Source organism: Corallococcus silvisoli, assembly GCF_009909145.1.
GTDB lineage: Bacteria > Myxococcota > Myxococcia > Myxococcales > Myxococcaceae > Corallococcus > Corallococcus silvisoli.
Map to the genome: position 1 here is coordinate 115,344 of NZ_JAAAPJ010000010.1, position 57,112 is coordinate 172,455.

General features: G+C 71.4%; 45 protein-coding genes (2 of these 45 only partly in view). 21 read left to right on the top strand and 24 right to left on the bottom strand.

Annotated elements, in window-relative coordinates; translation table 11 throughout:
• The 7 genes from GTY96_RS20875 to GTY96_RS20905 form a co-directional block, all read left to right on the top strand.
• Positions 1-87 carry the end of a serine/threonine-protein kinase gene (locus tag GTY96_RS20875; protein WP_143900337.1) on the top strand. The gene continues 3,564 nt to the left of window position 1, outside the view, so the window shows 87 of its 3,651 coding nt (coding positions 3,565-3,651); the start codon falls outside the window, past its left edge; it ends in the stop codon at positions 85-87.
• A gap of 27 nt (positions 88-114) precedes the next feature.
• Positions 115-798, top strand: a complete 684-nt coding sequence (locus tag GTY96_RS20880) for a 2-hydroxychromene-2-carboxylate isomerase (RefSeq protein WP_143900335.1) — start codon at positions 115-117, stop codon at positions 796-798.
• Complete coding sequence (locus tag GTY96_RS20885) at positions 795-1,445, top strand: hypothetical protein (RefSeq protein WP_161665592.1); 651 nt, start codon at positions 795-797, stop codon at positions 1,443-1,445. Before GTY96_RS20880 ends, GTY96_RS20885 begins: the two co-directional genes overlap by 4 nt.
• Positions 1,446-1,519: 74 nt before the next feature.
• The gene (locus GTY96_RS20890; protein ID WP_161665593.1) at positions 1,520-2,716 is read left to right on the top strand and encodes an acetyl-CoA C-acetyltransferase; all 1,197 of its coding nucleotides are present in this window, start codon (positions 1,520-1,522) and stop codon (positions 2,714-2,716) included.
• A gap of 54 nt (positions 2,717-2,770) precedes the next feature.
• Positions 2,771-2,986, top strand: coding sequence for a hypothetical protein (locus tag GTY96_RS20895; RefSeq protein ID WP_014399195.1), 216 nt, complete (start codon positions 2,771-2,773; stop codon positions 2,984-2,986).
• A gap of 186 nt (positions 2,987-3,172) precedes the next feature.
• A complete protein-coding gene (locus GTY96_RS20900; RefSeq protein ID WP_143900329.1) occupies positions 3,173-3,370 on the top strand; it encodes a hypothetical protein in 198 nt (65 codons plus the stop codon).
• A 134-nt stretch (positions 3,371-3,504) separates the two neighbouring features.
• Positions 3,505-4,239 (top strand): DUF1751 domain-containing protein, encoded by a 735-nt coding sequence (locus tag GTY96_RS20905; RefSeq protein WP_143900327.1) that lies wholly within the window; start codon positions 3,505-3,507, stop codon positions 4,237-4,239.
• A 4-nt stretch (positions 4,240-4,243) separates the two neighbouring features.
• Here GTY96_RS20905 and GTY96_RS20910 read toward each other — a convergent pair whose 3' ends face one another.
• Complete coding sequence (locus tag GTY96_RS20910; protein WP_143900326.1) at positions 4,244-5,884, bottom strand: sigma-54-dependent Fis family transcriptional regulator; 1,641 nt, start codon at positions 5,882-5,884, stop codon at positions 4,244-4,246.
• Positions 5,885-6,029: 145 nt separating this feature from the next.
• Between GTY96_RS20910 and GTY96_RS20915 the strand changes: the two genes are divergently transcribed.
• Both GTY96_RS20915 and GTY96_RS20920 read left to right on the top strand, forming a co-directional pair.
• Positions 6,030-6,905 (top strand): DODA-type extradiol aromatic ring-opening family dioxygenase, encoded by an 876-nt coding sequence (locus GTY96_RS20915; protein ID WP_143900324.1) that lies wholly within the window; start codon positions 6,030-6,032, stop codon positions 6,903-6,905.
• A gap of 36 nt (positions 6,906-6,941) precedes the next feature.
• Entirely contained in the window at positions 6,942-7,565 is a 624-nt protein-coding gene (locus tag GTY96_RS20920) for a YceI family protein (RefSeq protein ID WP_143900322.1), read from the top strand.
• A gap of 119 nt (positions 7,566-7,684) precedes the next feature.
• Here the strand turns inward: GTY96_RS20920 and GTY96_RS20925 are convergent, their stop codons facing one another.
• The 5 genes from GTY96_RS20925 to GTY96_RS20945 all read right to left on the bottom strand — a co-directional run bounded on the left by GTY96_RS20925 (position 7,685) and on the right by GTY96_RS20945 (position 19,430).
• A complete protein-coding gene (locus GTY96_RS20925) occupies positions 7,685-8,431 on the bottom strand; it encodes a hypothetical protein (protein WP_143900320.1) in 747 nt (248 codons plus the stop codon).
• Between the two features lie 418 nt (positions 8,432-8,849).
• Complete coding sequence (locus GTY96_RS20930) at positions 8,850-15,356, bottom strand: DUF6982 domain-containing protein (RefSeq protein ID WP_161665594.1); 6,507 nt, start codon at positions 15,354-15,356, stop codon at positions 8,850-8,852.
• Positions 15,357-15,473: 117 nt separating this feature from the next.
• Positions 15,474-16,847: a peptidase MA family metallohydrolase gene (locus tag GTY96_RS20935; RefSeq protein WP_143900316.1), complete on the bottom strand. Its 1,374-nt coding sequence runs from the start codon at positions 16,845-16,847 to the stop codon at positions 15,474-15,476.
• A gap of 51 nt (positions 16,848-16,898) precedes the next feature.
• Positions 16,899-18,116 carry a threonine ammonia-lyase gene (locus tag GTY96_RS20940; protein WP_143900543.1) on the bottom strand — a complete coding sequence of 406 codons (1,218 nt, stop codon included), beginning with the start codon at positions 18,114-18,116 and terminating at the stop codon, positions 16,899-16,901.
• An 84-nt stretch (positions 18,117-18,200) separates the two neighbouring features.
• Positions 18,201-19,430 (bottom strand): Glu/Leu/Phe/Val family dehydrogenase, encoded by a 1,230-nt coding sequence (locus GTY96_RS20945; RefSeq protein ID WP_143900314.1) that lies wholly within the window; start codon positions 19,428-19,430, stop codon positions 18,201-18,203.
• A gap of 68 nt (positions 19,431-19,498) precedes the next feature.
• Between GTY96_RS20945 and GTY96_RS20950 the strand changes: the two genes are divergently transcribed.
• Complete coding sequence (locus tag GTY96_RS20950; RefSeq protein WP_143900312.1) at positions 19,499-20,005, top strand: helix-turn-helix domain-containing protein; 507 nt, start codon at positions 19,499-19,501, stop codon at positions 20,003-20,005.
• 21 nt (positions 20,006-20,026) lie between these two features.
• On the opposite strand, the gene GTY96_RS20955 is transcribed toward GTY96_RS20950, so the two are convergent.
• Positions 20,027-22,459, bottom strand: coding sequence for a DEAD/DEAH box helicase (locus tag GTY96_RS20955; RefSeq protein ID WP_143900310.1), 2,433 nt, complete (start codon positions 22,457-22,459; stop codon positions 20,027-20,029).
• A gap of 68 nt (positions 22,460-22,527) precedes the next feature.
• On the opposite strand from GTY96_RS20955, the gene GTY96_RS20960 reads away from it, so the two are divergent.
• Positions 22,528-23,667 carry a sigma-70 family RNA polymerase sigma factor gene (locus tag GTY96_RS20960; protein WP_143900309.1) on the top strand — a complete coding sequence of 380 codons (1,140 nt, stop codon included), beginning with the start codon at positions 22,528-22,530 and terminating at the stop codon, positions 23,665-23,667.
• Between the two features lie 90 nt (positions 23,668-23,757).
• Here GTY96_RS20960 and GTY96_RS20965 read toward each other — a convergent pair whose 3' ends face one another.
• The 4 genes from GTY96_RS20965 to GTY96_RS20980 form a co-directional block, all read right to left on the bottom strand.
• A complete protein-coding gene (locus tag GTY96_RS20965) occupies positions 23,758-25,323 on the bottom strand; it encodes a beta-ketoacyl synthase N-terminal-like domain-containing protein (RefSeq protein WP_161665595.1) in 1,566 nt (521 codons plus the stop codon).
• A gap of 30 nt (positions 25,324-25,353) precedes the next feature.
• Complete coding sequence (locus GTY96_RS20970; protein ID WP_143900305.1) at positions 25,354-26,835, bottom strand: DUF6250 domain-containing protein; 1,482 nt, start codon at positions 26,833-26,835, stop codon at positions 25,354-25,356.
• A gap of 82 nt (positions 26,836-26,917) precedes the next feature.
• Positions 26,918-27,625: a hypothetical protein gene (locus GTY96_RS20975; RefSeq protein WP_143900304.1), complete on the bottom strand. Its 708-nt coding sequence runs from the start codon at positions 27,623-27,625 to the stop codon at positions 26,918-26,920.
• A 27-nt stretch (positions 27,626-27,652) separates the two neighbouring features.
• Complete coding sequence (locus GTY96_RS20980) at positions 27,653-27,925, bottom strand: molecular chaperone DnaJ (protein ID WP_161665596.1); 273 nt, start codon at positions 27,923-27,925, stop codon at positions 27,653-27,655.
• A gap of 56 nt (positions 27,926-27,981) precedes the next feature.
• On the opposite strand from GTY96_RS20980, the gene GTY96_RS20985 reads away from it, so the two are divergent.
• Both GTY96_RS20985 and GTY96_RS20990 read left to right on the top strand, forming a co-directional pair.
• The gene (locus tag GTY96_RS20985; RefSeq protein ID WP_143900300.1) at positions 27,982-28,740 is read left to right on the top strand and encodes a DUF4159 domain-containing protein; all 759 of its coding nucleotides are present in this window, start codon (positions 27,982-27,984) and stop codon (positions 28,738-28,740) included.
• 21 nt (positions 28,741-28,761) lie between these two features.
• The gene (locus GTY96_RS20990; protein ID WP_161665597.1) at positions 28,762-31,041 is read left to right on the top strand and encodes a glutamine amidotransferase; all 2,280 of its coding nucleotides are present in this window, start codon (positions 28,762-28,764) and stop codon (positions 31,039-31,041) included.
• Between the two features lie 54 nt (positions 31,042-31,095).
• Here GTY96_RS20990 and GTY96_RS20995 read toward each other — a convergent pair whose 3' ends face one another.
• From GTY96_RS20995 to GTY96_RS21005, 3 genes are all read right to left on the bottom strand, one after another.
• Entirely contained in the window at positions 31,096-31,653 is a 558-nt protein-coding gene (locus GTY96_RS20995) for a superoxide dismutase family protein (RefSeq protein WP_161665598.1), read from the bottom strand.
• Between the two features lie 110 nt (positions 31,654-31,763).
• Complete coding sequence (locus GTY96_RS21000) at positions 31,764-33,341, bottom strand: HsdM family class I SAM-dependent methyltransferase (protein ID WP_161665599.1); 1,578 nt, start codon at positions 33,339-33,341, stop codon at positions 31,764-31,766.
• A gap of 21 nt (positions 33,342-33,362) precedes the next feature.
• Positions 33,363-34,217 (bottom strand): ion transporter, encoded by an 855-nt coding sequence (locus tag GTY96_RS21005; RefSeq protein ID WP_143900292.1) that lies wholly within the window; start codon positions 34,215-34,217, stop codon positions 33,363-33,365.
• Between the two features lie 189 nt (positions 34,218-34,406).
• Between GTY96_RS21005 and GTY96_RS21010 the strand changes: the two genes are divergently transcribed.
• On the top strand, positions 34,407-35,168 hold the full coding sequence (locus GTY96_RS21010) for a bestrophin-like domain (RefSeq protein ID WP_143900290.1): 762 nt from the start codon (positions 34,407-34,409) through the stop codon (positions 35,166-35,168).
• A 136-nt stretch (positions 35,169-35,304) separates the two neighbouring features.
• Here the strand turns inward: GTY96_RS21010 and GTY96_RS21015 are convergent, their stop codons facing one another.
• The 9 genes from GTY96_RS21015 to GTY96_RS21055 all read right to left on the bottom strand — a co-directional run bounded on the left by GTY96_RS21015 (position 35,305) and on the right by GTY96_RS21055 (position 46,575).
• Positions 35,305-36,930 carry a sodium:solute symporter family transporter gene (locus GTY96_RS21015; protein WP_235685753.1) on the bottom strand — a complete coding sequence of 542 codons (1,626 nt, stop codon included), beginning with the start codon at positions 36,928-36,930 and terminating at the stop codon, positions 35,305-35,307.
• Positions 36,931-36,939: 9 nt separating this feature from the next.
• Positions 36,940-37,218 (bottom strand): DUF485 domain-containing protein, encoded by a 279-nt coding sequence (locus tag GTY96_RS21020; protein WP_143900288.1) that lies wholly within the window; start codon positions 37,216-37,218, stop codon positions 36,940-36,942.
• A gap of 46 nt (positions 37,219-37,264) precedes the next feature.
• Complete coding sequence (gene acs / locus GTY96_RS21025) at positions 37,265-39,229, bottom strand: acetate--CoA ligase (protein WP_161665600.1); 1,965 nt, start codon at positions 39,227-39,229, stop codon at positions 37,265-37,267.
• Between the two features lie 11 nt (positions 39,230-39,240).
• Positions 39,241-40,344 (bottom strand): hypothetical protein, encoded by a 1,104-nt coding sequence (locus GTY96_RS21030; protein ID WP_143900284.1) that lies wholly within the window; start codon positions 40,342-40,344, stop codon positions 39,241-39,243.
• Positions 40,345-40,513: 169 nt separating this feature from the next.
• Positions 40,514-41,299: a hypothetical protein gene (locus tag GTY96_RS21035; protein ID WP_201756261.1), complete on the bottom strand. Its 786-nt coding sequence runs from the start codon at positions 41,297-41,299 to the stop codon at positions 40,514-40,516.
• Positions 41,300-41,411: 112 nt separating this feature from the next.
• Entirely contained in the window at positions 41,412-41,894 is a 483-nt protein-coding gene (locus GTY96_RS21040) for a hypothetical protein (protein ID WP_161665601.1), read from the bottom strand.
• 183 nt (positions 41,895-42,077) lie between these two features.
• On the bottom strand, positions 42,078-43,463 hold the full coding sequence (locus tag GTY96_RS21045) for a sigma-54-dependent transcriptional regulator (RefSeq protein ID WP_161665602.1): 1,386 nt from the start codon (positions 43,461-43,463) through the stop codon (positions 42,078-42,080).
• Entirely contained in the window at positions 43,460-46,417 is a 2,958-nt protein-coding gene (locus GTY96_RS21050; RefSeq protein WP_161665603.1) for an ATP-binding protein, read from the bottom strand. Before GTY96_RS21050 ends, GTY96_RS21045 begins: the two co-directional genes overlap by 4 nt.
• The gene (locus GTY96_RS21055) at positions 46,414-46,575 is read right to left on the bottom strand and encodes a hypothetical protein (RefSeq protein WP_171447193.1); all 162 of its coding nucleotides are present in this window, start codon (positions 46,573-46,575) and stop codon (positions 46,414-46,416) included. Before GTY96_RS21055 ends, GTY96_RS21050 begins: the two co-directional genes overlap by 4 nt.
• An 88-nt stretch (positions 46,576-46,663) precedes the next feature.
• Between GTY96_RS21055 and GTY96_RS21060 the strand changes: the two genes are divergently transcribed.
• Both GTY96_RS21060 and GTY96_RS21065 read left to right on the top strand, forming a co-directional pair.
• Positions 46,664-48,202, top strand: a complete 1,539-nt coding sequence (locus GTY96_RS21060) for a GspE/PulE family protein (RefSeq protein ID WP_235685754.1) — start codon at positions 46,664-46,666, stop codon at positions 48,200-48,202.
• A 111-nt stretch (positions 48,203-48,313) separates the two neighbouring features.
• Positions 48,314-48,829: a hypothetical protein gene (locus GTY96_RS21065; RefSeq protein WP_143900274.1), complete on the top strand. Its 516-nt coding sequence runs from the start codon at positions 48,314-48,316 to the stop codon at positions 48,827-48,829.
• On the opposite strand, the gene GTY96_RS21070 is transcribed toward GTY96_RS21065, so the two are convergent.
• Positions 48,824-50,395: a sensor histidine kinase gene (locus GTY96_RS21070; protein ID WP_161665605.1), complete on the bottom strand. Its 1,572-nt coding sequence runs from the start codon at positions 50,393-50,395 to the stop codon at positions 48,824-48,826. The two genes, GTY96_RS21065 and GTY96_RS21070, sit on opposite strands and share 6 nt — an antisense overlap.
• A gap of 436 nt (positions 50,396-50,831) precedes the next feature.
• Between GTY96_RS21070 and GTY96_RS21075 the strand changes: the two genes are divergently transcribed.
• The 5 genes from GTY96_RS21075 to GTY96_RS21095 all read left to right on the top strand — a co-directional run.
• Positions 50,832-51,314 carry a hypothetical protein gene (locus tag GTY96_RS21075; RefSeq protein ID WP_143900269.1) on the top strand — a complete coding sequence of 161 codons (483 nt, stop codon included), beginning with the start codon at positions 50,832-50,834 and terminating at the stop codon, positions 51,312-51,314.
• A 431-nt stretch (positions 51,315-51,745) separates the two neighbouring features.
• Entirely contained in the window at positions 51,746-52,642 is an 897-nt protein-coding gene (locus GTY96_RS21080; RefSeq protein WP_161665606.1) for a transcriptional regulator, read from the top strand.
• Positions 52,639-55,701: a serine/threonine-protein kinase gene (locus GTY96_RS21085; RefSeq protein WP_161665607.1), complete on the top strand. Its 3,063-nt coding sequence runs from the start codon at positions 52,639-52,641 to the stop codon at positions 55,699-55,701. Before GTY96_RS21080 ends, GTY96_RS21085 begins: the two co-directional genes overlap by 4 nt.
• Positions 55,702-55,787: 86 nt before the next feature.
• The gene (locus tag GTY96_RS21090; protein WP_161665608.1) at positions 55,788-56,516 is read left to right on the top strand and encodes a hypothetical protein; all 729 of its coding nucleotides are present in this window, start codon (positions 55,788-55,790) and stop codon (positions 56,514-56,516) included.
• 129 nt (positions 56,517-56,645) lie between these two features.
• On the top strand, positions 56,646-57,112 hold the 5' portion of the coding sequence (locus GTY96_RS21095; protein WP_161665609.1) for a hypothetical protein. The gene runs 136 nt beyond the window's last position; the window shows 467 of its 603 coding nt (coding positions 1-467); it begins with the start codon at positions 56,646-56,648; its stop codon lies off the right edge, out of view.

A 57,112-nucleotide genomic window follows, 5' to 3' on the forward strand; every position in this document is an offset into this window, starting at 1 on the left:
GCCCGGGCCACGCACCTCCAGATGCTGGCCCAGTCCCTGCGCGGTCCGTTGTCGCGTCAGCAGGAGGACGTGAAGCAGAGCGCCTGACGGCGCCGTCATGGCTAGGATGGCCGCATGGCCTCCTCTTCCCCCCTGCGCTTCTGCCTGGACTACCTGTCCCCGTACGCGTACCTCGCCTGGCTGAGGATGCCCGCCATCGCGGCGAGGCACGGCCGCCCGCTGGAGCCCGTGCCGGTGCTGCTCGCGGGGCTGCTCAACGCGGTGGGCTCCATCGGGCCCGCGGAGATCCCCGCCAAGCGCGTCTACGTCTTCAAGCAGACGTTCCGCATCGCGCACGAGCAGGGCGCGCCCTTCTCGCTGCCGCCCTCGCACCCCTTCAACCCGCTGCTGTCCCTGCGCGTGACGGCCGCCGTGGACGACGTGGCGGAGCGGACGCGGCTCACCACCGCGCTGTACTCCGCCGCGTGGGGCGAGGGCCGGGGCATCGAGACGCCGGAGCAGGTGGGCGCGGTGCTCGAGGCCGCGGGCTTCGACGCGAAGGCCCTGCTCGCGGCGGCGGCGACGCCGGAGGTGAAGGACCGCGTGCGCGTCAACACCGAGGCGGCGCTGGCCGGGGGCGCCTTCGGCGTGCCCTCCGTGCTGGTGGACGGCGAGATGTTCTGGGGCGTGGATTCGCTGGGCCACCTGGAGCGCCACCTGGAGGGCCGCGACCCGCTCACCCCCGAGGCCCTGGCGCGCTGGCAGGACCTGCCCGCCACCGCCGGCCGGCGCCAGGATGGAAGAAAGCCCCGTCCGTGAACGTGCTCGGGCAGCTGGGCGTCGCCGTCGCGGGCCTCGTGCTGGCTGGCGTGCTGCTCGCCCTCAACTTCTGGCGCGCGCTCCTCTTCCTCTTCCCCCACACGGTCCGGGTGGAGCCGGAGGCCCCCGCGGACCAGATGAACCTGCCGGACGCGCTGGCCCCCCTGGCGGGCCAGCTCCAGGCGCTGGGCTTCACCCCCCTGGGCAGCCACGAGGAGAAGCCGCTCCTCCAGAAGGCCACCCGCTCCTACGACTGGGCCCACGCCGGGGAGCGCGTCTTCGCCACGCTCCACCTGGGGAACGGAGAGGGGCCCCGGCTCTACCTGCTCACCCCGCTGGCCTCCGGGGGCTTCGTGGTCACCGCCAGCTACCGGCGGCCCGCGTTGGACCTGCCGGGATACCGCTCCGGCTCGCTGGAGGACGCCTCACCCGAGCGCCTGTTGCGCGCGCATGTGCGACGGCTGGACGGCTGGGAGCCGGCGGGCCCGGAGGCCTTCAGCTGGGAGGGGCGGGTCCAGGCGGGCCGGGCCTGGTACCAGGGCCTGGGCCGCAAGGAAATCCGCCGCCAGAACCTCCAGGGACTGTTGTGGACGGCCATCGCGCTTGCCATCGTCGCCAGCGCCTTCCTGGGCCAGCGCGCGGGCTGACGGCCCCCTGGGTGCTTTTCCACGTCACGTCGTGCGTGCACCCGGCGCCCTGGAAGAGTAGGGAGACGAGCACCATGAAGAGCGTGTCCAAGAACGAGGAAATCTACTTCCTGTCCGGCAAGCGCACCCCGTTCGGTACCTACGGTGGCAGCCTCAAGGACCTGAGCGCCACCGACCTGGCCGTGGAGTCCGCGAAGGCGGCCCTGGCCCAGGCGGGCGTCTCCCCGGAGCAGGTCGAGCACGTGGTGTACGGCAACGTCGTCCAGACGAGCTCCGACGCCATCTATCTGCCGCGCCACGTGGGGCTGCGCACGGGCGTGCCGGTGCCGGTGCCCGCGCTGGGCGTCAACCGGCTGTGCGGCTCCGGGTTCCAGGCCTTCGTCACGGCCGCGGAGATGATGCTGACGGGCGGAGCGGAGTGCGTGCTCGCGGGCGGCACGGAGTCCATGAGCCAGGCGCCGCACGTCATCCGGGGAGCGCGCTGGGGCATCCCCCTGGGCAAGGGCGGGCTGGAGGACATGCTCTGGACGGCCCTCACGGACAGCTACACCGGCCAGGCCATGGCGCTCACGGCGGAGCAGCTGGCGGTGGACTACGGCCTCACCCAGGACGACGTGGACCAGTACGCGGTGCTCACCCAGAAGCGCTTCGCCGCCGCGCAGGAGGCGGGCCGGCTGGGGGATGAGATCGCGCCGGTGACGCTCAAGGGCAGGAAGGGCGACACGGTGGTGGCGAAGGACGAGCACAACCGCCCGGAGACCACGGTGGAGGGCCTGCGCAAGCTGCCCAAGGTGTTCAAGAAGGACGGCGTGGTGCACGCGGGCGCGGCCAGCGGCATCTGCGACGGCGCGGGCTCCATGGTGATGGCCACCCGCAGCTTCGTGGAGAAGCACGGGCTGAAGCCGGTGGCGCGGCTGGTGAACTGGGGCGTGGCCGGGTGCGACCCGCGAATCATGGGCATTGGCCCGGCGCCGGCCATCCGCAACCTGCTCCAGCGCGCGGACGCGAAGCTCACGGACGTGGACCTCTTCGAGGTCAACGAGGCCTTCGCGCCCCAGTACCTGGCGGTGGAGAAGGAGCTGGGCCTGCCACGCGACGCCACCAACGTCAACGGCGGCGCCATCGCCGTGGGCCACCCGCTGGGGGCCTCCGGGGCGCGCATCACCATGACGCTGGCGTACGAGCTCAAGCGCCGGGGCGCCCGCTATGGTATCGGGTCCGCCTGCATCGGCGGGGGCCAGGGCATCGCGGTGCTGGTCGAGGCGCTCTAGGAGCGCCGCGGGGCGACGGGGTACGGGGCAGACGACTTCCGGACGGGACGTGAGATGAGCAACGAGGTGGACGCGAAGACGGCCCGCGAGCGGGCCAAGGCCATCGCCGAGCAGCGCCGCGCCGAGCGCCGCAACCGCAAGCGCCGTTGCGTGGTGTGCGGCGTGGAGGAGAGCGACAAGACGCCCCTGACGGCCCACCCCGAAGGCATCGGTCCCGCCTGCAAGGACGAGGTCACCTGTCAGGCACGCCGCGCCGCCGCGGGCCGCTGACGGCCCGCGTCCCCCCTCGTCCGCCCGCCACACTGTTGGCGGGTGGACGCAAGCCGGGCCTCCCGCCCGGAGCGGCCCGCCAGCGAGGTGGGGCATGCTTCCGGAGCCGGATTGTCGGGCCCGTTTCTTGATGGCGCCCGCGACTCAGGGTAAACGTTCGTAATCTCTGGTGACACGAGGGTTGGAATGGGCGTTATCAGCTTCACGGGCGTCAAGGTGTTCTCCACCACGCTCGCGCGCGATCGCGAGAACATGGGCGAGAACATCACCAAGTGGCTGAAGGAGAACTCCTCCGTGGACATCGTGGACAAGATCGTCACGCAGTCCTCGGACAAGGAGTTTCACTGTCTGACCATCACGCTCTTCTACCGTCACAAGGCCTGAGGGCCTCCGGCCGGTCTGAAGAAGGCGTGGGATGCGAGGGCGCTTCTCCCTGAGGACATCGGGGTGGGGCGCCCTTCATCGTTTCTGGATTTGGGGTTGCGGTCCGGACGGGCTTCCACCACCTTTGGGCCTCTATGCGACCCATGCGGGGCTTCAACAGGGGAGGAGGCGGCGGCTTCGGCGGCGGCTTCCCTGGCCTGGATTCGATGGCCGCCAAGCTGGCGGTGGGGTTGGTGGCGTTCTCCGCGCTCTTCCTGGCGACGCAGCGGGGCCAGGGCGCGCTGCTCTTGCTCAACCCCCGGGACGTGCTGGGGCTGCGCGTGTGGGAGCTGTTCACCTACGCGTTCGTCGCCACGGACCCGCTGGGCATCGTCTTCGGCGCCATCATCATCTGGTCCATTGGCGGCTTCCTGGAGTCCACCTGGGGCGCCAGGCGCCTGCTGATGGCGTCGGTGGGCATCACGGCGCTCGCGGGCCTCATCACGGTGCTGCTGTCGCTGGTGATGCCGATGGCCAGCTACTACGCCGGCGGCACGGTGATGACCACGGTGCTGTGGGTGGCGTACGGGCTGGTGATTGGCCGGGGCCAGACGAACTTCTGGGGCATCCCGCTGACGGGCAACTGGTTCGCGGCGATTGGCGCGGGCTTCACCGTGCTGCGGCTGCTCACCGCGCCGGCCTGGCAGGTGCTGGCCCCGGAGCTCATCAGCCTGCCGCTCGTGTTCGCGTACGTGCACGGCGCGAGCCCCAAGCGGCTGATGCTCCACCTGCAGCACTGGCGGCTGCAGCGCCAGCTGCGCGACCGCTCCAAGCACCTGCGCGTGGTGGACCGCGACCGCTCGCGGGACCGCGACCAGTTCCTCAACTGAGGGGCTAGTGGGCGGCCTCCGGGTGGCCGTACTGCTTGAGCTTCCGGTAGAGCGTGGCCACCCCGATGTCCAACTGCTCCGCGGTCCGGGAGCGGTTGCCGCCGTTCTGCGCGAGCACCGCGAGGATGTACTCCTTCTCCATGTCCTCCAGCCGGCGCGGGTTGCCGGTGGGCACCAGGCTGGGCGGCGCCGCGCGGACCTCCTCCGGCAGGTCGTCGCGCTCCACGCGCGGGCCTTCGCACAGCACCACCGCGCGCTCAATCGCGTTGCCCAGCTCGCGCACGTTGCCCGGCCACGGGTAGCGCAGGAGTTGATCCGCGGCGTCGGGAGCGAGCCCGTTCACCCGGCGGCCCAGGCGCTCGCCGGCCTCCGCCAGCAGCAGCCGCGCCAGGGGGAGGATGTCCTCCCGTCGCTCGCGCAGGGGCGGGATGCGCAGCTCGATGACGCGCAGCCGGTAGAAGAGGTCCTGGCGGAAGCGGCCCAGGCGGACCTCCTCCGACAGCTCGCGGTTGGTGGCGGCCACCACGCGCACGTCCACCTTGCGGCTGGTGTTCTCGCCCACGCGGCGCACCTCGCGCTCCTGGAGGACGCGCAGGAGCTTGGCCTGCATGGCGGCGGGGACCTCCCCCACCTCATCCAGGAAGAGGGTGCCGCCGTGCGCCGCCTCGAAGAGGCCGGCCCGGTCGTGCGTGGCGCCGGTGAAGGCGCCCTTCGCGTGGCCGAACAGCTCGCTCTCCAGCAGGCTCTCCGTCACGGCGGCGCAGTTGACGGCGATGAAGGCCTTGTGGGCGCGGCCGGACTCGTCGTGGATGAGCCGCGCGATGCGCTCCTTGCCCACGCCGCTCTCGCCGGTGACGAGCACCGTGGTGTCCACCTTGGCCGAGCGCCGGGCCAGGTTGAGCACGCGCTGCATGGCCTCCGCGCGGGCCACCATGCCCGCCGGGTCCTCCGTTACGCCGGACACCCGCGCCAGGGACTGCCGCTTCGCGCGCAGCTTGCGCTCCGCCTGCCGCAGCGCCTCCGTCACCTGTCCGAGCACGCCCTCCATGCACTGCGTCTCATAGAAGCGCAGGAACTCCGTGCACTCGGTGCTCCACTCCTCCTGGGGCCGGCCCACGATGTGGCAGAGGGCGTCCCCCTTGCCCACGCACTTCAGCTCCGCGCAGTAGATGGGTTTGCCGTTGCAGTAGCTCATGTACCCGGACGCGAAGCCGGTGAGGCTCCAACACACCGGCTGATCCGCCTGCCCCAGGTGCAGGAGGTGCTGCTCGGCTTCATAGGAGTCGCTCCACTGCGCCTCCGCGAAGGGCTCCGGGCCGTCCTTGTCCGTCCGCTCGATGCGCTCCACGCGCACCTGGCCCATCAGCGTGTGCAGCCGGCCGCCCGCGCGGCGCCACTCCGCTTCGTCCGTCCACGGCACCGCGGACTTCATCGCCTCCGCCGTGCGCCAGCCGTGCGCGTAGCCCAGCCGCGTGAAGATGCCGCGCGCCGCCGTCATCCCCAGCATCCCGATGAGCTCCTTGCGCAAGAGTCCCAGCGCCACCGGGTCCATCAGCAACGCCCGCTGCCCGGCGAAGTGGATGACGCCCCCCTTCGGCTCGAACGCCAGCAACTCCCTCAAGTCCAGCCCTTCCAGACCCACCACGGTGTCTCCCTGAATCGTTTCAGACTGATGCGTCTCTCTATCAATCTGAGAGGTGTTTCGCAGGGCTGGAATCAGAGTCCGAGTGCTTTCAATGGGTTGACGTGTTTGATGCGTTGGTCCTGGGGTTGCAGTAGAAGGCGCCACGATGGGTTCCGGGGTGGACAGACGCGAGGTGTTGCAGGGCGTGGCGGCCGCCGGGGTGGCGGGGGTGATGGGGCCTGGGCGCTCGGTCGTCCAGCCGGTGGCGCCGGCGCTGTTCGTTTCGCATGGCTCGCCGATGACGGCGCTGGACTCGGATGAGTACCCCCAGGCGCTCCAGCGCTTCGGTGCGGGCGCGGGTCCGGTGAAGGCGCTGGTGGTGGTGTCCGCGCATTGGGAGACGGAGGCCCGCGTGCACGTCACCGCGATGGCGGCCCCTCCGCTCGTCTACGACTTCTACGGCTTCCCGGAGGAGATGTACCGGCTGCGCTACGCGCCGCCGGGGGCTCCTGCCCTGTCCCAGGACGTGGTGGCGCGGCTGTCCGCGGCGGGCGTGCCCGCGGTGGCGGATGGCGAGCGCGGCCTGGACCACGGCGTCTGGGTGCCCCTGCGGCACGCGTTCCCCGAGGCTCGCATCCCGGTCATCCAGGTGGCGCTGCCGGCGGAGGCCTCGCCCGCGGTGGTGGCGCGCATGGGCGAGGCGCTGCGGCCGCTGCGCGCGGAGGGCGTGCTGCTCATGGGCAGCGGCGGGGTGGTCCACAACCTGCGCCGGGTGAATTTCAGATCCAAGCTGGCGTCGGTGGAGCCATGGGCCGCCGAGTTCGACGCGTGGGTCGCGGGAAAACTTGCCGCGCGTGATGACGTGGGGCTTCAGTCGTGGATGGATGCACCGAATGCTCGGGTCGCGCATCCATCCCCCGAGCATTGGTTGCCCATCTACTTCGTCCTCGGAGCCGCCCTCCCCGAGGACCGTCTCACCCCCGTGTTCGAGGGCTTCCATCACGGAACCTTGTCGATGCGCAGCTTCGCGCTGCGCGCCTGAACCTCGCAGTCCGCAGTCCTCCCAGGAGTTCACACCATGAAGATGTCGCTCAAGTCCGCCGTCACCCTGCTGGCCGTCGCCGCCCCCTCGTTCGCCTTCGCGTCCGCGTGGGAGATTGACTCGTCGCACTCCAGCGCGCAGTTCGGCGTGAAGCACATGATGGTGTCCACCGTGCGTGGCACCTTCAGCAACGTGAAGGGCACCGTCAACCTGGATGACAAGGACATCACCAAGTCCACCATCGAGGCGACCCTCGACGCGACCACGGTCAACACCAACGAGCCCAAGCGCGACGAGCACCTGCGCAGCCCCGACTTCTTCGACGTCGCGAAGTACCCGACCATCACCTTCAAGTCGACGAAGGTCGCGAAGGCCGGCAAGGACAAGCTGAACGTCACGGGCGACCTGACGATGCACGGCGTGACGAAGCCTGTCGTGCTGGCCGTGGAAGGCCCGACGCCCGAGACGAAGGACGCGTGGGGCAACGTGCGCCGCGGCGCCACGGCCACCACGAAGATCAAGCGCAGCGACTTCGGCCTGACCTGGAACAAGGCGCTGGAGGCCGGCGGCGTGGCGGTGGGCGATGAGATCAGCATCACGCTCGACCTGGAGACCACGAAGAAGGCCGAGGAGGCCCCGGCGGCCAAGGACGCGAAGTAGTCCTTTCGTTTCGCCGCCCATCCGGGCTGCTGAAATGAAGAGAGGGGCCTCGGTGACGAGGCCCCTCTTTTTTGTGCATCCGCAGGGAGGACCTGGGCCGTCGCGCGCGCACGGCCCCTTTAGTGACCTGCCCAGGCGCGGAGCTTCGGGCATTCCACGTTCGCGGTCAGCCCCTCCATCGCGCTGACCATGATCGCGCTGGCGTCCATCGGATTAACCCTCCTCACCGCGTCAATGACGTCATGGAGCCGCGTGTCCAGGCTCGGGCCACGTTCGGAGAGAATCCGCGCGATCGCGGCCTCCCACACCTCCCTCGAGGGAACCGCATCGCCAGGGATGGCGGCGGACATGGCCTGGCAGAGCACCACGGCGCTCTCCTTGAACCTCGCGAGCGACGCCTTCCGCTCGGCCTCGGTGGTGCGGAAGCGCGCCCACACCGACACCTCCACCGACGACTCCCCATCGACGGGGGGGAACGTCCACTGCCGCGCCAGCTCCTGAGCACACCCCGGATCGATGAAGGCCCCACGCACCTTCATCGTCGACTCGACGGAGCTGAGCTTTGCCACCGTGCCGTTGGCGTCGATCACGAAACGGAACAGGACCCGGTCGTCCGCGTCCGCGGGCGCCGTCCACGGAGCGGACCGTGTAGGCCCCTCCTTCTGCGGGACCTCCGCGGTGAGGCGCGGACAGACAGTCAGGGCCTGGCGCTGCGCATCGAAGACCCGGCGGACGGCATTGGGAGAAAGCCCGGGGGTCGTTTCGACGCGCTCCGCGGCGGAGACCTCGGCCGCGCGGGCGGAGAAGGACGAACAGCTCAGCATGAGCAGCGCGGCGAAGCATCGAGGGTTCACGTTCCGGAACATGGCTCACACGATAAGCGGAACGACGGGAGCGGGAGAACGCCGCGGTCGACGCGAAAGCGCCGACGCCTGGGCGGCATCGAGGAGAGCCTGGGGACTTGAAAGGGGGCCCTCACGCGCGAGTGGGTCCGCCCGTATGCACTGATGCGCGACGCCCTGCGGGCAACCGCCTCCCACGGGTACTCCCGCGCGCGGGTCTCTCGGTGGAACGAGCGCGGTCTGGAGGTGCGGGAGTGCGACGCCGGCTCGCTGCCCGGGTCCGCGGGACGCGCCGACATTACCGGGCCACGGGGCATGGGCCGGCGCTTCCGCGCCGACCCAGGTCGCTACCTCCGAAGCATCGCGCAGGAACTCAGGCCCTGTTTGCTGGCGTCGTTCCTGTGCGCGGTGGGGCGGGGGAGGCCCGCCCCTGCCTCACGCTTCAGCCCTCGGCGACGGCCTGCACGCTGGAGCGGTAGATGAAGATGCGCGCGGTGTTGGTGCGGGTGTCGGCGGGGATGACGAAGAAGCCCGGGGTGGGGCCCTTGAAGTCCTGGGAGAAGCCGGCGACCTGGCGACCGTCATTGAACGTGACGCGGATCTTCGAACCCTCCGCCTGCGGCTGACGGGCGCCCGCGGCGAGCATGAAGAAGATGGCCTTCACGCGCTTGCCGGGGATGCGCTCCGGGGCGAAGCCGCTCTGCTGCTCCAGGGAGATGGTGTCCTCCAGCAGGTCCGCGTCGCGGATGGTGCCGCGCTTCACCTGGCCTTCGACGGTGTGGATGATGACGCGGTGCTCGCCCTCCACGAAGGAGTTGGTGGAGCCCGCGAGTCCCTCCGTGGGCATGTCGAAGAGCGCGTCGTCCACGGGGCGCAGGTGGTTGGCGGACGCTGGCGTCGCCATCACAGGCGTCGCGTGGGCCATGGGCGCCGGACTCCGCGAGGCGGCGGGCGGCGTGAGCCGGGCCACGGGCAGGGAGGCGCGCGGCGGGGCCGGAGGTGGTGGCGCAGGAGGCAGGGCGGGCTCCTCCTCCTCCTCGACGAGCTCGATGTCCGCGATGGGCTCGGATTCGGGCTCCACCTCCTCGACGTCCAGGGCGGGCATGGCGTCGAGGACAGGCTCCACGTCCACTGCGGGCTCTTCCCAGCCGGAGGACGGAGGAGGCTGGGCGGCCCAGGTGGGCGCGGTGATGTCGGTGAGGGAGACCTCTTCCTCGGCGACGGGCTCGCTCCATTCAGCGGCGGCGGGCGGCGGCGTCTGCCATGCGCCCGGGGCGGGCGCGGCCTCCGCGGTCATCCATTCAGGTTGGGCCTCCTGGGGTGCGGCCCAGGCGGAGCGGGCGGCCGGGGCCTCCGGTGCGCTCCATTCCGGTGCGGCGGGAGGGGACGCCCATTCAGAGGCGGCTTCCTCGACCGGGGCATCCCACGCCTGCTGGGCGTCGGTGGCCTGCTGGGCCCACTCGGACTGGGGCTCGAGGGGTGCTTCTTCCGCGGCGGCCCATTCCGGCGATGCGGTGGTGGGCGCGGTGCCTTCGGCGGTGGCCCATTCCGGCTGCGCGTCGAGCGGAGCTGCTTCCGAAGCGTTCCAGTCCGTCGGGTCGGCGGCAGGCGCCGAGCCATCGGCGGTGGCCCATTCCGGCTGGGCTTCGACGGGAGCGCCTTCGGTGGAGGACCACTCGGGTTGCGCGGCGATGGGGGCGGCTTCGTCGGTGGAGTTCCACTCCGTGGCGGTTGCCGAGCCTTCCGCCGTGGCCCACTCAGGCTGTGCCGTGACGGAAGCCGGCTCCTCGGCGGTGGTCCACTCTGACTGCGCGGCGACGGGAGTGGCTTCTTCCGCCGTGGCCCACTCCGGCTGCGCGGCCGTGGATGCGCTCTGATCAGCGGCGGTCCACTCCGGCTGCGCGGAGGGAGGTGCGGCCTCGTCCGTGGCAGCCCATTCCGTCTGCGCGGCGATGGGCTCGGCTTCTTCCGTAGAGGCCCACTCGGACTGCGCGGCGATGGGGGCGACTTCTTCTGTCGAGGCCCACTCGGACTGCGCGGCGACGGGGGCTACCTCTTCCGTGGCTTCCCATTCCGTCTGCGCGGCGATGGGCTCGGCCTCTTCCGCGGTGGCCCACTCGGGCTGCGCGGCGATGGGGGCTGCCTCTTCTGTCGTAGCCCACTCGGGCTGCGCGGCGATGGGCTCGGCTTCTTCCGTAGAGGCCCACTCGGACTGCGCGGCGATGGGGGCTGCTTCTTCCGTCGTGGCCCACTCGGACTGCGCGGCGATGGGTTCGGCTTCTTCTGTCGAAGCCCATTCGGACTGCGCGGGGACTGGTGCGGCCTCTTCCGTGGCGGCCCACTCGGACTGCGCGGCGGTAGGCGTGCTTTCGTCGTCGGTGGCCCACTCGGGCTGTGCGGCGATGGGTGCGGCTTCTTCCGTCGCGGCCCATTCGGGCTGTGCGGCGGCAGGTGCGCTTTCGCCCTCGGCGGCCCACTGCGCCTGCGCGGGGACCGGTGCGGCCTCTTCCGTCGCGGCCCATTCGGGCTGTGCGGCGAGGGGTGAGGCTTCTTCCGTGGCGGCCCACTCGGGCTGCACGGCGGTATGCGCGCTTTCATCAGCGGTGGCCCACTCGGGCTGCGCGGCGATGAGTGCGGCCTCTTCCGTCGTGGCCCACTCGGGCTGCGCGGCGATGGGCTCGGCCTCTTCCGCCGTGGCCCACTGCGACTGCGCGGCGAGCGCCGAGGGGGCTTCCTCGGTCGCCCATTCGGGCTGTGCCTCGATGGGTGCGGCTTCTTCCGTGGCAGCCCATTCCGTTGCCGGGGCGGCAGGAGCGGCTTCTCCCTCGGTGGCCCATCCCGACTCGGCTTCGAGGGGCGTGGCTCCCGCGGAGCCGGCCCATTCCGACCGAGCTTCCGCTGACGTGTCACTCGCTGAATCAGATCCGGCGGTCGCTTCCGTCGTGGCCCACTCGGACCGGGCCTCGATCAACGGAGCCTCCGACGTGGTGGCTGCCCACCCGGCATCGGTGGCTGGGGTCCCCCACGCGGCTTCGTTCGTTCCGGTCGCGGTTGGCTGTTCGGTCGACGGAGTGTTGGACCACTCCGGTGTTGCGTCTTCCGAGGCCGACGCGGCCCACTCGGGCTGCCACTCGATGGGCGCGGACGCTTCGGACGGCTGTGCCCACGTCGGGGTTTCGGCGGCGGGCTCCACGGCGTCGGAGGCCCACTCGGGCTGCAGCTCGATGGCCGCCGATGCATCCTGCAATCCGACGGTCGCGGTCGCGTCGGAAGGTTCGCCCTCGGCGGACCACTCCGCCTGTGCATCCTGGCTCGCGGTGTTCCAGGCCGACTGTTCGGTGGACTGCGCCTCGGCGAGGGATTCGCTCGCGGTGGCCAGTGGCACGGCCTCGTCGGCGCGGCCGTTCAGCTCGCCCCACTGTTCCGACGCGACCGCCGTGTCCGCTTCCAGCTCGACGTCATCCGTGCCGATCTCCACCGTGTCGGCTTCGATGTCGGGTCCAACCGGAATGCTGCGGATCCGCAACGACGGGATGCCCGATTCATTCGCGAACGGGGAGGGCGGCGCGGTGAGCAACGGCTGCTCTTCTTCGGCGCCCAGGTCGACCGCGTCGAAGGTCGGAGTCTCCGTGTCCGAGGCTTCCGTCACCGTGTCGCCAGCGCTCCATGCCGCCGCACCACCTTGCGCGACGTCGCTCGCATCCAGGGCGATCTCCTCGGCGGGCAGTTCCGTCGAGGTGGCGCCATCGGCCTGCCACGTCGCCACGGAAGGGTCCGCGTGGAGCGCGCTCACTTCAGCGGAGGTCTCGGCCGGTGCCCCATCGCTCTGCCACGTCGATGCGACATCGTCCGAGCCGAGTGCGATTTCCTCGGAGGGGGCCTGCGTGTCGGGCTGCCACTCCGCCGCGACATCGCTCGCTTCGAGCGAGATCTCTTCGGCAGGCGTCTCCGCCGCAGCGTTCGTGCTGGACGGCCACTCCGCCGTGCTGGACGAACCGCCGTCGACAGGAGCTCTCGACTGCTCAGCACTGGTGGGCTGCCACTCGGTGGCGACATCCTCGGAGTCGAGAGCGATCTCCTCGGAGGCCGCCTGCGCCGATGCATCGCCATGGGCCTGCCAGGTCGCGACAGCTCCCGAGTCGGGCGAACCTCCCTCGGCCGTCGAGCCACTGTCGGACTGCCACTCCGCCGCGACCTCGCCTGCGTCGAGCGAGATCTCCTCGGCGGGCGTCTCCGCCTGAGCGGAGTCACCCGACTGCCACTCCGTGGCGACGTCATTCGCGTCGAGCGTGACTTCATCCACGGCAGCTTGTGCCGAAGCCTCGGTGTCTGACTGCCACTCCGTGGCGACTTCGTTCGCGTCGAGCGCGATGGCGTCGGCAGGCGCTTCCGGGGTCACACCACCGTCGGCCTGCCACGTCGCCGCGACCTCGTTCGAGCCGGCAGCGCTTTCTCCGGAAGGGGCTTCCGTGGGAGCACTCGTGTCGGACTGCCACTCCGTCGCGACATCCTCGGACTCGAGCGCGATCTCCTCGGCGGGGGCTTCCGCCGAAGCATCCGCACCGGACTGCCACTCCGTGGCTACAGCGCTCGACTCAAACGCACTCGGCTCGGCGGACGCTTCGGTGGAAGCGCCGGTGCCGGACTGCCACTCCGCGGCGACATCCTCCGAACCCAGCGCGATCTCTTCAGCCGGAGCCTCAGCGTTCGTCTGCCACGTCGCAGCGACGTCGCTCGATGCGTGCGCGGAAGCGTGCGTGTCACCACCGGACTGCCACTCCGCCACGCTGTCGTGCGCGGTGGCATCCGCCTGCGCGCCATCACCGGCTTGCCACTCCGTGGCGACATCGCCCGAGCCCAGCGCGATCTCTTCCGCCGGAAGACTGGTGTCGGACTGCCATTGCGCCGCGCTGCCGTGCGCGGCGACATTTGCCTGCGCGCCATCACTGGCCTGCCACTCCGTGGCGACATCGCCCGAGCCCAGCGCGATCTCTTCCGCCGGAGCACTCGCGCCAGCTTGCCACTCCGTCGCGCCGCCGTTCGCCTGAGCGTCACCGCCGGTCTGCCACTCCGTCGCGCCGCCGTCCGCGGTGACATTCGCCTGAGCACCATCAACAGGCTGCCACTCCGTCGCGACATCGCCCGAACCCAGCTCGATCTCTTCGGCCGAAGCACTCGTGCCGGCCTGCCACTCCGTCGCGCCGCCATGCGCCTGAGCGTCACCACCGGCCTGCCACTCCGCCGCGACACCGTGTGCCTGAGCGTCACCACCGGTCTGCCACTCTGTCGCCGCGACACCGTGTGCCTGAGCGTCACCACCGGTCTGCCACTCCGCCGCGCTGCCATGCGCGGAGGCATCCGTCTGCGCCTCACCCGCGGCCTGCCACTCCGCCGAACCCCCGGGCTCGGGCTGCCACTCCGTGGCGACGTCCTCCGTGCCGAGCGCGATCTCTTCCGCTGGAGTCGCCGTCTGGGCGTCACCGCCGGCCTGCCACGTCGCCGCGTGGGCCGTCTCCGGCTGCCACGCTTCGGCGACATCGCCAGCCTCCAGGGCGATCTCCTCCGCGGGCACTTCCGTGGCCTCGGCGCTGTCGGTCCACGCCTCCGCGATATCGCCCGCGCCGAGCGCGACCTCTCCACCCTGATTCGACGCTCCCGCGACCGGGGCCGCATCCGCCCCCCATGCCGCGTCGCCGCCGCTCACGTCGGTGGCGATCTCCTGCGCCGACGCCTCGAGCACCGCCTGATCCGCGGGCGCGGCGGCCTCCGTCGTCGCGACGTCGCTCCAGTCCCAATCCGCCGACCCACCCGGGGCCGTCGCCGCCGGCTCCACCGCCAGCGGCGCCGCGTCGAGCGCGCTGTCTCGAGTCTCCTCGGGGTCCACCGCCAGGGGCGCCGCGTCCCACGCCGCGTCCATCGGGGCAGGCGACAGGTCCTCGGCCATCACCGCCTCGGCCTCGGGCTCGGCCTCCAGCAGCGCCGCTTCTCCCGCCGCGTGCTCGGCGGAGGCCAACGCCTCGGCCATCGGATCCAGACCCGAGGTCGCCGGGGCCTGGGCCTCCGACTCGACCTCCATCGACAGGTCCGCGAACGAGTCCTCCAGCGAAGGCTCGGGCGCGGCGGCCACCGGGGCCGGCGTCGCCGTGGACAGCCCGGAGAAGTCCTCCTCGGCGCCCGTATCCCACGCTTCCGCCACCGGCGCCGGCGCCGCCGCGGGCTGCTGGGGCATCCACGGCGCGGGTTCACTCAGCGAGGGGATGTCGACGTCGTCGGTGCTCAGGTTCAGGCTGTCCGGCTCCACGGGCGCCAGCGGGGCATACCCACCCTGCGGCTCCCCCGTGCCCTCCGCGTAGCCCGTCCAGCCCCCTGCGTTCGGATCCACCGGGGCCGCGTTCGGGTCATACGCCGCGTTCGGGTCGTAGCCCTGCTGCGCCCATGCCGCCGCCGCGTTCGGATCATAGGCGGCCGCGTTGGGGTCATAGCCGGCGGGGTAGGCGTACCACTGGCCGTCCTCGCCGTAGTAGCCCTGGGGCTGCTCGTAGCCGGCGGGGTAGGCGTACCACTGGCCGTCCTCGCCGTAGTAGCCCTGGGGCTGCTCGTAGCCGGCGGGGTAGGCGTACCACTGGCCGTCCTCGCCGTAGTAGCCCTGGGGCTGCTCGTAGCCGGCGGGGTAGGCGTACCACTGGCCGTCCTCGCCGTAGTAGCCCTGGGGCTGCTCGTAGCCGGCGGGGTAGGCGTACCACTGGCCGTCCTCGCCGTAGTAGCCCTGGGGCTGCTGCTCGGGCTGGGCCCACGCCTGGGCCGCCGCCGCGGTGTCCGCCGCGTCCTGGATGCCCAATAGGCCGCGCAGCTCGACCCAGCGAGCTTCCTCGACGGCGGACAGGCTTCCCAGCTTCCGCTTCTCATCCAAGAAGCGGAATTCTCTCATCGCGGCGCGCGTATCGGACATCCGTCACCTTGCTGCGCCAGCGTCCAACGGGGACCGCCGCAGCGAAAATCTTGGAGGCCCGCGAGTGTAGGGGACTCCCGCCAGGGGGTAAACCAATCCGCCAAGCCCGACCGGCCGCTACCTCCCCGAGAGGGCGCCACGCACCGCCTGGTCCAGGCCCGCGAAGTCCTTCTCGTAGGTCTCCTTCAGGGCGTCCTGGAAGGACAGCGCCATGCCCGCCTTCTGGATGAAGTCCAGCAGCTTCTCCTGTCCCCCCAGCCGCACCAGCTCCTGCACCGCCATGGCGGACGTCGCGTAGGCGACTTCCGGCTGGGACATGGAGATGGGCGCCTGCGAGTCCATCTGGGACAGCGTCGGCAGCTGGCCCTGCTTCGCCTGGCCCCGCATCATGTCCAGCAAGTGGCGAGGGGGGCCGTCCAGCCCCAGGTAGCGCCACTCGATGTATTCGGCGAGGCCCTCGTTGAACCAGCGGGGCAGGGCGCCGGCGCCGCGCGGGCAGATTTCGTCCACCGCCGCGTGCACGTACTCATGCACCAGCGTGGCCTTGGTCATCTGCGTCAGCTCCGCCGCGTCGTTCATGCGGATGGCGTCATCCGCGTACAGCCCGGCGACCCGGGCCGCGTACGTGGCGCCCAGGTGCGTGCGGAACTCGTCGCGCGTGTAGAGCACCACGTCCAGCTGCCGCTCGCGGGCGCGGCCCAGCGTCCGCTGGGTGAACTCATAGGCCTCCTCGAGCGCGGAGACGACCTTGCCCTCGTACTCGGCGCGCTGGCCGAAGTCGCGGTCGCTGTTGAAGTAGCGGATCGCGAACCGCCGGTTGGCGCGCACGCGCATGCCGTCCTTGCCCACGCCGGACTCGTAGTTCAGGCCGGCCGGGCGGATGTCCACGTCGCCTTTCGTCGCCTTCGCCTGGCGCGTGTCACCCGGGCCGGGCTCGCCGTTCAGCCGCTTCTCCACCCGCTCCGCCTCGCGCCGCGCCGTGTCTTCCTCCGACACCTTCGCGCGCGCCAGCTGCATCAGCTTCCGCGCCTCCGCGGCCTCCTTCGACTTCGCGGGCACCCGCTCCAGCGTGGCGAGCGCCCCCGCCGAATCCGCGTCCTGCAACTGCAGCTTCCCCAGCTCCAGCGCGAACGCCCCGTCCTTGGGGAACTGCTCCAGGCCCTTCTTCAGCGCCTCCTCCGCGGAGGCGCGCTGGTCCGTCTTCAGCGCGGAGCGCGCCAGGCACCGCAGGCCCCCGGCCGTCTCCTGGAAGGCCACGGCGCGCTCGCCCAGCGAGTACGCCATCACCGCGTCCTCCGCGAGCAGCGCCTCGCAGCCCTTGAGCAGCGGGCCCGCGACCGACGGGCGCTGCGCCTCCGGGTAGCCCGCGGGGTCCGCCGCGGCGAACGCGAGGTACAGCTCCTCCCATTGCTTCTGGGCGGCCAGCTCCTTCGCCTGCTGCGCGGGAGGGGCGGCGGAGAGGAGCAGCAGGGCGATGAGGGGCGTATTCATGGACTCCGGAGTATCGCCGAAGCCCCGAGCGCCCGCGCAAGCTCTCCCGTTCTACGTCCGGGCGACCTGCCAGCCCTGGGACTCCAGCGCCGTCATCAGCTCCTGGATGTGGGCATGCCCGGTGGTCTCCAGCATCACCTCCACCGTGGCCTCGCCCAGGCCCGCCTTGGAGAAGGCGCGGTCGTGGTGCAGGTCCACCACGTTGGCGCGCATCTCCGCGATCTGCGTGGTGAGCCGGGCGAGCATGCCGGGCCGGTCCGGCAGCCGCACCTCCAGCTGCACCAGGCGGCCCGCCTTCACGAGGCCCCGCTCGATGATGCGGCTGATGACGTTCATGTCGATGTTGCCACCGCCGACGATGATGGCGACGCGCTTGCCCTTCGCCTGCGGCACCCGCCCATTGACGAGCGCGGCCAGCCCCGCGGCCCCCGCGCCCTCCGCCACCGACTTCTCCTGCTCCAGCATCATCAGGATGGCGGCGGCGATCTCCTCCTCGTCCACCGTCACCACCGCGTCCACGTACTTGCGCACGTGCTCGAAGGTGATGTCCCCCGGCACCTTCACCGCGATGCCGTCCGCGATGGTGGTGCCCGCGGCGGTGAGCTCCGTGCGCTTCCCGGCATCCAGCGACGCCTTCATGCTGGCGATGGTGGAGGCCTGTACGCCCACCACCTGGATGTGCGGGTGGGTCTCCTTCAGCGCGCACGCCACGCCGGAGATGAGCCCGCCGCCCCCCACCGGCACCAGCACCAGCTCCAGGTCCGGGCACTGCTCCAGCAGCTCCAGCCCGATGGTGCCCTGGCCCGCGATGACGTGCACGTCGTTGAACGGGTGCACGAAGACCAGGTCCTCCGCGGCCTGGATGCGCAGGGCCTCCGCGTAGGCCTCGTCGAAGTTGGCGCCCTTGAGCACCACGCGCGCGCCGTAGTCGTCGCGCGTGCGCGTCACCTTGATGAGCGGCGTGCGCTCCGGCATCACGATGGTGGCCCGGATGCCCAGCCGCCGCGCGTGGTACGCCACGCCCTGCGCGTGGTTGCCGGCGGAGGCCGCGATGACGCCGCGGCGCTGCTCCTCCGGCGTGAGCGTGAGCAGCTTGTTGAGCGCGCCGCGCTCCTTGAAGGCGCCGGTGCGCTGGAGGTTCTCCAGCTTGAAGTACACCACCGCGCAGTCGGTCTTCTCGGTGAAGTAGTCCGACGCGGGGCACGGCGTGGGGCGCAGCGCCTTGCGGAGCCGCTCGCGCGCCGCCTGGATGTCCTGCAGGGTGACCATCATGGCGGCCGTGTAGCGGAAGCCGACCCCGCGTGGAAGCGACGCGGAGCCCACGCCTGCCTGGCCGCGCCGCGGCGCCCCGCGTCAGATGCCGCGCAGCACCGTGGCCTTGCCCACCCGCCCGATGGCCAGGATGTAGGCGGCCGTCCGCATGGAGACCTTGCGCGAGCGGGCGATCTGCGCCACCCGGTCGTAGGCCTCCTTCATCGTCTTCTCCAGCTCCGCGTTGACGCGGTCCTCCTCCCAGGAGACGTGCTGGAGGTTCTGCACCCACTCCAGGTAGCTGACCGTCACGCCGCCCGCGCTGGCCAGGATGTCCGGCACCACGAAGATGCCGCGCTTCTCCAGGATGTCGTCCGCCTCCGGCTGGGTGGGGCCGTTGGCGCCCTCCACCACCAGGCGCGCGCGCACGCTGTTGGCGTTGTCGCGGGTGAGCACGTGGCCCAGCGCCGCGGGGATGAGGACTTCGCAGTCCGCCGCGAGCACGTCCTCGTTGGTGCACGGCGTGCCGCCGCTGAAGCCGGTGACGGTGCCGGTGCGCTTGACGTGCTCGAAGAGCGACGGCACGTCCAGGCCCTGCGGGTTGTACATGCCGCCCAGCACGTCGGACGCGGCCACCACCACGCCGCCGTCGCCCCAGATGAGCTGCGCGATGTGGCTGCCCACGTTGCCGAAGCCCTGGATGGCGAAGCGCGTGCCCTTCACCGGCATGCCCAGGTCGCGCAGGATTTCACGGCACACGTACAGGAGGCCCCGGCCGGTGGCGGCCTCGCGGCCCTTGGAGCCGTACAGCTCCAGGGGCTTGCCCGTCACCACCGCGGGCGAGTGCCCGTGGTAGCGCGAGTACTGGTCCATCACCCACGCCATCACCTGGGGGTTGGTGTTGACGTCCGGCGCGGGGATGTCGCGCGTGGGCCCGATGACGTCTTGAATCTGATCCACGAACTTGCGCGTGAGCCGCTCCACTTCCTTGAGGCTCATCTGCGCGGGGTCGCACGCCACGCCGCCCTTGGCGCCGCCGTAGGGCACGTTCACCACCGCCGTCTTCCACGTCATCAGCGACGCGAGCGACACGCACTCGTCCTGGTCCAGCGCGGGGTGGTAGCGCAGGCCGCCCTTCATGGGGCCTCGGCTGTTGTCGTGCTGGATGCGGTAGCCCAGGAACGTGCGGATCTCTCCGGAGTCCATCTCGATGGACACCTGCACCTTCACCTCGCGCAGGGGCGTGGCGAGCAGCGTCTCGATGGGCGTGCCCACGTCCATCACCCGCGCGGCCTTGCGGAAGTAGTAGTTGGTGCCGTCGACGGCGTTCATGGCGGGCGTCACTCCTGAGGGGAGGCGGAAAACCTTAACAGAAGGGGTGCGCTACGATGGGGACGTCCATGCGCCCCCGCCCCCCGGACATGAGCGACGCCGGCTCCTCCCTGCTGGGGCTGGCGCGGCGGATCCGCACGCTGCGGGAGCGCCGGGGCCTCACCCAGGAGGACTTCGCCGCCCGGTGCGACATCTCCGTGAGCTTCGTGTCCCTGCTGGAGCGCGGCGAGCGCAACCCCAGCTACGACACGCTCCTCCAGGTCGCGGCCGCGCTGGAGCTGCCGCTGGGGGAGCTGTTCCGGCTGGAGGACGCGGAGGACGCGGAGGCTCATCGGCTGGTGGACTGGGTGCGGCGCAGGGGGCTGGGCCGGGAAGACGTGGACCGCCTCCTGGCCGTGGCGGAGGCGATGTTCAACGGCGGGCCGGAGGCGCTGGGCTCCGTGACGAGGACCCTCTCCACTCCGGGCTGCACCGCGCCGGAGTGTGGCCGGCCCGTGCTGGCCCGGGGGCTGTGCACCGCGCACTACCACCGGGCCCGCAGGAAGAAGGCGCCTCCCGGACCGGAAGGCGCCTGACGGCGGGGCGGAAGTCGCCCGCTACTTCCGCTTGGCGCGCTCCACCTTCAGCGTCTTGCCCTCGCCGTGCGGCTTGCCGTGGGTGGCCTCGAAGCCGGCCACGTCCTCTTCCGCGACGAAGACATACGCGTACGTGGGGCGCAGGTCCGTGCGCAGCACCTTGCCCGCCGGAGCGCCCGCGGCCTCCAGCGCGGCGGTGACGCCCGCCTCGTCCAGGCCCTCCTGCCGGCCCAGGCCCACCCACAGGCGCGCCTGACCGGGGACGTCCGGCAGGGACTCGTGGCGGGGGCGGCGCTCCTCGCGCTGGCCGCGCGGACGGTGCCGCTCCAGCTTCAGCGCCTTGTCGCCGTGCGTCTTGCCGTTGAGGGCCTCGAAGCCGGGGGCCTCCGCCTCCGGCACGTAGACGTAGCCGTAGGTGGGGCGGGTGAGGGCCTTGAGGACCTTGCCGCCCGGGGCGCCCAGGGACTCCAGCGTGGCGGGCAGCTTCGCCTCGTCCATGCCGTCATCCACGCCCAGGTTCACCCAGAGCTTCACCTCGCCGGGGGCCGCGTCCGGGGACGGGGGCGGGCGGGTGCTGGTGGCGTCGCGCTCGCTGCGCGGCTTGCTCTTCTCCACGCGCAGCGTCTTGCTGCCGTGCTGCTTGCCGTTGAGGGACTCGAAGCCCGCGGAGTCCTCCTCCGCCACGAACACGTACGCGAACGTGGGGCGCAGCTCCGCGCGCACCAGCTTGCCCACCGGCGCGCCCGCCTCCTCCATCGCCGTGGCGATGCTGCCCGGCCCCAGGCCGTCCGCGGTGCCCAGGTTCACCCAGAGCTTCGTCTCACCGGGGCCCGGCTCCAGCGCCGCGGGGGACGCTCCGCCCCGGCCACGCTCCCCGCGGTCCTCACGTCGGGGCTCGTCGCGGCGCGGGCGGCGCTCGCGGTCCGGGTGCTCGTCGCGGCGGGGACGCTCGGCGCGCTCGGTGCGCTCGCCCCGGTCCTCGCGGCGGGGACGCTCGCGGTCGCGGTCGCGGTCCTTGCCCCGGCGCTCCACCGGCTTGCGCTCCACCGGCTCGCGCTTCTCCGCTTCGCCCGCGGCCTGGGCCTTCTCCATGCGCAGGTGGCTGAAGAAGTACTTGATGAGGAAGGCGATGAGGTCGTCCGCGTCGCCGCGCGTCTTCAGCTGCGCGGCCAGGGGCAGGAAGCCCTCGAAGATGCTGGAGCCCGTGGCCTCGCGGATCTCCCGCACGTGGCGCTCCGTCCAGAGGCGCATGGCCTCCTCCGGGGCGGGCATCTCGCGCATCTCGAACTTGATGCCGAACTTCTTCTCCAGCGCGGTGAACGTCGCCAGCTCGCGCCCGGAGAAGAGGTTGATGGCGGTGCCCTTGTTGCCGATGCGGCCGGTGCGGCCCACGCGGTGCAGGTACACGGCCGGGTCCTCCGGCAGGGAGTAGTTGATGACGTACTCCAGCCCGGAGATGTCGATGCCGCGCGCCGCGATGTCCGTGGCGACCATGAAGGCCACCTCGCCGCGCTTCACCTTGCCCATCACCCGCTCGCGCTCCTTCTGCGGCAGGTCTCCGTTGAGCAGCTCCGCGTCGAAGCCGTTGCGGTTGAGCACCGCGGTCACCAGCGCCGTGTCATCCCGCGTGTTGCAGAAGATGATGGCGTTGGAGGGCTCCTCCTTCTCCAGCACGTAGATGAGGTTGCGCGGCTTGGGGAACTGATCCGACACGTCGTAGCGGATGTGGTGGATGTGCTCCACCGTGAAGACGTCGCCGGACAAGAGCAGCGTCTCCGCGTTCGTCGTGTAGCGCGCGATGAGGTTCTGGATGTCCGTGGGGACGGTGGCGCTGAAGAGCAGCACCTGGCGCGTCTTCGGAAGGCGGTCGAGGATGCGGGTGACCTCCTCGTAGAAGCCCTGGTTGAGCATCTCGTCGGCTTCGTCCAGCACCGCGTGGTCGCAGCCGTCCAGCTTGAGGTTGCCGCGGTTGATGTGGTCGAAGACGCGGCCGGGGGTGCCCACGATGATGGGCGTGCCCTCTTCCAGCGCGTCCTCCTGCTGCTTCATGGAGGCGCCGCCGTAGATGGCCGCCACCTTCACGCCCTTGTGCTTGGCCAGCAGGGTGAGCTCCTCCGCCACCTGCAGCGCCAGCTCGCGCGTGGGGCAGAGGATGAGCGCGCGGACGCGCTTCTCGTCAGCGGGGATCTTCTCCAGCAGGGGCAGGCCGAAGGCGGCCGTCTTGCCGGTGCCCGTCTTGCTGCGGACGATGAGGTCCTTGCCCGCCATCGCGGGGCCGAAGGCCTTGGCCTGGACAGGGGTGGGGTTCGTGTAGCCGCGCTCCGCCAGTGCGCGGCGGAGGGGCTCGGAGAGGTTCATGTCGTCGAAGCCGATGTCCGCGATGTATTCGCCGGGACGCGTCGGGGCTTCGTCAGGCGCCGGGGCTCCCGGCGTGGGCTCTTGGATGTCGCTCATCGGGCATGGGCATAGCCCCTGCATTACCCTCTGGCAACAATCGCGGCACTTTGGGGTATGGAGCGCGCATGGCGAATGGGAGGAAAAGAACCAATGGTCCGGCCGCCCCCCGGCCCCGCGCGAAGCGCCCGGCGGCCGCCGCCCGCTCGCAGCCACCCCAGGAGTCCTCCGGGGAGGAATTGGAGGAGACGCCCCCGCTCCAGGACCCGGAAACCCTGGAGCCGGACCTGTCGGAGCTGAACGAGGCGGAGGCGGAAATCGAGGAGCCCGCCCCCCGAGCGCCCCGGCCCGCGTCCCGGACCGCCTCCGGCACGCTGCTTCGCGCGGAGTCCGCGTCCGCCCTCACCAACCGGGACCCCCTCCAGGCCTATATGGCCGAGGTGACGCGCCACCCGTTGCTCACCCGGGAGGAGGAGCACCAGCTGGCCAAGGAGTACCAGGCCTCGGGGGACGTGCGGGCGGCCTACCGCCTGGTGGCCTCCAACCTGAGACTCGTGGTGAAACTGGCCCACGAATACCACCGCAACCCCCTGTCCCTGCTGGACCTGGTGCAGGAGGGCAACATCGGGCTGATGCAGGCGGTGAAGAAGTACGACCCGGACCGGGGCGTGAAGCTCAGCAGCTACGCCGCCTGGTGGATCCGCGCGTACATCCTCCGCTACATCATGGACAACTGGAAGATGGTGAAGCTGGGGACCACGGAGGCCCAGCGGAAGCTCTTCTTCAAGCTGCGCCAGGAGCAGGAGAAGCTCGTCGCCCAGGGCTTCGAGGCCAGCCCGCGCCTGCTGGCCGAGCGCCTCAACGTCACCGAGCAGGACGTGGTGGAGATGGACCAGCGGCTGGGGCACGACGAGCTGTCCATCGACGCGCCGCTGGGCAACGACGAGGACTCCCGCGCCACCCGGGCGGACCGCTACCTGCCGTCCGGCGCGGTGCCCGCCGACGAGCGCCTGGGCTCCGAGCAGCTCAAGGCCCTCTTCCGGGAGAACCTCAACGCCTTCGCCCAGACGCTGGAGGGCAAGGAGCGCTACATCTTCGAGCACCGCCTCACCGCGGACGAGCCGCTCACGCTCCAGGACATCGGCGACAAGTACGGCGTCAGCCGCGAGCGCGCGCGGCAGATTGAAGCGGCCCTCATCAACCGGATGCGCGAGTTCATGCGCGAGCGCATCCCGGACTTCGACATGGTGGCGGTGCCCAAGGGCTGACACTCGGGCGCGCGGGGCGCCTCGGCCCTGGAGGCCGAGGCACAGCCGCGAAGTCGCCCGGAGGGCCCTGTCGCGCCGGGCTCCCCCGGCCTACTTCCAGGGCCGGGAGATGACGCAGGCGTTGATGCCGCCCACGCCCATGGACAGCTTGCCCGAGCACCCCTCGGGCGCGGCCTCCTCGCGGTCGAAGACGAAGCGGCCGTGCACCTTGGCGATCTGCTTGTTGAGCTCCGGGGCGGCCAGCGGCGTGGGGAACACCTTGCCCTGCTCCGCGCCCAGGTACTGCGCCGTGAGCTCCCAGCCTCCGCCCGCGGACATGCCGTGGCCGAAGGTGCCCTTGCGCGCGGTGATGAGCACGGAGTCGGGCAGCACGTCGCGCAGGTTCTGCACCTCCAGGAAGTCCCCCGGGGTGGCGGTGGCGTGCAGGTCCCAGCTGCCCACGTCCTGGGGCTGACAGCCGGCGGCGTCCAGCGCCTCGCGGATGGCCAGGGTGGGGCCTTCCTTGGACGGGGTGATGATGTGGTCGGCGTCCGCGGTGACGCCCACGGCGACGGGCTCCAGGCCCAGCGCCTTGAAGCCCTTCTGCGTGAAGTGCTCGTAGTCGCCCACCACCCACACCACCGCGCCTCCGGCGATGTGCGTGCCGCGCAGCGCGGTGAGGGGCTTGGACACCGCGGCGTCCGCGGAGATGACGCGCGCGTTGTAGAAGCCGCCCACCACCAGCGGGTTGGGCGCCGCGTCCGTCATGCCCAGCACCACCGCCTTGGCCTCGCCCAGGCGGATGGCGTTCATGGCCAGCTTCAGCCCGTAGCCGAACGACGAGCACGCGGCCACCGGCGCGAACGTCATGCCGGTGATCTGCCCCAGCATGGACACCTGGGAGGCGGGCGTGTTGTGGATGTTCCACAGCACGTTGGAGGACACCGCGTTCCACGGCGGCTCCGGCGCGTTCCACTTCTTCTGCAGGCGCCCGTTGCGGGTGCGCTTCTCCTTGATGACGGCGAGCTTGGCGGACTCCACGTCGCCCTCGTCGGGCACGCCAATGGCTTCAATCTCGCGCAGCTCCTCCAGGTACTCGCGCAGCTCCGGCGAGCGGCTGGCCCAGAAGTGCCACCAGTCGTCCTCCGCCTTGTCGCGCTCCACCTCTTCGATGGTGGAGGGCTCCGGGGGCAGGCCGGCCAGGGGCTCGCGCGTCTCGCGCCACTGGCGCAGGGCGCCGTTGCGCTCGGGGCTGGCCCAGAAGCGGTCCCACCGGCGCTGGGCGCGGTAGAGGTCCAGGGAGATGTGCTGGATGGTGGGCAGGTCGCCCAGGCCGGTGCCCACGTAGACGTGCGCGCGGGCGCCCAGCGCCTGGAGCTCCTTCTCGATGCCGGGGTTCTGCGACAGCGACTGGATGAAGGCGCCGATGGCGTACTGCGTGGGCTGCCCCATCTTCCGCTCCAGCTGGGAGAAGCGGTTGGCGGGGAAGCGCGCGTCGATCCACGGCTTGTAGTCGGCCAGATTGAACGTGGGATTGCCGACGAGGAAGTTGTCCGGACCGAAGCCGTTGAAGGGGGTCAGCCAGGTTTCGGACGACTCGAGGTTCTTCGCGAACGCCTCGATGTTGGGGGAACGCGGGGCGACCACGCCCCAGCCGAAGATTCCGACTCTGCGCACGGGTGTTTCCTCCGCCGCCCGGGGGGAAGGCTACAGCGGCTGGATCTTGAGGTTGTCGAAGTGGACGCGCGACTGCCAGCCCGAGAACCCGAAGTACTGGTTGCCGGGGCCTTGGAGCGGGGACGCGTCCTGGAGGGACAGGAAGGGCTTGCCGTCCACTTCCCACGACAGGAGTCCGTCCCGCCGGGTGATCTTGAAGTGGTAGCGCTGGCCAGGGGTGACGACCGCGCCATCACGCACGGCGCGGTCGTTGGTGTGCTCGTGCTGGCGGGCGATGATGGACTGCGTGTTGCGCCAGCCGCCGAAGATGAAGACGTAGCCGGTGGCGGTGTACTGCAGGCGCGGGTCGCCCGCGTAGAAGGAGCGGCCGTCGCCCCACGCCTCCACCTTCATGTCGCCGTCGGCGCTGTCGCCCCAGGCGTCGAATTCGATGGTGGCGTTCTGGGGCAGGGGCTTCTTCAGCCACACCGGGCGGTTGCCCAGCCCCTGCACCACCAGCGCGCCGTCCTCCAGCTTCACGCCCGCGGGGTGGGTCACGTTCCAGGCGTCGCCCAGCGTGTCGCGGTTGAAGTCGTCCTCGGAGGGGCCCGGGGGCAGGGTGGGCTCCGGCTTCGCGACCAGGGTGGCCGGCAGGGTGTCCGGCGTGCCGACGCGCAGGTTGTCGAAGAACAGCTGGGACTCCCAGCCGGACAGCCCCAGCCGGTCATGGCCCGGGCCCTTGAAGGGGAACGGGTCGTCCAGCTCCGCCACGGGCACGCCGTCGATGGCCCACTTGAGCACGTTGCCGCGCCGCTCGATGCGCCAGTGGTACGTGCGGCCCGCCTGGATGGGGGCGCCCACGCGGGACTCCACGCGCATGGCGGTGTCCTTCTGGAAGACGCCGGTGGCGACGAGGTCCGCGCCCTGGCCGCCGCCCTTCTCCGCGACGCGGGCCGCGCGGCGCTGGAGCGCGTCCAGCGCGGGCGCGTTGATGTCGCGCCGGGCGATGACGGACAGGCTGTTGTTCCACCCGCCCTGCACCAGCACGTAGCCGGACGCCGCGTCGCGGCCGTTGCCGTACAGCTCCACCCGGATGTCGCCCTCTGGATATTCGGGGCGCACGTCGAACTCCACCGCCACGTCGTCCGGCAGCGCGGCCTTCAGCCACAGGGGGTTGTTCTTGGGCGCGGGGCCCAGGAGCTCCCCGCCCGTCGTGCGCCAGTAGGCGCCGGTGGAGAAGAAGTCGCGGGCGACGACGGCGGGGTCGTTGAAGGACTGCGCGTAGGGGATGGTGGCGCTGACGTCCGCCTGGCCCCGGAAGAGCGCGTAGTGGATGAGCGGGAACTGGATGAGGACGACGGCGCCGGCGAGGACGGCCCAGCCCTTGCGGCTCAGGCCTTCGGGCTTCCGCCAGGCTTCATGGGGCGCCGCGGGAGTCGCCTGGGGCCCCTCCGGGGCCGGCGGGACGGGAGTACCCGTGGGGGACTCCACTGGGGGCTGCTTGTCCTTGTCCTTGCGGCTGGCCTGGCCCATCGATGCTCGGGGAACGGGAGGGGGAAAGGCGGCGGAATCTACGCTCCGGCCCCCCCCGCGTAAAGGATTGCCGGGTCAGGGGCTACTTGACCCCCCACCGCTTCTCGAGCGCCTGCTGCTCCGCCAGGCGCTGCTTCTGGCGCAGGCGCTCGGCCTTCTGCTGATCCGACTCCTCGGGCGTGGGGCGCACGGCCAGTTGATAGACGCTGCCCGCCAGGGCGAAGAGGAGCGCGGCGATGATGACGCCCCAGGGGCGGCTGGCCACCGCCTCCACGACGCCCCCGAACTGGTGCAGCGCCGCGAGCGCGCCAATCACCAGCAGCCACGCGCCCACCACGGACGCGACGATGCCGCTCACCTGCCGGTGGAGGAAGGCGCCGGCCAGGCCCCCCACGATGAAGCCCGGCGCGAAGCCGAGCAGGAAGTCGCTGGGGCCGGCGATCTGCCCCGCCAGGAGGCCCAGCGGCACGCCCAGGCCCACGAAGGTGATGGCCGGGGGGAAGAGGAAGCCCAGGGCCATCAGCGCCGCGGCCACGAAGGTGGGCAGGCGCGGATCCAGGTCCATCAGGTTCAGCCGCTGGGTGACGGCGCCCGTCCACACCAGCCCCAGCACCGCGCCCACCGGGCCCGCCACCAGCCGGAACAGCTTGCCTCCGCCCGCCAGCAGCAGCACCACGCCCACGACGGCCACGACCCCGCCGGTCCACATGGGCAGCAGCCGATAGATGCCCACCCAGCCGGAGGGGTTGAAGGTCTGGTACGACTTGAGCGCCAGGAGGAAGCCTTCCATGGCGCTCCATCCTACCGACAACCGCCGCTACGAATAGCGGGTCAAGGCGAGCCCCAGCAGCACCGCCAGCACCACGGCGCCCAGCAGCGCGTAGCCGTAGAGCGCGCGGGGCGTGGCGGTGGCGCGCAGCAGGTCTTCCAGTCTCTCCCGGACTTCCGGGGAGGGGTCTCCGGCGAGGAGGGCCCGGGCGTCCCTCCGGGCTCCGCCCACGTCACCGGCCTCCTTGCGGGCCCAGGCCGCGCGCACGACTTCGGAGCCGGGGGCGCCGGGCGCCGGGGGCGTCTGTCCGCCTTTCGCCATGGGTCGCCTCTATACCAGGGAATGCTGGCACCGGCCGACGGTATAAGCAGGTCCCCATGCCCGTGCGGCCCCTCTCCCGTCGAAACCTCCTCCTCGGCACCGCCGCGCTCGTCCCGCTGCTGTCGGGGCGCGCGTCCGCCTTCGGCGAGAAGAGCCGGTTCATCCCCGCCGTGGCCCGGCATGGGGGCCGGTGGGACGGCCGGCTGTCTGGCCTGCGGCGGCTCGCGTGGGAGCTGCAGCGGCGCACGTCGGTGGAGGTCGTGCCGGACGCGCGCCCGTTCGCGCTGAGCAGCCCGGACCTCTTCGAGTACCCGTTCCTCTACTTCGGGGGCGACGGCGGCTTCCCGGCGCTCACCGACGCGGAGGTGTCCAACCTGCGCCGCTACCTCACATATGGCGGCTTCGTGTTCGGCGACGCCAACGACGGCAGCGACGGGGACGGCTTCGACGCCAGCTTCCGCCGGGAGATGGCGCGCGTGTTGCCGCAGAGCCCGCTGAAGGAGGCGCCGGGGACGCACGTCGTCTTCAAGTCCTTCTTCCTGCTGGACGCGGCGCCCGGGCGGCTGCTGCACAAGCCGCTGCCGCTGGTGGCGAGCGTGGGCAAGCGGGCGGCGGTGATCTATTCGCAGAACGACGTGGCGGGGGCCTGGAGCCGCAGCGAGGCCGGCGACTACGAGTTCGACGTGTCTCCGGGGGGCGAGCCGCAGAGGGAGCTGGCCATCCGCCTGGGCATCAACCTGTGCATGTACGCGCTGTGCCTGGACTACAAGGACGACGCGGTGCACCTGCCCCTCATCCTCAACAAGCGGCGCTGACGTGCCCTGGCGCGCGACCGAATGAACGCCCCGTCCTTCAACGCGTGGAAGCTCGTCAGCCTCTCGCCCCTGCCCGTGTGGGCGCTGGTGCTGTTGGGGGTGGGCCTTGCCCTGGGCATCGTGCTGGCGGCGTGGGGCGTGCGCCGCGAACCGTCCCGGGGCCGCAAGCTGCTGCTCTGGGCGCTGCGCCTGGGCGCGGGCGTGGCGGCGCTGTTCTTCCTCCTGGAGCCCGGCATCCGGCACCTGCAGGTGGCGCGGATGAAGAACCGGGTGGCGGTGCTGGTGGACCGCTCGGCGTCCATGAACTTCCCGTCGGAGCCGGGCGGCCCCACGCGCAGCGCGCAGGTGGCGGCGTTCCTGGAGAAGGCGGCGCCGACGTTCGCGTCCTGGAAGGACCGCTTCACGGTGGAGGTGTACGGGGTGGATCCGGAGCTGTCGCCGGTGACGCCCGCGCAGCTCGCGCAGGAGCCCGCGCGGGCGGGGACGACGGACCTGCTCGCGGCGCTGCGGTCCGCGGCCTCCGGAGGCCAGGGGACGCGCAAGCTGTCGGGGGTGCTGCTCTTCAGCGACGGCGCGGACAACACGGAGCTGAAGGCGGGGGCGGTGGGCCGGGCGCGGGCGGCGCTGGCGGACCTGGGCGTGCCGGTGTCCACGTTCCTGGTGGGGCAGGAGGCGCTGAAGGACCTGTCGGTGGAGGGGCTGAAGGTGGATGACTTCGCCTTCGTGCGCAACTCGCTGACGGTGGAGGTGGAGATCCACGGCCGCGGCTTCGCGGGCCAGGACATCCCCGTCGTCTTGAGCCAGGAGGGCAAGACGGTGGCGAACAAGCTGGTGCGGATGACCACCGAGGACGACGTGAAGCCGGTGTCCTTCACCTTCACTCCGGACCAGACGGGCCGCTTCGTCTACACGGTGACGGTGCCCACGTTCCCGGATGAGGCGGTGAGCGAGAACAACAGCCGCTCGTTCACGCTGAAGGTCATCCGGGACCGGGTGCGCGTGCTGCTGGTGGTGGGCCGGCCTTCGTGGGACGAGCGCTTCCTGCGCGGGTTGCTCAAGCAGGACGCGAACGTGGACCTGGTGTCGTTCTACATCCTGCGCACGCTGTCGGACGACCCGGGCGTGACGAACGAGCGGGAGCTGTCGCTCATCCCGTTCCCGATGGAGGAGATCTTCGACACCAAGCTGCACACGTTCGACGTCGTCATCTTCCAGAACTTCGGCTACTCCGACCCGTCGCTGTCCATCGCGGAGTACGAGCGCAACCTGGAGCGCTACATCCACGAGGGCGGCGCCTTCGTGATGATTGGCGGCGACAGCGTGCTGGGCGAGGGCCGCGCGAGCATGCCCACGCTGATGGAGGCGCTGCCGGTGGAAGCGGCGGGGCCGGCGAACCCGGACCCCTTCAAGCCGCGGCTGACGCCGGAGGGCCTGCGGCACCCGGTGACGTCCATCGGGACGGGCGCGGCGAGCACGGAGGGGACGTGGGCGGAGCTCGCGCCCATCCCTGGCGCGAACCTGACGCGGGCGCGCCCTGGGGCGACGGTGTTGATGGACCACCCGTTCATGACGGTGGATGGGAAGAACGCGCCGCTGGTGTCGGTGTGGGACTACGGGCGGGGCCGCGCGATGGTGGTGGCCACGGACGCGACGTGGTCCTGGGCGTTCACGTCGCACCGGGACGGCTCGCCGAACCGCGCGTATGACCGCTTCTGGGGCAACGCGCTGCGGTGGCTGGTGCGCGACCCGGACCTGACGACGCTGAAGGTGACGGCGGATCCGCCGTCGGTGGAGCCGGGGCGTCCGGTGGGCGTGGTGGTGCAGGCGCGGATGGCGGACTACCAGCCGGCGGAGGGCGCGCAGGTGCGGGTGGAGCTGTTCTCCGTGGCCACGCAGAAGCCGGTGGCGGTGCAGACGGGCGCGACGGGCGCGGACGGCGTGGTGCGGCTGGAGTTCGCGCCGCCGGCGCCGGGGCCCTACAAGCTGCTGGCGTCCGCGAAGAAGGGCACGGCGGACCTGGGCAAGGGCGAGGACGCGGTGGCGGTGCGCGCGGTGGGCCCGGAGCTGTCGGACGCGTCGGTGCGGCCGGAGCTGATGGAGCAGATCGCCAGCGCGACGGAGGGCAAGGCGTACAAGCTGCCGCAGGACGGGCTGCCGGACGTGCCGCTGTTGGATCCGCCGGTGGTGGAGGTGGGGCGCGCGAAGGACCAGCCGCTGTGGGACCGCTGGTACTCCCTCACGGCGCTCATCGCGCTGCTCGGCGCGGAGTGGTTCGCGCGGCGGCGCTTCGGGTACGTGTGAGCCCGGGGTGCCCGGTCCCGCGACCGCGGGGACCGGGCGGGCCGTGCGTCGGGACTACTCCGCCTTCTCCACCACGCCGCAGGCGATGCGGCCGCCCGCGTCGCCGGCCGGGTCGGTGTAGTAGTCGTCCAGCTTGGCGTGCACGACGACAGCGGAGCCGTCCTTGTCGAGCAGCGACTTCACCTTGAGGTCGGCGATGAAGATGTCGAACTGCACCTTGCCGTCCTGGGGAATGTAGAGGTTCGGCAGGTCGCCGACGTGCTGCCCCTTGGGCGACAGCGAGCCGTGCTGCTTCTTCGTCGGGTTGAAGTGGCCGCCCGCGCTCTTGAAGTCCGGCGCATCGCACTTGCCGGTCTCGTGGATGTGGATGGCGTGCTCGCCCGCGGGCAGGTTCATCAGCGCGCCCTTCACCAGGACGCCCTTCGGCGTCTGCTCGAGCGTCACCTCGCCCACGTCCTTGCCCTGAGCGTCCTTCAGCTGCGCCTTCACCGTCTCACCCTTCTTGGGCATGGGCTTCACCCCCGCGTCCGCGGGGGCCGGCGTCCCCGCGTCCTGGGCGAGGACGGGCGTGGAGAGGAGGGCGGCGGCGACAAACAGGGGGCGAATCGTCATGTCTCGGAGACTCCTGAAGTGGGTGACCCAGCGGCCATGACACTACCCACCCCCAGCGCCTTTCGCAGGTGAAAGTCCATCCCCGCGCGCGGCCAAGTGGTGGCGAGTCATCACTCCGGCAGCGGCCCGTCCAGCGGCACCGGCACCACCCGCGAGGCGCCGAACGCGGGGGCCCACACCCGCTGCACCGGCCCTCCATTCAGGAAGCGCATCACCGCGCGGAACGCCGCCTCCGGCCCCCCCAGTCCCTCCGCCCAGGCCTGCCCCCGGGGCGAGAGGTTGGGCACCAGCGGCCCCAGCTCCTCGCGGGACTCCGCGCCCCGGGTGATGCCCAGGCCCTCTTCCCTCACGCGCAGCGGGACGTACAGCGGGGCGAAGCGCGCGTGCCGGTGGTCGTGCACGCAGCCCGGCTCCTCCAGGAGCGCCGCGGACAGGGGCAGCTCGCGCACGTTGAACAGGAGCTTCACCGCGCCCTCGTGCGGATCATACGGACCGCGCAGCCGGTGGTCCCCCCGGGGAATCAGCCGCCGGTCCAGGTAGCAGAACGCCTTCGCCTCCGGAGGCAGCGCGCCCCGGTGCCGCGCGCCGCCGTAGCGGAAGAACGGCCGCACGTGGCCTGTGTCCACCTCCAGCGGGGCGCCCTGCTTCAGCGCGCGCAGCTTGGGCAGCAGCGAAGGCTCCAGGCCATGCCCCCGCGCGAAGTCCTCCAGCGTGGCCTCCGTCGCGGCGCGGAAGGCCCGCAGGCGCGCGAGCAGCCGCTCCGCGTCCGCGTCCACCAGCAGCTCGTCGAAGCGCGTCTTCACGCCGGGCAGGCTCACCGGGATGAGCGTGGTGAGCAGCTCGCCTCGCGCCCGCCAGTCCGCGTCCAGCGCGGCGGCCTCCTGGGCGATGGGGGCCAACCGCCACTCGGGCGGCTCGGGCGTGAAGCGCTGGCCCACGCCCTTGTGCTCGTAGCGGGGCGCGGGCGCGGGCGCGCCGGTGCGGGACGTCCACACCGTGATGCACGTGCGCACCTGCGCGCCCGTGAAGACGCCGGGCCCCAGGTCCACCACCTCCCGCAGGTGGAGCACCTCCAGCAGGGCGCGGCGCAGCGGCGCGTAGATGAACGACTCCAGCAGGCTCGCGGGCGTGATGAAGGCCAGGCCCCCTGGCCGCGTCGCCAGCCGCTTCGTGGCGACGAGCAGGAAGAACGCGAAGTCGTCCCGCAGGCTGGTCCCCGGCGGCATCTCCAGCGGCACCAGGGCGCGCAGCCGCGCGTAGCACGCCGCGTCCTTCAGCACCGCGGACGTGCCGTTGTAGGGCGGGTTGCCCACCCATAACTCCGCGTGCCCCTCCGGCGTCCCCGCGAGCAGCGGCTCCAGGCCGTCCCGGAGCGCGTCGCCCACGCGCACGTCCGCGCCCGGCACCCGCGCCTGACACAGGCGGGCCACGCCCTCGTCCAGCTCCAGGCCGCACAGCCGCGCGTCCGGCCGGAGCCTCGAGGCCGCCGCGAGGAAGGCCCCCGCGCCACAGGCGGGATCCACCACCGTGAGCGGCCCGTCCTCCAGGTGTGACAGCGCGAGCGCGAGCGTGCGCTCCACGAGGGGCGCGGGCGTGTAGAAGGCGCCCACCGCCTTGCGGTCGATGCCGGGGAACCGGTGGACCAGCAGCTCCTCGTCCAGCTCGGGCGTGTCGATGGCGCGGGCCATGCCCCGCCATCCTAGCCAGATTCAGCGGACGGGCTGCGAGGGGACCCAGTCCAGCGCCGTGCCGCACCGTTTGCAAAAGCGCGCATCCAGGTCATGACCCTGTGCGCCACACCCGGGGCACGCCTGGGTGTCCTGACGCTGACGCGTGGCGGCAGCGAGCTCCACCGACACGATGCCGGTGGGCACCGCGATGATGCCGTAGCCCATCACCATCAGGATGGACGCGATGAACTGCCCCAGCACCGTCTTGGGCGTGATGTCGCCGAAGCCCACCGTCGTCATCGTCACGATGGCCCAGTACATGGAGCGGGGGATGCTGTCGAAGCCGTGCGCCTCGCCCTCCACCATGTACATCAGCGCGCCCATGATGACGTCGATGCTCAGGACCGCGCCCAGGAAGACGACGATCTTCGCGCGGCTGGCGAGCAGCGCCTTGAGCAGCACCTCCGCCTGACCCAGCAGGTGCCCCAGCTTGAGGATGCGGAAGACGCGCAGGAGGCGCAGCACGCGCACCACCAGCAGCGTCTGCGCGCCGGGGAACAGCACGCTCAGGAACGACGGCAGCAGCGCCATCAGGTCCACGATGCCGAAGAAGCTGCGCGCGTAGTCCAGGGGCCGGCGCACCGCGATGAGCCGCAGCACGTACTCCAGCGCGAAGAGGACGGTGAAGACCCACTCCGCGACATGCAGCGCGTGGCCGTAGCCCGCACGGACCTGCGCGACGCTCTCCAGCATCACCGCGCCCACGCTGAACACGATGGCCCACAGCAGGGCCACGTCGAACGCCTTCCCCGCCGGCGTGTCGGACTCGAAGATGACGGTGTGCAGGCGGGCGCGGAAGCCGCCCGCGGGGCTCTGTTCAGACGGCCGGTTCACGGCCGCGCAGCTTAGACGCAATCCCTCGCCCGTCGAGCCGCCCGGCCTCCACACGGGGGCGGCGGTTCCGCGTCCGGAACGTTCACGGCCATCCCTGGCCCTGGACCCGTGGGCGCGTTGCCTCCCGCGCCCCCAGGCTCCACCGTCCCTGGCTTCCCAGTTCGTGGGGCGGAGGCGTTGCGGCGCACGATGAAGATCGTCGAAATCATGCCGACGTGGATGCTCGCCACGGTGGTGTTGGTCCTGCTCTTCCTGAGCCTGGAGTTCGGCTTCCGGCTCAGCCACCGCAAGCAGGGGCTGGACGACGTGGCGGCGCTGCAGGCGTCGGTGCTCGGCCTGGTGGCGCTCCTGCTCGCCTTCTCCTTCTCCATGGCCTCGGACCGCTACACCCTGCGCCGCGACCTCGTCGTGAAGGAGGCGAACGCCATTGGCACGTTCTACCTGCGCACGGACTTCCTCCCCGAACCCACGCGCGGCGAGCTGAAGATCCGGCTGCGCCGCTATCTCGAGGTCCGGCTCGAGGGGTACCAGGACGCGGCGGACCCGGAGCTCTTCGCGCGGTGGCTCCAGGAATCCGATGCGCTCCAGGCTCAGTGCTGGTCGTTGCTCGCGGGCGTGGCGCCACAGCTCCAGACCGCGGTCCTGAACCTGACCACCCAGGCCCTCAACGACATGCTGGACGTCTCCGCCGAGCGTCTGGCGGCCTCCCGCAACATCATCCCGAACACCATCTTCGCCCTGCTGGTCGTCGGGATGATGGGCTCGGCGATGCTCCTGGGCTTCCGGCCGGAGACCCACGCGCGGGGCGGCCTCCCCTGGGTCATCTTCGTGGTCATCCTCACCGCCGTGATGTTCGCCCTCGTGGACCTGGACGTCCCCCAGCGCGGGCGCATCCGCGCGGATCAACAGCCGCTGCGCGAACTCCAGCAGCAGCTGCGCTCCCATCCCTGAGGCATCCCCCGGGCTGGCGCGCGCCGGACGGGCACGGCGCGGGAAAAAAGGCGGAACCCGAGCCCCTTTGGAAACTCCCGGGTTCCGCCCTGTCCTCCACGTCGAGGAAGATGCCGTGGAGGACGGCCGAGCAGCCTCAAATCTCCTGGGGGGCCTCCGGAATTCCCGGCGCCACCGGGCCCGCGACGTCCGGGGGCGCCGCCCCCTTCGGGGGGACCCCAGCGCCCACGTGCATGCGGTGCTCCACCTCCGCGAACCGCCGGGACGCCTCCGCCTCCGGCGCCAGCAGCGACACCACCCAGCCCACCAGGAACGACAGCGGGATGGTGACGAGCCCCGGGTTCTTCAGCGGGAAGGGCGCCGAGGCGTGCCCCAGCAACTCCACCTGCACCGTGGGCGACAGGAAGATGAGCAGCACCGCGCTGAGGGAGCCCGTCAGCATGCTGGCCACCGCGCCCCGGGTGGTGAAGCCCCTCCACAGCATGGACAGGAGCAGCGCGGGGAAGTTCGCGCTCGCCGCGATGGCGAACGCCAGCCCCACCATGAAGGCCACGTTCTGGTTCTTGAAGACGACGCCCAGGATGATGGCCAGGACGCCCAGGAGCAGGCTGGAGATGCGCGCCACCTTGAGCTGCTCCGCCTCCGGCGCGTGGCCCTTGCGCACCACGCTGGACCACAGGTCGTGCGACAGCGCCGCCGCGCCCGACAGCGTCAGCCCGGCCACCACCGCCAGGATGGTGGCGAAGGACACCGCGGAGATGAAGCCCAGGAAGCCCGTGCCGCCCACCACCTCGGCCAGCATGGGCGCGGCCATGTTGCCGCCCTTGTCCACGCCGATGATGGCCTGGCGGCCCACCAGCACGGACGCGCCGAAGCCCAGGATGAACGTCACCAGGTAGAAGAAGCCGATGAGGCCCGTGGCGTAGAAGACGCTGGTGCGCGCCGCCTTCGCGTCCGGCACCGTGTAGAAGCGCATCAGGATGTGCGGCAGCCCCGCCGTGCCGAACATCAGCGCCACGCCCAGGGAGACGGTCTCCAGCGGGTTGGACACCAGCTTGCCCGGCGCCAGCGCCTCCGGCCCGTAGCGGCTCACCGCCTCGCTGAAGAGCGCCGTGGGGCTGAAGCCGAACTGGTAGAGCACCGCGCCCGCCAGCGCCGTCGCGCCGCCCAGCAGCAGCACCGCCTTCACGATCTGCACCCACGTCGTGGCGATCATCCCGCCGAACAGCACGTAGAGGATCATCACCGCGCCCACGATGACCACGGCCGTCTCGTAGGAGAGGCCGAAGAGCAGGCGGATGAGGTTGCCCGTGCCCACCATCTGGGCAATCAGGTAGAAGACGACCACCGTGAGCGTGCCCACCGCGGCGGACAGGCGCACCGGGGTCTGCCTCAGCCGGTAGGCCACCACGTCCGCGAAGGTGTACTTGCCCAGGTTGCGCAGGGGCTCCGCGATGAGGAACGTCACCACCGGCCAGCCCACCAGCCAGCCCACGGAGTAGATGAGCCCGTCGAAGCCGGACGTGGCCACCAGCCCCGCGATGCCCAGGAAGCTGGCGGCGCTCATGAAGTCACCCGCCAGCGCGAAGCCGTTCTGCGCCGCGCTGATGCCGCCGCCCGCGGCGAAGAACTCAGACGTCGTCTTCGTCTTTCGCGCGGCCCAGTAGGTGATGGCCAGCGTGATGCTGACGAAGAGGAGGAAGAAGACGATGGCCGTGAGGTTGGGCTGGCCAATCCGCGTGCCCGCGTTCGTGGGATTCATGGGTGCCTTTCAGCGGCGCAGTTCGTCGAGCGCGGGGTCGTACTTGCGGTTGGCCCAGAGCATGTAAACGCCCGTCAGCACCCACGCGAGCAGGATGGTGAGGGCCCCCAGCACGATGCCGATGGACAGCCCGGGCACGAACTGGAGCCCCATCAGCGGCCGGTTGAAGGCCACGAGCAGGATGAAGCCCAGGTAGGCCACCAGCATCGCCACCGTCAGCGCCCCGGCCACCCGCCAGCGGCGCGCGGCGAGCGCCTTCAGCGCATCATCCTTTGAATTGCCATCCATCGGTGTGCCTCCTTGGAAAACGCAGGAACGGAATGCGAAGGGACGCTCAGCGGCGCGCGGCCGGAGGCAGGCCCTTGGTCAGCAGCTCATCCAGCACGGTGGGGTCGGCCAGGGTGCTGGCGTCACCCAGGTTCTCCGTCTCTCCGCCGGCGATCTTCCGGAGCATGCGGCGCAGGATCTTCCCCGAGCGCGTCTTGGGCAGGCCCGACACCAGCACCACCCGGTCCGGCGTGGCGATGGGGCCAATCACGTGCCGCACCTGTTCGCGCAGCGTGCCCACCATCTTCTCGTCCGGGGTGCGCAGGAAGTCCGGCTTCACCGTGACGAAGGCGCACACGCCGGTGCCCTTCAGGTCGTGCGGGTAGCCCACCACCGCGGCCTCCGCCACGGCCTCGTGCGCGACGAGCGCGCTCTCCACCTCCGCGGTGCCCAGGCGGTGGCCGGACACGTTGAGCACGTCGTCCACGCGGCCGGTGATCCAATAGTAGCCGTCCTCGTCGCGGCGGCAGCCGTCCCCGGTGAAGTACAGGGGCATGAAGCGCGCGTAGTACGTCTCCACGAAGCGCTCGTGGTGTCCGTACAGCGAGCGCGCCTGGCCCGGCCACGAGCGCGCCAGACACAGGTTGCCGCCGACGCCGTTGCCCTCCAGCCGCTTGCCCTCCTCATCCACCAGCACCGGCTCCACGCCGAAGAAGGGCAGGGTGGCGCTGCCGGGCTTGCACGGCGTCGCGCCCGGCAGCGGCGCGATGAGGATGCCGCCCGTCTCCGTCTGCCACCAGGTGTCCACCACGGGACAGCGGCCGTCGCCCACCACGTCGTGGAACCAGCGCCACACCTCCGGGTTGATGGGCTCGCCCACGCTGCCCAGCAGGCGCAGCGACTGGCGCGAGGACTTCGTGACGAACGCGTCGCCCTCCTTGATGAGCGAGCGCAGCGCGGTGGGCGCGGTGTAGAGCGTGGTGGCCTTCACGTCGTCCACCACCTGCCAGAGCCGGCCCGCGTCCGGCCACGTGGGCGTGGACTCGAAGAGGACCGTGGTGGTGCCGTTGCTCAGCGGGCCATACAGCAGATAGGAGTGGCCCGTCACCCAGCCCACGTCCGCGGTGCAGAAGTGCACGTCGTCCGGCTGCGTGTCGAAGACGTAGCGGAAGGTGGTGTTGGCGTAGACGAGGTAGCCGCCCGTCGTGTGCATCACGCCCTTGGGCTTCCCGGTGGAGCCGGACGTGTAGAGGATGAAGAGCGGATCCTCCGCGTCCATCCACTCCGCGGGACAGACGCCCCGGTGCTTCTTCACCTCCACGTCCAGCCAGTGGTCGCGGCCCTCGCGCATGGGCACGTCCCTGGGCGTGCGGCGCGCGACGAGCACGGACGTCACCTGGGCCAGGCCCTCCAGGGCGTCGTCGGTGATGGCCTTGGTGGCCACGCTCTTGGGGCCGCGCGGGCCCTCGTTGGCGGTGACGACGACCCTGGCGCCGCTGTCCAGCACGCGCTCGCGCAGCGAGTCCGCGGAGAAGCCGGCGAACACCACGGAGTGCACCGCGCCGATGCGCGCGCACGCCAGCAGCGCGTACGCGAGCTCCGGAATCATGGGCAGGTAGAGGATGACGCGGTCGCCCTTCCGCACGCCGTGCGCCTTGAGCACGTTGGCCACGCGGCCCACGTGGTGGTGCAGGTCGCGGAAGGTGATGGTCTCGTATTCGCCGGGCGTGTTCTTCGCCCAGAGGATGGCGGCCTTGTCCGGGTGCGCCTTCGCGTGGCGGTCCACGCAGTTGAAGGTGGCGTTGAGCTTGCCACCCACGAACCAGGCGAAGTCCGCGGCCTGCTCGTTCACCTCGCGCACGGTGTCCGGCGGGTGGAACCAGGTGAGCCGCCGGGCCTGCTCGCCCCAGAAGGCGTCCGGGGCGTCCAGGCTCTGGCGGTAGAGGCGCTGGTACTCCTCCAGGCTCCGCACGTGCGCGGTGCGGCGGAAGGCGTCCTTGGGCGGGAAGAGCGAAGCCGGTTCGGTGGCCATGGCGGGGGTCCTCAGTAGAAGAGCTGGAGCTGCGCGGTGCCGGTGATGCCCGTGCGCGCGTGGGCGATCTCCCCCACGCGCGACACGGCCACCTCCGTCTTCAGGTTGAACGTGTGCTTCTGGAACCAGACGTTGAAACCCGGGCGCACGGTGAGCAGGTCCTGCGCGGCCACGCGTCCATGGAAGTACTCGCCGGAGAGAATCGGTTCGATGATGCCGATGCGGTAGCCCAGCTCCACGAAGAAGCCCGTCCCGCTGCGCACGTTGTCGTGGCCCTGCTGCCAGGAATAGACGTTGCTCTGGAAGACGAACTCCTGGTCGGTGCCCACGGGCAGGTCCAGGAACACGTCCGCCGCCAGGGCCAGCGCGTCATGCACGCCGGACGCGGTGGCGATGGCGGAGAACTGGTAGTCCGCGCCCACGCCGAAGGACAGGAGCGGGTGGTCGGCGAAGTAGATGCCGCGCAGGAACAGGTCCTCCTCGCGGCCCAGGACGTTGTAGCGCGCGTGGCCCACGAAGCGCGGCAGGTCGTCCGGGTTGACCACCTGCCCGTTCTCCAGCTTCGCGCCCTCCACGCCGTTGAGGATGGCCGCGCGGTACATCAGCGGGCCCGCGAAGCCGCGCACCTGCACGCCCATGTCGCGCCACACCTTGCCCACCCCCACCGGGAAGCGGATGAGGTCGGAGTGGTAGTCCACCGTGTTGAGCGCGATGGCGCCCTGCAACGTCTGGTGCGACAGCGGCGCGAGGATGAAGCCCGCCTCCACCCACGTCTTGTTGGCGACCTCGTACGCGACCGTCGCGTCCTGGATGTAGAAGGCCGGGCTCCAGTCCCCGTTCTTGCCGAAGTTCGGCTGGTCCGTGTCGATGAAGAACGTCAGCCGCTTCGTGATGGAGCCGAAGATGAGCAGCCGCACGCGGCGCAGGAAGAAGTCCGTGCCCACGCCGCCCGTGGGCGCGCCGTCCTTGATGAGCTGCATCTGCGGCTGGAGCAGCACGTCGACGTTGAGGATCGCCTCCTCGCTCAGCTGGATCCTCCCCGCCGCCGCGGGCAGCGAGGCCATCAGGGTCGTGAGCAACATCCACCGCGACAGGGCACGAAGCTCGGGGCGCATAGGTCCCCGTCCTTGAGCAACGCCCGTTCCACCCGCGTCCTGTCCAGGTTTCAGGACCTTGGAGGTTGGCTCGCCGCGTCAGGATGTGGCGGAAGGTGACAGGGCGTTACCCCCCGTAACGATTCGTGCACCGCGTCGTAACACCAGGGTGACGTGGCCACGCGGCGCGTCAGCGCCGGTCGAGCGGATGTTCGATGGCCGTGGGCCGGGGCGGGAGGGAGGCGGGGACGCTGACGGGGGCCTTGGGGCCCAGCCGCCAGGGCTTCTGCGCTTCGCCCTTGCGCTGCGCGCGCACGCAGCGCCACAGCTCGTTGGCGTACGGGACGGCGAGCGTGGCGACGATGGCGCCGAGGATGCCCTTCAGGTAGCCGCCCGGCAGCCGCTCCTTCTTGAGCCGCAGGCGCCACCTGCCCTTGCGCCCGCCCACGCCCCAGATGGCGAGGAACTGGTCCCAGTGCAGGCAGATGATGGAGGAGACGGCCATGAACGGGAGGACTTCCAGGAAGCTGTGCGTGTGCTGTTCGCGCGGGAGCACCTGGCGCTGGTGGTTCGTGGCGTAGCGCACGTCCCAGAACGCGGTGGCCTCGTGCACCAGCGTGTGGCCCAGCATGATGCTGAGGGTGAGGGGGTTGATCTCCATCACCAGCCCCATCACCACGGGCACGCCGACCTCGGACATCATCAGACAGTGGATGAGGGACTCGCCCGCGCCGCTGGTGTGCTCGATGTCCGTCTTCTTGTGCCACACCCAGTCCACCACGCCGGGGATGAGCCAGGCGGGGAGCATGAAGTAGAGCAGGAAGCGGCGGGTGGCCGTCTCCACGTCCGTGGCCTTCGGAGACAGGTCCATCCGGGGCCGGCGCAGGTAGCCGCGCGCCGCGCGCTCCATGCGCATGGCCCACGTGCGCTGGCCCCAGGGAGAGATGACTTCGCGGAACTGGGAGGTGCCGGCCATGCGCGCTCCTGTGTCGGGGCCCCGGGGGCGTGTCGTGGGGGAAGCTGTGCACGCACCCGGAGCGGGACAGGGAGGGGCGGGCCGCCAGCCAGGCACCGGCCCGGCCGTGGGCCTACGACTCGTAGAGGGAGACGTCGCAGCTGGTGCTGGTGGCCTGCACCCGCATCTCCTCGGAGGCGCCGTTGACGAAGAAGTAGACGGTGGTGTTCGCGTCGGCGGTGGACAGCGTGCAGTAGAAGTTCTGCTTGCACGTCCAGATCTTCCCCGCGTCGTCCTCGAACTGGATCCACCAGTAGTCGTGGCCGACGGCGCCGGTCCAGTAGATGACCTGGAGGGGCGGCGAGCTGGTCGCGTTCTGCGCGATGGAGCCCCAGGTGGTCTGCTGCTGGTAGTTGGGGTTGTTGCTGTAGCGGTGGCGCAGCGTCACGTTGGTGAGGGTCGCGCCCCACTGGTTGACGACCACGCAGTTGGCGGTCTGCTGCGTGGACAGGGGCCCGTCGACCTTCACCGTGGCGCGCGTCGTGTCCGGGTCGAGGCGGGTGTCGAAGCCAGACAGGGGCCGGCCGTCAGCGCCGAGTCGCGTGTGATTGCACATGAGATGTTCTCCTGGGCCACCGGGGTCGGGGGTCGGGTGCTTCAGCCGGTGGATGCCAGGACCCATGAGCAAGCGACGTGCCCAGGGGCCCCTGCCTCTGGAGCGCCATGCGGGACGGCGCGGGCGACCCGCTTCGACGCACTTCGACGCGTCGAAGCAGGGGGCTTTCGACGCGTCGGACGTTCAGGCGCGTGTTCGAGGGATGCCCAGCCGCTGGCGCTTCTCCCAGAGCGTCTTGCGGCTGATGCCCAGCCGGCGCGCCAGCTCCGTCTCGCCCATGCGGTCCTGGTGCTCCAGCACGAAGCGGCGGAAGTACTCCTCCATCGAGTCCGGCGAGCGCGGGTCCTCGCTGGCGGCGAGCGGCGGGAAGTCCAGCTCCTCCAGCGCGGCGGGAGTCCCGTCCGTCCCCGTCGCGGCCGGCGGCTCCAGCGCCAGCAGGTCGGAGGTGATGAGCGGCCCGTCCGCGAGGATGACCGCGCGCTCGATGGCGTTCTCCAGCTCACGCACGTTGCCCGGCCACGGGTGCTGCGCGATGGCCGCGAGCGCGTCCGGGGACAGCGACGCGGGCGCGCGGCCCATCCTCCGGCAGGCCTTCTCCAGCAGGTGCTTCGCCAGCGCGGGCACGTCCTCGCCGCGCTCGCGCAGGGGCGGCAGCCTGATTTCCACCACGCGCAGGCGGAAGTAGAGGTCCTGGCGGAACAGGCCCTCCTGCACGCGGCGGGGCAGGTCCCGGTGCGTGGCGGCGAGGATGCGCACGTCCACCTTGCGCGAGCGCGTGGCGCCCACGCGCCGCACCTCGCCGTCCTGGAGCATGCGCAAGAGGCGGGCCTGCGCGGGCGCGGGCAGCTCGCCAATCTCATCCAGGAAGAGCGTGCCGCCGTGCGCGGCCTCCACCAACCCCGCGTGCGCGGCCTGCGCGCCGGTGAAGGCGCCCTTCTCGTGGCCGAACAGCTCGCTCTCCAGCAGGCCCTCCGGGATGGCCGCGCAGTTGACCGCGATGAGCGGCCCCTCCGCGCGCGGGCTCTGCGCGTGGACGGCGCGGGCCACCAGCTCCTTGCCGGTCCCGGACTCGCCCAGCACCAGCACGGTGGCGGCGGACGGCGCCACCTTGCGCACGCGCTCGAACACGTCGCGCATCGCGGGGGCGCTGCCCACCATGCCACCCGGGGACCAGGTCTGCTCCACCTCGCGCTTGAGCGCGGCGTTCTGCCGGGTGAGCCGGCCTTCGCGCAGCACGCGCTCCACCTGGAGCAGCAGCTCGTCGTGGTCGAAGGGCTTGGCGATGTAGTCCACCGCGCCCAGCTTCATCGCGTCCACGGCGGACTTCACCGTGGCGAAGCTGGTCATGATGAGCACCGGCACGCCCGGACACAGGGCGATGATGTCCGTGCCCGGCGGGCCGGGCAGGCGCAGGTCGGAGAGGATCAGGTCGAAGGCGTCCAGCGAGTGTTCGGACGCGGCCTCCGGCACGGCGCCGGCCTCCGCCACGTCGTGGCCCGCGCGCGTGAGCAGCCGCCGCAGCTCCGTGCGGATGATGGGCTCGTCCTCGATGACCAGGATGCGGCTCACGCGGAGGCCTCCCGTTGGGGCACGCTGTCCGCGCGGGGCAGGCTCAGCGTCACGCGGGTGCCGCCGTCTGCGCGGGGCTCCAGGCGCAGCGTGCCGCCGTGCTCGCGCACGATGCCCTCCACCAGCGTGAGGCCCAGGCCGGTGCCTTCGCCGGGCTGCTTGGTGGTGAAGAAGGGTTCGAAGACGCGTTGAGTCAGCTCCGGGGCGATGCCATGGCCCCGGTCCTCCACCTGGATGCGCACCTGCTCTCCCCCGGCTTCCGCCCGCAGGTCCACGCGCGAGCCCGCGGGCGACGCGTCGATGGCGTTGGTCAAGAGGTTCACCAGCACCTGCTCCAGCCGCTGCGCGTCGCCCCGCACCTCCAGCCCCTCCGGGCTCTGGTGCGCGCACGCCACGTCGCGCGCCTTGCGCGACAGCCGGGCCAACTGCGCGGCCTCCGCGAGCAGCGGCCCCACCGCCACGCGCGTGAAGGGCCGGGACTCGCCGCCCACCGTGCCCGCGTGGCCGAAGCCCACGAGCGCCCGGACGATGGCGTCGATGCGGCGGCACTGCTGGAGGATGAGCCCCACGCGCTCGCGCACGGCCTCCGGGTCCTCCAGCTCATACTTGAGGTTCTGCGTGAGGCTGGCGATGGCGGTGAGCGGGTTGCCAATCTCATGCGCCACGCCCGCGGCCACCCGGCCCAGCGACGCGAGCCGGTCCTGGTGCGCGAGCCGCGCGTCCACCGCCTTGCGCTCCGTCCAGTCCTCCACCAGGAAGGTGATGCCCGTCTCCCCGGCGCTGTCCCCCTCCGACGGCGCGAGCCGCGAGCGGTGCAGGCGCAGGGAGCGCGGCCGTCCTCCCACCGTGACGCGCGCCTCGTCGTCGCCGCAGGGCGCCTGGGCGAGCCCCGCGAACAGCGGGCCCCAGGGCTCCGGAAGGCGCGCGAGCGGCTGGCCGCGCGCGCTGTCCATGGGCACGCCCGACAGCGCCTCCAGCGCGGCGTTCCAGATGACGACCTCGCCGTCCGGGCCCATGGCGCAGACGCCCAGCGGCAGGTCCTCCAGGATGCGGTAGAGATAGCGGCGGACGACCTCCAGCTCGCGCAGGGGGCCGCGCATGTCGCGTGCGTCGCGCAGCCGCTCCTCCACGAAGCGCAGCTGATCCGCCAGCGCCGTGCGCGCGCCCGGGTCCAGCCGCAGCGCTTCGCCCACCGCGAGCCGGGCGAGCACCGGGCCGATGAGGCCGGAGAGGTTCCGCTCCACGCCGTCGCGCAGCCGGCGCAGCTCCAGGGGGCGGCGCTCGTCCGGGGCCAGGTCCAGCGCCGCGCGCGCCCGGTCCACCTCCGCCGCGGCCACCTGCGCGCCCAGCACCGGCTCCAGCTGCCTGCGGAACTCGTCCGGGGAGCTGGCCGCCACGCTGCCCTCCGCGAGCCCCGGCGCCTCGCGCGCGCACACCCGCGCGGCCTCCCGCTCCTCCGCGGACTGGCGCGTGACGAGCGACACCGCCAGGAAGCACAGCGCGTTGAGGCCCAGCGAGGTGAAGGTGGCGAAGCCCCACGGCTCGTCCGCGGAGAAGCCCAGCATCACGGAGGCCTGGTTGGTCCACGCCACCAGCGAGGGCGGCTCCCACAGCGGCGCCATCAGGGTGAAGGTCCACGCCGCGGCGCCCGCGGCCAGCCCCGCGAGCAGCCCCGCGCGCGTCGCCTTGGGCCAGAGCAGCAGGCCCAGCACGCCGGGCGCGAACTGCGCGGTGGCGACGAAGGACACGAGCCCCAGGTCCACCAGCCCCGTCGCCCGCGTGTCCAGCAGCCGGTAGAAGCCGTAGCCCGCGAGGATGATGGCGGCGATGAGCACGCGCCGGGCCCAGAGCAGCCAGCCGTAGAGGTCGTCCCGGCCGCGCGCGGTGCCCAGGGGCAGCACCAGGTGCGTCAGGCACATGGGCGCCAGCGCGAGCGTGGTGACGATGACCATCGCGCTCGCCGCGGACACGCCGCCCAGGAAGGCGAGCAGCGCCAGGGCCGGGGCGCCCTGGCGGATGGGCACGGACAGGACGTGGAAGTCCGCGGGCCAGGGCAGGCCCAGGGCCTCTCCGGACCACAGCAGCACCGGCACCGCCGCGTTGATGAGCAGCATCAACAGCGGGAAGGCCCACGCCACGGTGGCCAGCCCGTCGCGCTCGGGGGCCTCCGTGAAGGCCACGTGGTACTGCCGGGGCGTGAGGAAGGCGGCGACGACGGAGAGCACCAGGAGCGGCGCCCAGGACGCGTCGCGCGCGGGGCGCTGGAGGGCCTCCACGGCCTCGGGGTGCAGGGTGAGCCAGTCCCGCAGGCCGCCCACGCCGCCGAAGATGGACACCACGCACCAGCCCGCGACGGCGACGAGCGCCAGCAGCTTCACGCCGGACTCGAAGGCGATGGCCAGCATCAGCCCCTCGTGGCGCTCGCGCGGGGCGGGGTGCCGGGCGCCGAACAGCAGGGTGAAGACGATGAGCACGCCGCAGAAGCCCGGGCCCACCAGCGCGGGGGACGCGGCGGGGCTGAGCAGGCGGGCGGACTCCACGACGGCGCGGATCTGGAGCGCCAGGTAGGGCAGGCTCCCGGCCAGGACGAACAGCGTCACCGCGGTGCCCGTCACCTGCCCGGGGTAGCGGAACGCCAGCAGGTCCGCGAGCGAGGTGAGCTGCAGCTCGCGCGTCAGCCGCAGGAGCGGCCGCCACAGCACGGGGGCCAGCAGGCACGCGAGCGTCAGGCCCAGGTAGATGCCCAGGTAGCGGAAGCCGTGGCGGGCCGCGTAGCCCACGCTGCCGAAGTAGGACCAGGACGTGGCGTACACGCCCAGGGCCAGCGCGTACACCAGCGGGTGCTGGGTGATGCGCGCGGAGATGCGGCCCTTCTCCGCGGCGTACGCCACCAGGAACAGCACGCCCAGGTAGGCGACGGAGGCGACGACGAGCGGGCCCAGGCCCAACGTCATGGGCGCAGGCTCCGGTGCGCCACCCATCCGCCCAGGGCGATGACGCCCAGCCACACGAGGAAGGGCAGCGAAGCGGGAGCGCCCTCCGCCAGCCACAGCCTGCGCAGGGGCGAGCCGAACAACAGCACCGCCACGGCGAACACCAGCAGTGACGGCATGGCGGGAGGGTCCGCGGGGGGCCGCGACATGTCCGGGAGGATAGCAGTCCGGCCGGGAGCGAGGGGGAGCATGATAAGCCGCCAGCCCATGGCTCCCCCGGACGTCCCGCCCTTCTCCGAGCTGCCCCAGTTCACCCTCGACCGGGACTCGCTGCGGCTGCTCCCCGAGTCCTTCTGCCGCCGCCTGGGCGTCGCGGTGATGGGGAAGGTGGACCCGGAGAACGACACGGAGCCGGTGACGGTGGCGATGCTGGACCCGGAGGACCTGTCCGTGCGCTACCGCATCGCGGACTTCCTGCGCCGCCCCGTGCGGCCGGTGCGGCTCAACCGCTACGAAATCGACTCCGCGCTGGAGGTGGGCTTCGGCGCCGGGGAGCACGCCACGGTGGACGTGGTGCTGCGCGCGGGCGCGCCGCTGTCCGCGCGCCCCACGCCGGTGGAGCTGGTGAGCCACGTGCTCGCGGTGGCGGTGGAGCAGAACGCGTCCGACATCCACCTGGAGAGCTACACGGACGACGTGGACCTGCGCTACCGCGTCGACGGCATCCTCCACCAGACGTACACGGACATCTCCCCGGACTCGCTGCCGGAGGTGGTGAGCCGCATCAAGGTGATGGCGGGGTTGGACATCGCGGAGAAGCGGAGGCCCCAGGACGGCCGGCTGCGGGCGCTCTACACGTGGGACACGGGGCGGAAGTTCGTGGACTTCCGCGTGAGCGTGGTGCCCTCCCCGGCGGGCGAGGACGTGGTCATCCGGCTGCTCGACGCCACGGTGGGGCTGGTGCCGGTGGAGAAGTTGGGGATGACTCCGGACCTGCAGGCCACGGTGCTGCGGCTGTTGGGCAACCCGGAGGGGCTGGTGCTGGTGACGGGCCCCACGGGGAGCGGGAAGACGACGACGCTGTACGCGGCGCTGGCCCGGCTCAACGACGGGCGCAAGAAGATCATCACCGCGGAGGACCCCATCGAGTACGTGGTGCCCAAGGTGAACCAGAAGCAGGTGTCGCCGCAGATGCCGCACCTGACGCTGCTGCGCGCGCTGCTCCGGCAGGACCCCAACGTGATGCTGGTGGGGGAGATCCGCGACCTGGAGACGGGGAGCACCGCGCTGATGGCGTCGTCCACGGGGCACGTGGTGCTGGGCACGCTGCACACGGCGGATGCGATTGGCGCGGTGAGCCGCCTGCGCGGGTTGAAGCTGGAGGATGGCGACATCGCGGAGGCGCTGCTCGCGGTGCTGGCGCAGCGGCTGGTGCGGCGCATCTGCCCGGACTGCTCCGCGCCCACGGCGCCGACGGCGGACCAGGTGGCGCTGCTGGGGCCGCTGCTGGACGGAGTGCGGCCCCGGGCGGGGCAGGGCTGCGAGGCGTGCCGCCACACCGGCTTCAAGGGGCGGGTGGGGCTCTTTGAGTTGCTGGTGGTGGAGCCGGAGCTGCAACTGCTCATCGCCACCGGGGCCCCCGGCGTCCAGCTGCGAAGGCACGCCCGGGCCCGAGGCTTCCGCACCCTGGTGGAGGACGGGCTGGCGAAGGTGGCGGACGGCGTCACCACGCTGCACGAGCTGACGCGCGTGGTGCCGTACCGCTACCTCGTCACGGCCCGCGAGGAGCGCCGGACACCGGGCTGACGTGCGCGCCGGTGGGTCGGCCGCTGCACGGTGTGCAGGCCGCTGCACAGGGGCGCGGCGGTCCCCGCGAGGGAAGAGGCCCGGGCATGCTCGTTGCTGTCGTGGGACGGCATGCTCCCTCGCATCCTGTTGGTTCTGGGCGTGCTCACGGCTTCGGTGGCGCGGGCGGATCTCGACCTCCCCCACGACGAGAAGTGGCTGATGGTGGGGCCCCTGTTCACCTCATCGGTCCGCGAGGCGCGCGGAGAGGCGGGCGTCGGGTTGGAGGCGTCGCTCAACCTCCTGGACGGGTTCCAGTCCCTGGGTCTGTTGGGGCAGGTGGAGTGGATGGAGAGCCGGCATTCACGGGTGTGCGTGGGGGTCCAGGGCACCCTCCTGTTCCTGGGCCTCGAGCTGGGCGTGATGCATGAGACGGCGAACCGGCTCCATGTGGCCACGACGGGGCTGCACGTCGCGCCCTACCTCTCGTTCATCTACGGCTCGGTCGGCCTGCGGCTGGGCATCCCGCTCATCGGCGCGGAGGAGACGCGTCGTACCCGGCATGGTTTCGATGCGGCCTTTGTCCTGACCTTGAAGCTCCCCGTGAGCCTCGAGGGTGGGAAGGGCGGCGGCATCCCCCACCTATGAGGCTTCACCGGTTGGCAGCGTCACCGTGAACGTCGCGCCCTCGCCCGGGGTGCTGCGCACCTGGACGCTGCCGCCGTGGGCTTCGACGATCTGCTGGGTGATGAAGAGGCCCAGCCCCAGGCCGCCGTAGTTGCGCTCGGACACCGCGCGCACGAAGCGCTCGAAGAGGCGGGGTTGGGCATCCACCGGGATGCCGATGCCTTCGTCCCGCACGCACAGCACGGCCCGCCCCGCGTCCAGGCTCACGCTGACGTGGAGGGGCTTGCCGGCGCCGTACTTGAGCGCGTTGGAGAGCAGGTTGGTGACCACCTGGTCCAATCGCGCCCGGTCCCAGTTCCCCTCCAAGGGGGTGTGGGCGTCCAGCGTGACGCCGCACCCGACCTGCGCGGACTGGGGGGCATAGCGGGCCACCACCTCCCGCACGAGCGCGGAGAAGTCCATGGGGGCGCGCTCCAACCGCAGCTGACCCATGGTGATGCGCGAGACATCCAGCAGGTCCTCGATGAGGTCGGACAGCTTGCGGACCTGACGGCGAGCGACCTCCAGGTCGCGGGCCACGCGCTGCACGGGCAGCGTGGCGGCGGGGTGGTTCTCCACGACGCGCAGCAGGGCGGTCAGCTTGAGCTGGAGCGGGGTGAGGGGGGTCTTGAGTTCGTGGGAGGCGACGGACAGGAACTCATCCCGGGCGCGCACGGCGTCGCGCAGCAGCTCCAGCTCGCGCTGGTCCTGGGTCTGCTTGCGCTCGGTGAAGTCGCGCGTCACCTTGGCGAAGCCCATGAGGCGGTCCTGCGCGTCGCGCATCGCGGTGATGACGACGTTGGCCCAGAAGCGGGTGCCGTCCTTGCGGATCCGCCAGGCCTCTTCCTCGAAGTGGCCCTCGTTGGCCGCGATCTGGAGGGCCTTCCAGGGCTTGCCCCGGGCGACGTCCTCGGGAGGGAAGAAGCGGCTGAAGTGCTGGCCGAGGATCTCCTCGGCCCGGTACTGCTTGAAGCGCTCGGCGCCGGCGTTCCAGGTGGTGACCCGGCCCTCGGGGTCGAGCATGTAGATGGCGTAGTCCTGGATGTGCGAGACGAGGAGGCGGAAGCGCTCCTCGCTCTGCTGGAGCTGCTCCTGGGCGAGCTTGCGCTCGGTGAAGTCGCGCGTCACCTTGGCGAAGCCGACGAGCAGGCCCTGGGGGTCGCGCATCGGGGTGATGACGACGTTGGCCCAGAAGCGGCCGCCGTCCTTGCGCAGCCGCCAGCCCTCTTCCTCGAAGCGTCCCTCGCGGAGGACGGTCTCCAGCTCCTGCTGGGGCTTGCCCCGAGCCACGTCGTCCGGTGGGTGGAAGCAGCTGAAGTGCTGGCCCAGGATCTCCTCGGCCCGGTAGCCCTTGATGCGCTCGGCGCCCGTGTTCCAGGTCACGATGTAGCCGCCTGGATCCAACGTCAGGATGGCGTAGTCCTTGACGCTGTCGATGAACAGGCGCAGCTGTGCGCCCGTGTCGCGAGCGGAAGGGTCGCCCACGAAGGCCGTGCCGCCGTTGTTGGTGGCCAGGGGACGCGGGCTGTCGTCCAGGGGGCTTCGCATGCGCGAACAGTAATGCACCGTCGAGTGGGTCCCATCCAGGAACGCCGCGGTGCATCTATCCACCCGCCAACCCAGCTGGCGATCAGGCCTTCACTCCACAGGGGCTCCTGCACGCCCGGTGTGGGCGCCCGTTCCCCGGGTCCGGCTTTTCGTCCTCGAGGCGGGCCCGGCGGGACTTCGCGCACGCGAGCCAGGTCAGCTCGAGGTGGCGCGACTCGCGCGGTGTCCACCGTCGAGCGCGCCCGCGCGGCGCTCCGCTCCCGTGGGATGACTGTGATTGAGCACCAGGGGCTCCGTCCCCCTACAGCCATCACGTCGGTCAGGCTCTGGTCCTTCGAGTCGTCCCGCCCGGGGCAATCGGGTTCGCACGCCAGCGCATCGGGACAAGCTCTGGGAATCCAGCGTGGTCGCGCGGCGAGCGTCAAGGAGCATTCCAATGCGAAGCACGGTCATGAAGTGGTTTACGCGCGGCTGGTACGACGGGGACCTCTCTGAAGAGGAGGAGGAGGGGGTGAGGGCTGCGTATTCGCTTCATCTCGAGGAGCTCGCGCCTCGGCTGCGCGAGGGTGCCGAAGTGCTGGTGGCGTCAGTCAACCTGCATGACGGACAGGTGCGGGATTGGACGGTACCGTCGGAGGGGGCCATCGAGCTCCGCGTGCTGATCGGCGACCGTCAGGTGGGCTATGAGTTCCTCACCTTGCGATACCTGGATGCCGAACTCATCCGTGCTCCGAAGAGTGACTTCTCCGTGCTTGAGCTCATGCGTCAGGGCGCCGAGTTGCTCTATGACGAGGTCGACATCGCGGATGACGGTCGATTCGAGCACCGGGTCCTCTGCTGGCCGGACGCCGAATTCGGAGTCCGCTTTCGTGCCGTGGACGTGAGCCGGCGGCCCGCCAGCCCCGCGGATCGGCGGTAGCTGCTCCTGGCTTCGTCGTGGAGGGCTCCGTGGGGCTCGCGCCGCCTGCCCGCTCCATGCCGACCGTCCCGCGACACCGAGACAACCTCTGGCAGTTCGCTGACTGCCATTGAGCGCACCTCCCAGGTCTTCTCAAGACATCTTCCCTTGAGACATCCCGCTCCTCGCGGCGGAGTGGGCGGCTCGCCGCAGGCGGGGAGGCCCCGGGAGCGGATGCGGCTCCAACGACCTGGACGCGGCTGGAGGAAGTCGAGGAAAGCCTGTGCTGGCGGCCCCGGGGCTCACGGGCTCGCGCGCCTCGAATATTCTTCCGGCCTCCTGCGTCGACGCAGGTCTCGCCAGCGCGGCATCGGTCCGACAGCTCGCGGAGGCAACTGGCATGTTCGGCGCGTCTTGCCGATGCATGGACGTGAAGCAGGGGTTTCAGCGCGATGGGTCCGCACAGCATCGACATGTTCGACGAGGTCCTGGACTCCGCCGGTGCTCTCGCGGCCCAACGCCTGCGCGGCGCCCCAGGGGCCCGCGAAGCCGTGGCGCGTGCCCTCGAAGCGGCGGCATCCCTCCCGGTCGCGGCGTTGGCGCCGCTCGCGTTCGCCCGGCACCTGGGCACCCAGCTCGCGCAGGCGGACTCCCCGGAACTCGCGCTGGAGCGCCTGCATGCCCGGGACCTGGCGCTCGCGTTCGCGTGCGCGCACGGGCGGGCTGGCGCGAGTGAACTGCTCGAGGCCGAAGTGCTCCAGAAGCTGCGGGTCCCCCTCTCGCGGATCCACCCATCTCCAGACTTCGTCGACGAGGTGTTGCAGGTGCTGCGCGCAAAGCTCTTGCTGCCCCGCGCCGGCGCCGAGCCCCGGCTGCTCGGGTACGCGGGCACGGGATCGCTGCTGCACTGGGTGAACACCTCCGCGGTGCGGCTCGCGCTCCGGATGCGCAAGACCCACGGACAGGAAGCCCTCGTCGACGCGGAGGTGCTGGCGGCCCACCCCGGCCAGGGCGGGCTGGAGCTGGGGTTCGTCCGCGAGGAGGCCCGGGCCCATGTGCGGGCCGCCTTCGTGCAGGCCGTGGCCCAGCTGGACGACGACGACCGGGAGCTGCTTCGCCTCCACTTCGTCGAACGGCTCTCGCTGGAGCGGATGGGCTCGCTGTTCAACCTGCACAAGTCCACCCTCTCCCGCCGCCTCTCCGGGGTGCAGGCCCTGCTGGAGAAGCGCACGCGGCGCCTGCTGTCGGAGCGGCTGGCCCTGCCCGCGCCGGAGCTGGAGAGCCTGATGCGCGCCGTCCACGGACGCCTCGACCTGAGCCTCACCGGCCTCCTGGAGCCGCGCGAATGACCTGCCCGGACGCGAACGCGCTCGCGCGCTATGTGGATGGACTCCTCCTGCCCGAAAGCGAGCAGCAGGTGCGTGACCACGTCGCCGGGTGCGCCGAGTGCCGGAGCGTGCTCGCCGCCATGAGCGCGCTCGATGCCCCGGCGCCCCAGGCGGGCGCGGGAGTCCTCGTCACCGGCGCGCAGGTGGGCCGCTACGTGGTGCTGGGGCTGCTCGGCGAGGGCGGCATGGGCCGCGTCCATGCCGCGTATGACCCCGAGCTGGATCGCAAGGTGGCCCTCAAGCTGCTCAACCTCCAGCGCCTCCGGGAGGACTCGCTCACGCAGGCGCGGCAGCGCTTGGAGCGCGAGGCGCGCACCATGGCGCGCCTGTCGCATCCCCACGTCGCGGGCCTCTACGACGTGGGCGAGTACCAGGGACAGCTCTACCTGGTGATGGAGTTCCTTGAAGGAGGGACGCTCCGGAGGTGGCTCGCGGAGAAGCCCCGTTCAACCAAGGAGATCCTCGCGCTCTTCATCCAGGCGGCGGACGGCCTCGCGGCCACGCACGCCCTGGGCATCGTCCACCGGGACTTCAAGCCGGACAACGTCCTGCTGACCCGCGATGGCCAGGTGCGCATCACCGACTTCGGACTGGCCAATGCGACCTCGGCGTTGGGGGCGGAGAGCCACCCCCCGGACTCCTCCCAGGCCGCGGACTTCCTCACCGACACGGGGGCCCTGCTCGGGACGCCGGCCTATGGTTCACCCGAGCAGCTTCGGGGCGAGCGGGGCGATGCCCGGTCGGATCAATTCGCCTTCTGCGTCGCGCTCTACGAAGCCCTCAACGGCCAGCGCCCCTTCGAGGGGACGACGCGCGAGGAGCTGCTCGAGCAGATGGCCCGGCAGGCCGTCCGGCCCGAGCGCGCCAGCGTCCCCGCCTGGCTCAGGGCGGTCATCCGTCGCGGCCTCTCCGAGGCCCCCTCGCGGCGCTTCCCCTCCATGGCGGAGCTGCGGGCGCGGCTCGTGCGCGTCCCCGTGGCCTGGAGGCGGACCACCGCGACAGCGCTGCTCGGCGGCGCGCTGGTGGGAGGACTCCTCCTGATGCTGGACCCCTGGCTGGAGCCGCGCGCGCTGTGCCAGGGCAGCGAGCGGCACCTCATGGGCGTCTGGGATGAGGCGACCCGCGAGGCCACCCACCGGGCCTTCCTCGCCACCCGCGCTCCGGACGCGGAGGCCTCCTTCCAGGCCGTGTCCGTGGCGCTGGAGCGCTGGACGTCGGACTGGACGCGGGAGCACCAACAGGCCTGCGAGGCCACCCGTGTCTTCGGCGAGCAGTCGGAGCAGGTGCTCGGGCTGCGCATGGCCTGCCTGGACCAGCGGCTGGGCGAGCTCTCCCGGCTCACGACGGCGCTCCAGGGCGCGGACTCCCGGACGGTGGAGCGGGGCTTCGGGCTGGGGGCTTCCCTGGGCGGCGTGGCGCGCTGCGCGGACGTGAGGTCCTTGCAGGAGGCCGTGGCTCCTCCGGAGCAGCCCGCCGTGCGGGAGGAGGTCAAGGCGGTGCGGGCGGAGCTCGCGCGGGCCACCGCGGAGCAGCTCGCGGGCCATACGTCGGAGGCGCTGAAGGTGGCGCTGCCCGCGAGGGAGCGCGCGCTCGCCACGCGCTACCGTCCCCTGGAAGCGGAGGCGCACCTGTTGTGCGGGAAGCTCCAGGAGGATGCCAATGCGTTCGAGGATGCGCGGGCCTCCCTGGTCCAGGCCTCGCTCGCGGCGGAGGCGGGGCGCCACCTGTCCGTCCTCGCGCGGACGCTGTACGCGCAGGCCTGGTTGCATGGCTATGACCTGGGGCGTCCCAAGGAAGCGTGGCCCTTCCTCCTGCGGGCCCAGGCCGTGGCGGAGACCCTTCGCGACCCGGAGTTCGACGCGCTGCTGGAGCACGCCCGCGCCGAGCTGTTGGAGGAGGAAGGCCGGTTCGCCGAAGCGGAGCCCCTCCTGCTCAAGGCCCTGGCACGGGCCACCGCGGGTGGGGACGCGCTCGCCCGCGCCGAGCTGAACGTGCGGCTGGGAATCCTCGCGCGGCACCAGGGACGTCTCCTGGAGGCGAAGCGCTGGCAGGAGGAGGCGGTGCGCCTTCACGAACAGCTCCATGGGCCCGAGCACCGCGACACCGCCAAGGCCTTGTTGAACCTGGCGGGGACGCTGGCCCACACGGGGGAGCTGACCCGGGCCGAAGGGCTCCTCCTGCGGGCGCTCGTCCTGCTGCGGCGCTCGCTGGGAGAGGAGCACCTGGCCGTGGCGCGGGCGCTGTCCAACCTGGCCATCATCTACTTCGAGTGGGGACACGGCCCGCAGGCGCGACAGGCGGCGGAAGCGAGCGTCGCGGTGGCGCGCAAGGTCGTGGGGCCGGACAGCGACGTGCTCGTGGGATTGGAGTCGAACCGGCTGGGCGTGCTCGGCGAACTGGGGGAGCGGGAGCGGGAGCTGGAGCAGGCCCGCCGCGGCCTCGCCCATCGCGAGCGCGTGTATGGCGCCTCGCATCCGGACGTCGCGCTGGACGCGCACGAGGTGGGGCGGCTGCTCCGCCTGTTGGGCCGCCCGCGCGAGGCCAAGGCCTTTCACGCGCGCGCGGTCGCGCTCCAGGAGCCGCTGCTCGCCAGGAACGAGGTGGAAGGCGAAGGGCTCCAATCGCTCGCGGACGCGCTGCTCTTCCTCGGGCGAGCGGAGGAAGCCAGGACGTACGTGGAGCGCGCGCTGGTGAGCCTGGAGCGGGACCGAGGCCCGCTGGCGCCCGAGCGCATCAAGGCGCTCCTGCTGCTGGGGGACATCCACCTCGCGAGGAACGCCCCCTCCGAGGCCCTGGCTCCCTTGAAGGCGGTGCTGGAGGCCCTTGAGACGGAGAAGGTGACGTCGGCGCGGGTCCCCCTGGCCCGCCGCCGTCTCGCGAAGGCCCTGCGGCTCACGGGCAGGTCCACCGAGGCCTGCCAGGAGGCACACCGGGCCTGGACGGAGCTGGAGCCCTGGACGAAGGCCTACGCCCAGGAGGTCATCGACGCTCGCGCCGAGGTCGCTCGCTGTCGTCGGTAGCGGGCGAATCCATGCAACGGCGCCGCCCGGGAGGGCTCCCTCTGGCGGGGACGGATTCCCCGCCAGTTCTCTTCCGGGATGCCTTCATGAAGAACACGACGATTTTCCTGACGCTGCTCTCCTTGCTGACCGTGGCCTGCGGCAACACCGACGACCCCGACGAGGGCGGTGGGGGAGACAACACCCACGCGGATGGAGGCAGCAACACCGGCGTGGACGGGGGCGGCAACGGCGGGGTGGACGGAGGGGGCAACACCAGCGTGGACGGGGGCAGCGATGCAGGCGTGGACGGGGGCAGCGATGCAGGCGTGGACGGGGGCAGCGGCCCGGGCGGCGCGCTCCAGTGCATCTCGATGGGGTGGTGCACCACGTGGACCGCGGACAGCAACCCGGTGACGGACGCGCCTGCCTTCAACGGGGGGACGCTGCGCGACGGCATCTACCGCCTGGAGCAGGGGCGCGGCACCGACGAGGCGATGATCATCCAGGGCTCCTCCGTCCTGTTCGTGGGGGACTTCTGGGACAACACGCTGGGAACCTGGAAGATCTCCAACGGCCGGATCGCGATCCAGATCGGGAGCTACTGCGACCTCTTCTCCAGCGGCAACATGTCCCTCACGTATGACCTCGCCTTCGCCGTCCGCGGAGATGAGCTCTTCACCCAGAGCGTGAAGCTGCTCGACACCCCCATCCTGCGCTGGCGGCGGGTGTCCTACCTCTGTCAGGAGAGCACGTCGTTCAAGTGCCGGGACTCGAAGTGCACCTGCATGACGACGACGAACAAGCCGTTGACGGGGCAGCCCGCCTGCCACTGAGCCCGCGGGCCCGGGCGGCGTGACCGCGAGCGCCGCCCGGCGCGCACCGATTTCATGCAACGGCGCGGACCGGGAGGACTCCCTGCCGCGGGGACGGATTCCCCAGGAGTTCTCTTCCGGGATGCCTTCATGAAGAACACGACGATTTTCCTGACGCTGCTCTCCTTGCTGGCCGTGGCCTGCGGCAACACCGATGACGCGGGAGGCGGGGATGGCGGCACCCAAGGCGGGGTGGATGGTGGCAACGGGGGCACCGCGATTCAGTGCAGCGCGGTGGGGTGGTGCACCACCTGGGAGGCGGACAGCGACTCGGCGGTCGACGCGCCGGCCCTGACGGGTGGAGCGCTGCGCGACGGCATCTACCGCCTGGAGCAGGGCCAGGGCGCCGAGGCGATGGTCATCCAGGGGTCCTCCATCCTCTTCGTGGAGGGCCAATGGAGCAACTCGGTGGGGACCTGGTCGGTCACGGGGGGACGGCTCGCCATCAACCTCGCCACCTACTGTGACGACTACTCCGAGGGCGACCGCTCCTACGCGTATGCGTATGCGTTCGCCGTCCGGGGAGAGGACCTCTTCACCCAGGAGGAGGGGAAGGC

Bases quoted from the DNA above. Each gene is read 5' to 3' on its own strand.
- GTY96_RS20880 (WP_143900335.1), top strand. From the start codon at position 115: ATGGCCTCCTCTTCCCCCCTGCGCTTCTGCCTGGACTACCTGTCCCCG.
- GTY96_RS20890 (WP_161665593.1), top strand. From the start codon at position 1,520: ATGAAGAGCGTGTCCAAGAACGAGGAAATCTACTTCCTGTCCGGCAAG.
- GTY96_RS20895 (WP_014399195.1), top strand. From the start codon at position 2,771: ATGAGCAACGAGGTGGACGCGAAGACGGCCCGCGAGCGGGCCAAGGCC.
- GTY96_RS20900 (WP_143900329.1), top strand. From the start codon at position 3,173: ATGGGCGTTATCAGCTTCACGGGCGTCAAGGTGTTCTCCACCACGCTC.
- GTY96_RS20905 (WP_143900327.1), top strand. From the start codon at position 3,505: ATGCGACCCATGCGGGGCTTCAACAGGGGAGGAGGCGGCGGCTTCGGC.
- GTY96_RS20915 (WP_143900324.1), top strand. From the start codon at position 6,030: ATGGGTTCCGGGGTGGACAGACGCGAGGTGTTGCAGGGCGTGGCGGCC.
- GTY96_RS20920 (WP_143900322.1), top strand. From the start codon at position 6,942: ATGAAGATGTCGCTCAAGTCCGCCGTCACCCTGCTGGCCGTCGCCGCC.
- GTY96_RS20925 (WP_143900320.1), bottom strand. From the start codon at position 8,431: ATGTTCCGGAACGTGAACCCTCGATGCTTCGCCGCGCTGCTCATGCTG.
- GTY96_RS20930 (WP_161665594.1), bottom strand. From the start codon at position 15,356: ATGTCCGATACGCGCGCCGCGATGAGAGAATTCCGCTTCTTGGATGAG.
- GTY96_RS20935 (WP_143900316.1), bottom strand. From the start codon at position 16,847: ATGAATACGCCCCTCATCGCCCTGCTGCTCCTCTCCGCCGCCCCTCCC.
- GTY96_RS20940 (WP_143900543.1), bottom strand. From the start codon at position 18,116: ATGGTCACCCTGCAGGACATCCAGGCGGCGCGCGAGCGGCTCCGCAAG.
- GTY96_RS20945 (WP_143900314.1), bottom strand. From the start codon at position 19,430: ATGAACGCCGTCGACGGCACCAACTACTACTTCCGCAAGGCCGCGCGG.
- GTY96_RS20950 (WP_143900312.1), top strand. From the start codon at position 19,499: ATGCGCCCCCGCCCCCCGGACATGAGCGACGCCGGCTCCTCCCTGCTG.
- GTY96_RS20955 (WP_143900310.1), bottom strand. From the start codon at position 22,459: ATGAGCGACATCCAAGAGCCCACGCCGGGAGCCCCGGCGCCTGACGAA.
- GTY96_RS20960 (WP_143900309.1), top strand. From the start codon at position 22,528: ATGGCGAATGGGAGGAAAAGAACCAATGGTCCGGCCGCCCCCCGGCCC.
- GTY96_RS20970 (WP_143900305.1), bottom strand. From the start codon at position 26,835: ATGGGCCAGGCCAGCCGCAAGGACAAGGACAAGCAGCCCCCAGTGGAG.
- GTY96_RS20975 (WP_143900304.1), bottom strand. From the start codon at position 27,625: ATGGAAGGCTTCCTCCTGGCGCTCAAGTCGTACCAGACCTTCAACCCC.
- GTY96_RS20980 (WP_161665596.1), bottom strand. From the start codon at position 27,925: ATGGCGAAAGGCGGACAGACGCCCCCGGCGCCCGGCGCCCCCGGCTCC.
- GTY96_RS20985 (WP_143900300.1), top strand. From the start codon at position 27,982: ATGCCCGTGCGGCCCCTCTCCCGTCGAAACCTCCTCCTCGGCACCGCC.
- GTY96_RS20990 (WP_161665597.1), top strand. From the start codon at position 28,762: ATGAACGCCCCGTCCTTCAACGCGTGGAAGCTCGTCAGCCTCTCGCCC.
- GTY96_RS20995 (WP_161665598.1), bottom strand. From the start codon at position 31,653: ATGACGATTCGCCCCCTGTTTGTCGCCGCCGCCCTCCTCTCCACGCCC.
- GTY96_RS21000 (WP_161665599.1), bottom strand. From the start codon at position 33,341: ATGGCCCGCGCCATCGACACGCCCGAGCTGGACGAGGAGCTGCTGGTC.
- GTY96_RS21010 (WP_143900290.1), top strand. From the start codon at position 34,407: ATGAAGATCGTCGAAATCATGCCGACGTGGATGCTCGCCACGGTGGTG.
- GTY96_RS21015 (WP_235685753.1), bottom strand. From the start codon at position 36,930: ATGAATCCCACGAACGCGGGCACGCGGATTGGCCAGCCCAACCTCACG.
- GTY96_RS21020 (WP_143900288.1), bottom strand. From the start codon at position 37,218: ATGGATGGCAATTCAAAGGATGATGCGCTGAAGGCGCTCGCCGCGCGC.
- acs (WP_161665600.1), bottom strand. From the start codon at position 39,229: ATGGCCACCGAACCGGCTTCGCTCTTCCCGCCCAAGGACGCCTTCCGC.
- GTY96_RS21030 (WP_143900284.1), bottom strand. From the start codon at position 40,344: ATGCGCCCCGAGCTTCGTGCCCTGTCGCGGTGGATGTTGCTCACGACC.
- GTY96_RS21035 (WP_201756261.1), bottom strand. From the start codon at position 41,299: ATGGCCGGCACCTCCCAGTTCCGCGAAGTCATCTCTCCCTGGGGCCAG.
- GTY96_RS21040 (WP_161665601.1), bottom strand. From the start codon at position 41,894: ATGTGCAATCACACGCGACTCGGCGCTGACGGCCGGCCCCTGTCTGGC.
- GTY96_RS21050 (WP_161665603.1), bottom strand. From the start codon at position 46,417: ATGACGTTGGGCCTGGGCCCGCTCGTCGTCGCCTCCGTCGCCTACCTG.
- GTY96_RS21055 (WP_171447193.1), bottom strand. From the start codon at position 46,575: ATGCCGTCACTGCTGGTGTTCGCCGTGGCGGTGCTGTTGTTCGGCTCG.
- GTY96_RS21060 (WP_235685754.1), top strand. From the start codon at position 46,664: ATGGCTCCCCCGGACGTCCCGCCCTTCTCCGAGCTGCCCCAGTTCACC.
- GTY96_RS21065 (WP_143900274.1), top strand. From the start codon at position 48,314: ATGCTCCCTCGCATCCTGTTGGTTCTGGGCGTGCTCACGGCTTCGGTG.
- GTY96_RS21070 (WP_161665605.1), bottom strand. From the start codon at position 50,395: ATGCGAAGCCCCCTGGACGACAGCCCGCGTCCCCTGGCCACCAACAAC.
- GTY96_RS21075 (WP_143900269.1), top strand. From the start codon at position 50,832: ATGCGAAGCACGGTCATGAAGTGGTTTACGCGCGGCTGGTACGACGGG.
- GTY96_RS21080 (WP_161665606.1), top strand. From the start codon at position 51,746: ATGGGTCCGCACAGCATCGACATGTTCGACGAGGTCCTGGACTCCGCC.
- GTY96_RS21085 (WP_161665607.1), top strand. From the start codon at position 52,639: ATGACCTGCCCGGACGCGAACGCGCTCGCGCGCTATGTGGATGGACTC.
- GTY96_RS21090 (WP_161665608.1), top strand. From the start codon at position 55,788: ATGAAGAACACGACGATTTTCCTGACGCTGCTCTCCTTGCTGACCGTG.